This window comes from Pseudomonas antarctica (assembly GCF_900624995.1).
Classification (GTDB): Bacteria; Pseudomonadota; Gammaproteobacteria; order Pseudomonadales; family Pseudomonadaceae; genus Aquipseudomonas; species Aquipseudomonas antarctica.
On the sequence record NZ_UYXQ01000025.1, the window covers coordinates 1 to 56255 of the forward strand.

The 56255-nt window shown below is 60.2% G+C and carries 56 protein-coding genes and 1 pseudogene (1 of these 57 running past the window's edge); 48 read left to right on the forward strand and 9 right to left on the reverse strand.

Features of this window, described 5'->3' with window-relative positions; all coding sequences use genetic code 11:
- Positions 1-141 precede the first annotated feature (141 nt).
- Positions 142-1140 carry an AraC family transcriptional regulator gene (locus tag E0F99_RS15225; protein WP_083357188.1) on the reverse strand — a complete coding sequence of 333 codons (999 nt, stop codon included), beginning with the start codon at positions 1138-1140 and terminating at the stop codon, positions 142-144.
- 339 nt (positions 1141-1479) lie between these two features.
- Between E0F99_RS15225 and E0F99_RS15230 the strand changes: the two genes are divergently transcribed.
- The 3 genes from E0F99_RS15230 (at position 1480) to E0F99_RS15240 (ending at position 4607) form a co-directional block, all read left to right on the forward strand.
- Complete coding sequence (locus tag E0F99_RS15230) at positions 1480-2811, forward strand: dicarboxylate/amino acid:cation symporter (protein ID WP_083357189.1); 1332 nt, start codon at positions 1480-1482, stop codon at positions 2809-2811.
- Positions 2812-3036: 225 nt separating this feature from the next.
- Entirely contained in the window at positions 3037-4023 is a 987-nt protein-coding gene (locus tag E0F99_RS15235; protein WP_083357190.1) for an XdhC family protein, read from the forward strand.
- The gene (locus E0F99_RS15240) at positions 4020-4607 is read left to right on the forward strand and encodes a nucleotidyltransferase family protein (RefSeq protein ID WP_083357191.1); all 588 of its coding nucleotides are present in this window, start codon (positions 4020-4022) and stop codon (positions 4605-4607) included. Before E0F99_RS15235 ends, E0F99_RS15240 begins: the two co-directional genes overlap by 4 nt.
- A gap of 420 nt (positions 4608-5027) precedes the next feature.
- Here E0F99_RS15240 and rne read toward each other — a convergent pair whose 3' ends face one another.
- Positions 5028-8225, reverse strand: coding sequence for a ribonuclease E (gene rne / locus E0F99_RS15245; RefSeq protein ID WP_083357192.1), 3198 nt, complete (start codon positions 8223-8225; stop codon positions 5028-5030).
- 759 nt (positions 8226-8984) lie between these two features.
- Here rne and rluC point away from each other — a divergent pair.
- Genes rluC through E0F99_RS15260 form a run of 3 tightly spaced genes read left to right on the forward strand, consistent with a single transcriptional unit; the run spans position 8985 to position 11598 of the window.
- Complete coding sequence (rluC, locus tag E0F99_RS15250; protein ID WP_032886795.1) at positions 8985-9944, forward strand: 23S rRNA pseudouridine(955/2504/2580) synthase RluC; 960 nt, start codon at positions 8985-8987, stop codon at positions 9942-9944.
- Positions 9931-10593 (forward strand): HAD-IA family hydrolase, encoded by a 663-nt coding sequence (locus tag E0F99_RS15255; protein WP_083357194.1) that lies wholly within the window; start codon positions 9931-9933, stop codon positions 10591-10593. The genes rluC and E0F99_RS15255 overlap by 14 nt, the downstream gene beginning before the upstream one ends.
- A 21-nt stretch (positions 10594-10614) precedes the next feature.
- Positions 10615-11598, forward strand: coding sequence for a S49 family peptidase (locus E0F99_RS15260; RefSeq protein ID WP_083357195.1), 984 nt, complete (start codon positions 10615-10617; stop codon positions 11596-11598).
- A gap of 132 nt (positions 11599-11730) precedes the next feature.
- Here E0F99_RS15260 and E0F99_RS15265 read toward each other — a convergent pair whose 3' ends face one another.
- Positions 11731-12309, reverse strand: coding sequence for a Maf family protein (locus E0F99_RS15265; protein ID WP_083357196.1), 579 nt, complete (start codon positions 12307-12309; stop codon positions 11731-11733).
- Between the two features lie 105 nt (positions 12310-12414).
- On the opposite strand from E0F99_RS15265, the gene E0F99_RS15270 reads away from it, so the two are divergent.
- From E0F99_RS15270 to E0F99_RS15370, 21 genes and pseudogenes are all read left to right on the forward strand, one after another.
- The gene (locus tag E0F99_RS15270; RefSeq protein WP_032886799.1) at positions 12415-12945 is read left to right on the forward strand and encodes a YceD family protein; all 531 of its coding nucleotides are present in this window, start codon (positions 12415-12417) and stop codon (positions 12943-12945) included.
- Positions 12946-12958: 13 nt separating this feature from the next.
- A complete protein-coding gene (rpmF, locus tag E0F99_RS15275) occupies positions 12959-13141 on the forward strand; it encodes a 50S ribosomal protein L32 (RefSeq protein WP_008152339.1) in 183 nt (60 codons plus the stop codon).
- Between the two features lie 4 nt (positions 13142-13145).
- Positions 13146-14156, forward strand: coding sequence for a phosphate acyltransferase PlsX (gene plsX / locus E0F99_RS15280; RefSeq protein ID WP_083357197.1), 1011 nt, complete (start codon positions 13146-13148; stop codon positions 14154-14156).
- 144 nt (positions 14157-14300) lie between these two features.
- Positions 14301-15239: an ACP S-malonyltransferase gene (fabD, locus tag E0F99_RS15285; protein ID WP_083357198.1), complete on the forward strand. Its 939-nt coding sequence runs from the start codon at positions 14301-14303 to the stop codon at positions 15237-15239.
- Between the two features lie 32 nt (positions 15240-15271).
- Positions 15272-16015 (forward strand): 3-oxoacyl-ACP reductase FabG, encoded by a 744-nt coding sequence (fabG, locus tag E0F99_RS15290; RefSeq protein ID WP_015885432.1) that lies wholly within the window; start codon positions 15272-15274, stop codon positions 16013-16015.
- Positions 16016-16206: 191 nt separating this feature from the next.
- A complete protein-coding gene (gene acpP / locus E0F99_RS15295; RefSeq protein WP_010566559.1) occupies positions 16207-16443 on the forward strand; it encodes an acyl carrier protein in 237 nt (78 codons plus the stop codon).
- A 127-nt stretch (positions 16444-16570) separates the two neighbouring features.
- Positions 16571-17815 (forward strand): beta-ketoacyl-ACP synthase II, encoded by a 1245-nt coding sequence (gene fabF, locus E0F99_RS15300; protein ID WP_083357199.1) that lies wholly within the window; start codon positions 16571-16573, stop codon positions 17813-17815.
- Complete coding sequence (gene pabC, locus E0F99_RS15305) at positions 17815-18630, forward strand: aminodeoxychorismate lyase (RefSeq protein WP_083357200.1); 816 nt, start codon at positions 17815-17817, stop codon at positions 18628-18630. Before fabF ends, pabC begins: the two co-directional genes overlap by 1 nt.
- A gap of 1 nt (position 18631) precedes the next feature.
- Positions 18632-19777, forward strand: coding sequence for an endolytic transglycosylase MltG (gene mltG, locus E0F99_RS15310; protein ID WP_083357201.1), 1146 nt, complete (start codon positions 18632-18634; stop codon positions 19775-19777).
- 19 nt (positions 19778-19796) lie between these two features.
- Positions 19797-20429 carry a dTMP kinase gene (gene tmk / locus E0F99_RS15315; RefSeq protein WP_083357202.1) on the forward strand — a complete coding sequence of 211 codons (633 nt, stop codon included), beginning with the start codon at positions 19797-19799 and terminating at the stop codon, positions 20427-20429.
- A complete protein-coding gene (locus E0F99_RS15320; protein ID WP_083357203.1) occupies positions 20422-21411 on the forward strand; it encodes a DNA polymerase III subunit delta' in 990 nt (329 codons plus the stop codon). The genes tmk and E0F99_RS15320 overlap by 8 nt, the downstream gene beginning before the upstream one ends.
- 76 nt (positions 21412-21487) lie before the next feature.
- Complete coding sequence (locus E0F99_RS15325; RefSeq protein WP_083357204.1) at positions 21488-22273, forward strand: TatD family hydrolase; 786 nt, start codon at positions 21488-21490, stop codon at positions 22271-22273.
- A gap of 445 nt (positions 22274-22718) precedes the next feature.
- Entirely contained in the window at positions 22719-23387 is a 669-nt protein-coding gene (locus E0F99_RS15330; RefSeq protein ID WP_083357205.1) for a TetR/AcrR family transcriptional regulator, read from the forward strand.
- 139 nt (positions 23388-23526) lie between these two features.
- The gene (locus E0F99_RS15335; protein WP_083357206.1) at positions 23527-24495 is read left to right on the forward strand and encodes a GTP 3',8-cyclase MoaA; all 969 of its coding nucleotides are present in this window, start codon (positions 23527-23529) and stop codon (positions 24493-24495) included.
- A gap of 204 nt (positions 24496-24699) precedes the next feature.
- Positions 24700-25305, forward strand: coding sequence for a DUF4823 domain-containing protein (locus E0F99_RS15340; RefSeq protein ID WP_083357207.1), 606 nt, complete (start codon positions 24700-24702; stop codon positions 25303-25305).
- A 17-nt stretch (positions 25306-25322) separates the two neighbouring features.
- Positions 25323-25883 carry a DUF1285 domain-containing protein gene (locus E0F99_RS15345; RefSeq protein ID WP_083357208.1) on the forward strand — a complete coding sequence of 187 codons (561 nt, stop codon included), beginning with the start codon at positions 25323-25325 and terminating at the stop codon, positions 25881-25883.
- A gap of 70 nt (positions 25884-25953) precedes the next feature.
- The gene (locus tag E0F99_RS15350; protein WP_083357209.1) at positions 25954-26667 is read left to right on the forward strand and encodes a GntR family transcriptional regulator; all 714 of its coding nucleotides are present in this window, start codon (positions 25954-25956) and stop codon (positions 26665-26667) included.
- The gene (locus E0F99_RS15355; protein WP_083357210.1) at positions 26664-27665 is read left to right on the forward strand and encodes an ADP-ribosylglycohydrolase family protein; all 1002 of its coding nucleotides are present in this window, start codon (positions 26664-26666) and stop codon (positions 27663-27665) included. Before E0F99_RS15350 ends, E0F99_RS15355 begins: the two co-directional genes overlap by 4 nt.
- 196 nt (positions 27666-27861) lie before the next feature.
- Positions 27862-29328, forward strand: coding sequence for a purine-cytosine permease family protein (locus E0F99_RS15360; RefSeq protein ID WP_130908811.1), 1467 nt, complete (start codon positions 27862-27864; stop codon positions 29326-29328).
- Positions 29321-30238: pseudogene (locus tag E0F99_RS15365) on the forward strand (PfkB family carbohydrate kinase). The gene E0F99_RS15360 and the pseudogene E0F99_RS15365 overlap by 8 nt, the downstream one beginning before the upstream one ends.
- Before the next feature lie 25 nt (positions 30239-30263).
- Positions 30264-30992, forward strand: a complete 729-nt coding sequence (locus E0F99_RS15370) for a class I SAM-dependent methyltransferase (RefSeq protein ID WP_083357212.1) — start codon at positions 30264-30266, stop codon at positions 30990-30992.
- A gap of 196 nt (positions 30993-31188) precedes the next feature.
- Here E0F99_RS15370 and E0F99_RS15375 read toward each other — a convergent pair whose 3' ends face one another.
- From E0F99_RS15375 to E0F99_RS15385, 3 genes are all read right to left on the reverse strand, one after another.
- Positions 31189-31455 carry a hypothetical protein gene (locus E0F99_RS15375; RefSeq protein ID WP_083357213.1) on the reverse strand — a complete coding sequence of 89 codons (267 nt, stop codon included), beginning with the start codon at positions 31453-31455 and terminating at the stop codon, positions 31189-31191.
- Between the two features lie 63 nt (positions 31456-31518).
- Positions 31519-31851: a hypothetical protein gene (locus tag E0F99_RS15380; RefSeq protein ID WP_083357214.1), complete on the reverse strand. Its 333-nt coding sequence runs from the start codon at positions 31849-31851 to the stop codon at positions 31519-31521.
- An 85-nt stretch (positions 31852-31936) separates the two neighbouring features.
- Positions 31937-33133, reverse strand: coding sequence for an MFS transporter (locus tag E0F99_RS15385; RefSeq protein ID WP_083357215.1), 1197 nt, complete (start codon positions 33131-33133; stop codon positions 31937-31939).
- A gap of 189 nt (positions 33134-33322) precedes the next feature.
- Between E0F99_RS15385 and E0F99_RS15390 the strand changes: the two genes are divergently transcribed.
- The 6 genes from E0F99_RS15390 to E0F99_RS15415 all read left to right on the forward strand — a co-directional run bounded on the left by E0F99_RS15390 (position 33323) and on the right by E0F99_RS15415 (position 39352).
- Positions 33323-33802, forward strand: a complete 480-nt coding sequence (locus E0F99_RS15390; RefSeq protein ID WP_083357216.1) for a GNAT family N-acetyltransferase — start codon at positions 33323-33325, stop codon at positions 33800-33802.
- Positions 33803-34040: 238 nt separating this feature from the next.
- On the forward strand, positions 34041-34862 hold the full coding sequence (locus E0F99_RS15395; protein WP_083357217.1) for an SDR family oxidoreductase: 822 nt from the start codon (positions 34041-34043) through the stop codon (positions 34860-34862).
- A 32-nt stretch (positions 34863-34894) separates the two neighbouring features.
- Positions 34895-35875: a substrate-binding domain-containing protein gene (locus E0F99_RS15400; protein ID WP_083357218.1), complete on the forward strand. Its 981-nt coding sequence runs from the start codon at positions 34895-34897 to the stop codon at positions 35873-35875.
- A complete protein-coding gene (gene araG, locus E0F99_RS15405) occupies positions 35872-37371 on the forward strand; it encodes an L-arabinose ABC transporter ATP-binding protein AraG (protein WP_083357219.1) in 1500 nt (499 codons plus the stop codon). The genes E0F99_RS15400 and araG overlap by 4 nt, the downstream gene beginning before the upstream one ends.
- 17 nt (positions 37372-37388) lie before the next feature.
- Positions 37389-38354 (forward strand): L-arabinose ABC transporter permease AraH, encoded by a 966-nt coding sequence (araH, locus tag E0F99_RS15410; protein WP_083357220.1) that lies wholly within the window; start codon positions 37389-37391, stop codon positions 38352-38354.
- Positions 38355-38548: 194 nt separating this feature from the next.
- Positions 38549-39352 (forward strand): IclR family transcriptional regulator, encoded by an 804-nt coding sequence (locus tag E0F99_RS15415; RefSeq protein WP_130908812.1) that lies wholly within the window; start codon positions 38549-38551, stop codon positions 39350-39352.
- On the opposite strand, the gene E0F99_RS15420 is transcribed toward E0F99_RS15415, so the two are convergent.
- Complete coding sequence (locus E0F99_RS15420; RefSeq protein WP_083357222.1) at positions 39353-40405, reverse strand: NAD(P)-dependent alcohol dehydrogenase; 1053 nt, start codon at positions 40403-40405, stop codon at positions 39353-39355.
- Between the two features lie 182 nt (positions 40406-40587).
- On the opposite strand from E0F99_RS15420, the gene E0F99_RS15425 reads away from it, so the two are divergent.
- Positions 40588-41478: an AraC family transcriptional regulator gene (locus E0F99_RS15425; RefSeq protein WP_083357223.1), complete on the forward strand. Its 891-nt coding sequence runs from the start codon at positions 40588-40590 to the stop codon at positions 41476-41478.
- 93 nt (positions 41479-41571) lie between these two features.
- On the opposite strand, the gene E0F99_RS15430 is transcribed toward E0F99_RS15425, so the two are convergent.
- Positions 41572-43236, reverse strand: coding sequence for an electron transfer flavoprotein-ubiquinone oxidoreductase (locus E0F99_RS15430; protein WP_083357224.1), 1665 nt, complete (start codon positions 43234-43236; stop codon positions 41572-41574).
- A 520-nt stretch (positions 43237-43756) separates the two neighbouring features.
- Here E0F99_RS15430 and E0F99_RS15435 point away from each other — a divergent pair.
- The 14 genes from E0F99_RS15435 to E0F99_RS15500 all read left to right on the forward strand — a co-directional run bounded on the left by E0F99_RS15435 (position 43757) and on the right by E0F99_RS15500 (position 55362).
- Positions 43757-44506 (forward strand): electron transfer flavoprotein subunit beta/FixA family protein, encoded by a 750-nt coding sequence (locus E0F99_RS15435; protein WP_025857810.1) that lies wholly within the window; start codon positions 43757-43759, stop codon positions 44504-44506.
- 2 nt (positions 44507-44508) lie between these two features.
- Positions 44509-45438 carry an electron transfer flavoprotein subunit alpha/FixB family protein gene (locus E0F99_RS15440; RefSeq protein WP_083357225.1) on the forward strand — a complete coding sequence of 310 codons (930 nt, stop codon included), beginning with the start codon at positions 44509-44511 and terminating at the stop codon, positions 45436-45438.
- Between the two features lie 79 nt (positions 45439-45517).
- Positions 45518-46327, forward strand: a complete 810-nt coding sequence (locus E0F99_RS15445) for a substrate-binding periplasmic protein (protein WP_083357226.1) — start codon at positions 45518-45520, stop codon at positions 46325-46327.
- 9 nt (positions 46328-46336) lie between these two features.
- Entirely contained in the window at positions 46337-46699 is a 363-nt protein-coding gene (locus E0F99_RS15450) for a DUF4398 domain-containing protein (RefSeq protein ID WP_083357227.1), read from the forward strand.
- Entirely contained in the window at positions 46696-47511 is an 816-nt protein-coding gene (locus E0F99_RS15455; RefSeq protein WP_083357228.1) for an OmpA family protein, read from the forward strand. Before E0F99_RS15450 ends, E0F99_RS15455 begins: the two co-directional genes overlap by 4 nt.
- Positions 47512-47784: 273 nt before the next feature.
- Positions 47785-49224: an aminotransferase-like domain-containing protein gene (locus E0F99_RS15460; RefSeq protein ID WP_130908813.1), complete on the forward strand. Its 1440-nt coding sequence runs from the start codon at positions 47785-47787 to the stop codon at positions 49222-49224.
- Positions 49225-49328: 104 nt separating this feature from the next.
- Complete coding sequence (locus E0F99_RS15465; protein WP_083357230.1) at positions 49329-49820, forward strand: translation initiation factor 2; 492 nt, start codon at positions 49329-49331, stop codon at positions 49818-49820.
- A 159-nt stretch (positions 49821-49979) separates the two neighbouring features.
- Positions 49980-50234 carry a YkgJ family cysteine cluster protein gene (locus E0F99_RS15470; RefSeq protein WP_083357231.1) on the forward strand — a complete coding sequence of 85 codons (255 nt, stop codon included), beginning with the start codon at positions 49980-49982 and terminating at the stop codon, positions 50232-50234.
- A 54-nt stretch (positions 50235-50288) separates the two neighbouring features.
- Complete coding sequence (locus E0F99_RS15475) at positions 50289-50894, forward strand: START domain-containing protein (RefSeq protein WP_083357232.1); 606 nt, start codon at positions 50289-50291, stop codon at positions 50892-50894.
- Positions 50895-50997: 103 nt separating this feature from the next.
- Positions 50998-51234 carry a hypothetical protein gene (locus E0F99_RS15480; protein WP_083357233.1) on the forward strand — a complete coding sequence of 79 codons (237 nt, stop codon included), beginning with the start codon at positions 50998-51000 and terminating at the stop codon, positions 51232-51234.
- Positions 51235-51447: 213 nt separating this feature from the next.
- On the forward strand, positions 51448-51789 hold the full coding sequence (locus tag E0F99_RS15485) for a ribonuclease E inhibitor RraB (RefSeq protein ID WP_003193463.1): 342 nt from the start codon (positions 51448-51450) through the stop codon (positions 51787-51789).
- A gap of 408 nt (positions 51790-52197) precedes the next feature.
- On the forward strand, positions 52198-53607 hold the full coding sequence (locus E0F99_RS15490) for a circularly permuted type 2 ATP-grasp protein (protein ID WP_083357234.1): 1410 nt from the start codon (positions 52198-52200) through the stop codon (positions 53605-53607).
- A gap of 4 nt (positions 53608-53611) precedes the next feature.
- Complete coding sequence (locus tag E0F99_RS15495; protein WP_083357235.1) at positions 53612-54562, forward strand: alpha-E domain-containing protein; 951 nt, start codon at positions 53612-53614, stop codon at positions 54560-54562.
- Positions 54559-55362, forward strand: a complete 804-nt coding sequence (locus E0F99_RS15500) for a transglutaminase family protein (RefSeq protein WP_083357236.1) — start codon at positions 54559-54561, stop codon at positions 55360-55362. Before E0F99_RS15495 ends, E0F99_RS15500 begins: the two co-directional genes overlap by 4 nt.
- A gap of 149 nt (positions 55363-55511) precedes the next feature.
- Here the strand turns inward: E0F99_RS15500 and E0F99_RS15505 are convergent, their stop codons facing one another.
- Positions 55512-56255, reverse strand: the 3' portion of a protein-coding gene (locus E0F99_RS15505) for a c-type cytochrome (RefSeq protein WP_083360376.1). It continues 63 nt past the right edge of the window; only the last 744 of its 807 coding nucleotides appear in the window; its start codon lies beyond the right edge, outside the window — the gene reads right to left on this strand; it ends in the stop codon at positions 55512-55514.

A 56255-nucleotide genomic window follows, 5' to 3' on the forward strand; every position in this document is an offset into this window, starting at 1 on the left:
CGGCCTTGGTATCCCTGTTGACTCCACTGGCCCCTTCGCGAGCCAGCCCGCTCCCACATTTAACCGCGTTTATCCTGTAGGAATGCGGTCGAATGTGGCAGCGGGCTTGCTCGCGAAGGGGCCGGCATTGGCAACACACCTCTAGCTCTCCTGCGCCCGGTAAGCCCCTGGCGTCAACCCTGTCCACTTCTTGAACGCCCGATGAAACGCCGACGGTTCGGAAAACCCCAACTGCTCGGCGATCTCCTGCAATGACAAATCCGCTCGCCCCAAGTGGTAGATGGCGATGTCGCGCCGCAACTCATCCTTGAGCGCCTGAAAGCTGGTGCCTTCTTCGCGTAAATGCCGGCGCAGGGTTTGCGGGCTGATGTGCAGGTGCTGGGCGACGGCTTCCAGGTCTGGCCAGGGCGTGCGGTCGCGACTCAACAGGCGGCGCAGCTGGCTGCTCAGGCTGTCGCCTTCATCCGGCCGCGACAGCAGGTCGGCGGGAGAACGCTCGAGAAAGTGCTTGAGTGTCCGTTCGTCCTGCAACAACGGCAGGCTTAGGTAGCGCGCGGGAAACACCAGGCTGCTATGTGGCGCACCGAATACCAGGGGGCAGGGGAAGAGCAAGTCATATTCGCCGGCATGCGCGGGCATCGGGTAGCTGAACGTTGCCTGGTGCAGCCGAATACGCTGGCCGATCAACCAGCTGCCTAGGCGATGCCAGATCACCAGCAGGCATTCACTGAGAAAGTGATCCGGGTCCCACAGCTGCGAATCGTCCAGGCTCAGGCAGGCCATGTCGCCTTCTCTTGTCAGCTGCCACCGGGGACCCTGTGGGAATAGGCTGTAAAATAATAAGCCGCGCTCCAGAGCCTTCTCCAGGGTGCGGCAGTGAATCAGCGCGTGGCACATCATGGCGAAGGTGCCGCGTTTGCTTGGGCCTTCGGCAAACCCCAGGTATTCGTCATCCAGCCCCAGCCAGAGCATTTGCAACAACCGGGTAAATTGCTCGGGGGCGATGCGGGCACGGGGTTCGGCCAGCAACTCTGGCGTGATGCCCACCTGCAGCAGCAGGGGCGAGTAATCGTAGCCCGCCCGGCGCGCACCGCCGAGGGCGGCTCGGGCGTAGTGACTGGCGATCGTACGTTCACGCATGTGAGGGCCTCGTCCATGGAGTGGCGGATGGTAGCCATCACCGCGAAAAGCGACAAGGCGGATATCCGCCAAATTGTAGGACGAGACCGGGTGGGTGGGCGGATTTCCGCCACCGCGTGCGCCTGCTGATGGCAGCAGTTAGCCCCCACAGCCCTGATGTCTAAAGGCCTTCAAGGTTTTTGAGCAAAATGGCACGGCGTTTGCGTTAGAGATTGCAGCGCGGGAATGTTCCTACAGTCCTCGCAAACAACAAATCCCTCCAGTGCAGGAGGGTTCGCAATTCAAGTGTCGTGGGCAATGGCGGATCTTTGCCACACGGTGCGATTGAGGAACTTTGCAATGACGACTCGTCAGCCACTGTATAAATCCCTGTATTTCCAGGTGATCGTTGCAATCGTTATCGGTATTTTGCTCGGTCACTTCTACCCGCAGACCGGCGTGGCCCTCAAGCCACTGGGTGATGGCTTTATCAAGCTGATCAAAATGGTCATCGCCCCGATCATCTTCTGCACCGTTGTCAGCGGCATCGCTGGCATGCAAAGCATGAAATCGGTCGGCAAAACCGGTGGCTACGCGCTGCTGTACTTCGAAGTTGTTTCCACCATCGCCCTGCTGATCGGCCTGGTCGTGGTCAACGTTGTGCAGCCGGGTGCCGGCATGCACATCGACGTAACGACCCTCGACGCATCTAAAGTCGCAGCCTACGTGACTGCCGGTGCAGACCAGAGCATCGTTGGCTTCCTGCTGAACGTGATCCCGAACACCATCGTCGGCGCTTTCGCCAACGGCGACATCCTGCAAGTGCTGATGTTCTCGGTGATCTTCGGTTTCGCCCTGCATCGCCTGGGTGCCTACGGCAAGCCGGTGCTGGACTTCATCGATCGCTTCGCCCACGTGATGTTCAACATCATCAACATGATCATGAAGCTCGCGCCACTGGGTGCCCTGGGCGCCATGGCGTTCACCATCGGTGCCTACGGTGTAGGTTCCCTGGTGCAGTTGGGCCAACTGATGATCTGCTTCTACATCACGTGCATCCTGTTCGTGGTGGTAGTGCTGGGCTCCATCTGCCGCGCTCACGGTTTCAGCGTCCTGAAACTGATCCGCTACATCCGTGAAGAGCTGCTGATCGTTCTGGGTACTTCCTCCTCCGAATCCGCACTGCCACGCATGCTGATCAAGATGGAGCGTCTGGGCGCGAAGAAATCCGTCGTAGGCCTGGTGATCCCCACCGGCTACTCGTTCAACCTCGACGGTACTTCGATCTACCTGACCATGGCTGCCGTGTTCATCGCCCAGGCGACTGACACACACATGGACATCACCCACCAGATCACCCTGTTGCTGGTGCTGCTGCTGTCCTCCAAAGGTGCTGCAGGCGTGACCGGCTCAGGCTTCATCGTTCTGGCTGCCACCCTGTCGGCCGTTGGCCACCTGCCGGTTGCCGGCCTGGCGCTGATCCTGGGTATCGACCGCTTCATGTCTGAAGCGCGCGCACTCACCAACTTGGTGGGCAACGCTGTTGCCACCTTGGTTGTGGCCAAGTGGGTCAAGGAACTGGATGAAGACAAGCTGCAGGTAGAATTGGCTTCCGGTGGTCGCGGTATCTCCGACACCCGTGAAGAAGATGACCTGGGTGTGGCTGAAGGCCCGGCCCCTGCCGTGAAGTAACAATGCTCAGGGCGTGATAAACCCCTAAAGCTCTGCAAACGCCCCGACTTGTTCGGGGCGTTTGCATTTCTGGCGGGTCACTTTTGGTATTTTTTGATTTACAGTCAGTCACCACTTCATCAGTCGCCCTGGGTGACCTGCGCAGATGAAACTCGCGTTGGCTAACCCGTTCTATAACTCATTATTCAGTCGGTTATTTACGCCGCATCGTGTGCAGGAGTATTGATGGACAGTGTGGATCTGAATGTCTTGCGCAGCGTGCTCGACTGGCGCCGCGCCGGGCACCGCGTGGTGCTTTACAGTGTGGTTCAGACTTGGGGCAGTGCGCCGCGTCCGCCTGGGGCTATGTTGGCCTTGCGTGGCGATGGCGTGGTGATCGGGTCGGTGTCCGGCGGCTGCATTGAGGATGACTTGATTGCGCGCTTGCAGGACGGCCGCTTGGCGGCAGATGGGCCGCCGGTGCAACTGGTGACCTACGGCGTCACCCGCGATGAGGCGGCGCGTTTTGGCCTGCCTTGCGGCGGGACATTACGCCTGACCGAGGAGCGCGTGGACCGCTGGGACTGGGTCGCCGAATTGCTGGCGCGGTGCGAGGCCCATGAAATCGTTGCGCGCGAACTGGACCTGGCCACTGGCGCTGTGAACTTGAGCGTGGCGAGCAAAACCGACGTCGTGAGTTTTGATGGCGAGCGCCTGCGCGCGATCTATGGGCCACGTTGGCGCCTGCTGTTGATCGGCGCTGGGCAGCTGTCGCGTTACGTGGCTGAGATGGCGCGGTTGATGGATTTCGAAGTGCTGATCTGTGACCCGCGTGAAGAGTTCGTCTATGGCTGGGAAGAGCAGCATGGGCGCTTTGTACCGGGCATGCCGGATGAGGCGGTGTTGAATATCCAAACCGACGAACGCACCGCCATTGTGTGCCTGACCCACGACCCACGCCTGGATGATATGGCGCTGCTGACAGCGTTGAATTCCACGGCGTTCTACATTGGTGCCCTGGGTTCGCGGGTCAACAGCCAGAAGCGCCGAGAGAACCTGGCGGCGCTGGGTCTGTCTGCCGAGGCGATTGCACGTTTGCACGGGCCGATTGGGTTGCATATCGGCAGTCATACCCCATCGGAGATTGCGCTGTCGTTGCTAGCGGAAATTGTCGCGATCAAAAATGGTGTGGCGCCGGTGCAAAAGAAGCCATTGCCGGTGGCGGCCGAATGACGGTTACGGCAATTGTGTTAGCGGCCGGGCAGGGCAGTCGTTTTCGCGCTGAGGCGGGGGCTGATAACGATAAGTTGTTGACCAATTGCGTAGGGCGCGATGGTGTTACGCGACCGATGATCGAGCAGGTGTTGTTGAATTTGCCTGCGTGTGTGACTGCGCGCTGGATAGTGACCTCCCCGGACCGGCCTGAAGTGGTTCGCCTGGCGCGGGCCTACGGCTGCGAAGTGTTGCTGCTGCGCTCGGCCGGCATGGGTGACAGTATTGCGGCGGTCGTCGCCGCCGCTGGCTCAGCTGAAGGGTGGCTCGTGGTATTGGGCGATATGCCGTTTATTTTGCCTTCGAGTATGGTGCAAGTCGTTGCCGCGCTGGGGGACGATCGCATCAGCGTACCGTTGCATGACGGGCAGTACGGGCACCCCGTCGCATTTGGTCGTTCGCTCGGCCCTGCCCTGATGGCGTTGAGCGGCGATCGCGGTGCCAAGCCGCTGTTTGCCAAAGCCTGTGTGCGGGAAGTCACAGTCGATGACCCCGGGGTTTTGTGGGATGTGGATGTGCCGGGGTTGCTGCACTACGGCAACTGACAGTGCGATGGCTTTTCAGTTTTTCTCTTCTAGACTGCTGTATGTGGCTAAGGCGTGATGTATCCAAACTGACTGCTATTAGCCTTGCTACGTGGTATCAGTTCAAAGGTGGAATGCTGTTATTGCCTGCTGTTTCATGCCCCGAAGTGGCATTATTTTCTTTCTAGGCTGACGTGTAAAAATCAATTTACAGTGAGTGCCTTTCAATACCAGGACGATCGCTTTGACCTGGTACCCAAGCCAGTTGCTAATTAAGGCGTCTTGTGCGCGTTAATGGGTAAATGCATGCGACGGTGAAGGGCGTCCAGGCAAGCCAGCTCCCACCGTTGAATGCATTTCGAATCAATATTGGCGTGTGTTCAGCGCCATAAAAAAGCCCCGCCTGATCACTCAGGCGGGGCTTTTTAGTGGCTGATGGAATCAGGCGAGGGGTTTAGGCTCGTGTTCTGCTTCCAAAGCCTTTGGAGCGTGCTCAACCACTGTTTCAGCAGGCAGGGCTTGCGCCTCGCCCCCTTCGACAGCGGCCGGTGCGGCAGCGGCAGCGGCGGCGGCTGCCTCAGCTTCCTTGCGGCGGCGACGCACTTCACGTGGGTCGTTCGGCGCGCGGCCGTTTTCGGTCAGGGCGCTAGCAGGAGCGGCTTCAACCACCGGAGCGGCGATTTCGGCAACCACCGGCGTTTCAACCACCGGCTGAGGCTCAACCACTGGTGCTGGTTCGGCAACCACTTCGGCAACCGGAGCCGGCGCTTCCTCTACCACGGGTGCAGGGGCTGGCGCTTCAACCGCAGCGGCTGGCTCGGCGGTCCACTGGAAGGCGGTCTGTTCTTCGCGAACTTCACGCACGGCCGGGGCGGCCTCTTCGACAACCGGTGCTTCAATGACGGCTTCAACCAATGGCTGAGACTCAACCACCGGTGCAGGGTCGACAGTGACCACTTCCACTTCGGGTTGAGCTTCGCGAACCGGTGCAACTTCCACTTCTGGAACCACTGGGGCTTCGATTGGGGTAGTTGCTTCAACAACCGGCGTTTCTACTGCAGGTGCTTCTACCACGGGCGTTTCAGCAACCGGTGCTTCTGGTGCTTCTACAACCACGGTTTCTTCAACGGCAGCGGTGGCGCGTTCAGCTTGCTCGTGCGCCTGGGCTTCAGCCGGTGCGCTGATCACGGTGCTTGCAACGGCAGCTGTCACCGCCAGGCCAGCAGCCAGTTCGGCGCCCGTCGGCTCGGTGGTGGCGGCTTCTGCGTTCTCGCCGGTCTCTTCCGAGCCTTCGATTACATTGCCGTTGGCATCACGTTGACGCTCACGACGGTTGCTGCGACGACGCTGGCCACGGGAGCGGCGGCGTGGACGATCGCCTTCGGCGTTGTCCTGGCCATCGTCCTGCAGTTGCTCTTCGCCGGTCAGCACTTCTTCTTCGCTGGCAGCAGCGGTTTGCTCGGTGCGTGGTTGACGCTCTTCACGCGGTGGGCGCGGCTGGCGCTCTTCACGTGGGGCGCGCTCTTCACGCGGCTGGCGAGCCGGGCGTTCTTCGCTGGCAACTTCGGCAGCAACAGCCGGGGCAGCGTCCAGTGGCTCGCGCAGTTCACGCACACGTTCTTCACGCTCGCCACGTGGCTTGCGATCTTCACGGGGTGCGCGTGGGGTACGGGGTGCGCGCTCTTCACGCGGTGCACGTTCTTCACGGGCTACGGTCGGGGTTTCTTCACGGGCTTCGCGAGGGGCACGCTCTTCACGTGGTGCGCGTTCTTCACGCGGAGCACGCTCTTCGCGAGGCTTGCGCTCTTCGTCACGGCGACCGTTGCGGTTACGGCTTTGCTGACGGCCGTTGCGACGCTCTTCGTTGCGTGCTGGGCGTTCGGTGACGGGTTTTTCAACCACAACCGGGGCCGCAGGCTCTTCTTTGGTCGCGAACAGGCTGACCAGCGACTTCACCAGGCCTTTGAACAGGCTTGGCTCAGGCAGGGCGGCCGGCGCGGCAACTGGGGCGGCGACTTCAGCAGGCACCGGTGCATTGGCGCGAGCTGGAGCCGTCTTCACGGCCGCTTCCTGGCGAACCAGGGTGCGGGTCGCGGCAGCTGGCTGGACTTCTTCCACTTCCGCCGCAGCGGCGGCGATTTCGTAGCTGGACTGGCCGCTGTGAGCTTCCGGGCTGTCATCACGCAGGCGCTGCACTTCGAAGTGCGGCGTCTCGAGGTGATCGTTCGGCAGGATGACGATACGGGCACGGGTGCGCAGTTCGATCTTAGTGATCGAGTTGCGTTTTTCGTTGAGCAGGAAAGCGGCAACCGGGATCGGCACTTGCGCGCGGACTTCGGCGGTGCGGTCTTTCAGGGCTTCTTCTTCGATCAGGCGCAGGATCGCCAGGGACAGCGATTCAACGTCACGGATGATGCCGGTGCCGTTGCAACGTGGGCAGACGATGCCGCTGCTCTCACCCAGGGATGGGCGCAGGCGCTGACGGGACATTTCCAGCAGGCCGAAGCGTGAGATACGGCCGACCTGTACGCGAGCACGGTCAGCTTCCAGGCATTCGCGGACTTTCTCTTCCACGGCGCGCTGGTTCTTGGCCGGGGTCATGTCGATGAAGTCGATCACGATCAGGCCGCCGATGTCACGCAGGCGCAGCTGGCGGGCGATTTCTTCAGCCGCTTCCAGGTTGGTCTGCAGGGCGGTTTCTTCGATGTCGCTGCCTTTGGTCGCTCGCGCCGAGTTGATGTCGATGGACACCAGGGCTTCGGTCGGGTCGATCACAATGGAGCCGCCGGAAGGCAGTTCGACCACGCGCTGGAAGGCGGTCTCGATCTGGCTTTCGATCTGGAAACGGTTGAACAGCGGAACGCTGTCTTCGTACAGCTTGATCTTGCTGGCGTACTGCGGCATCACCTGGCGGATGAAGGTCAGGGCTTCGTCCTGGGCTTCAACGCTGTCGATCAGCACTTCACCGATGTCCTGGCGCAGGTAATCGCGGATGGCGCGGATGATCACATTGCTTTCCTGGTAGATCAGGAACGGCGCGGAACGATCCAGGGACGCTTCTTTGATAGCGGTCCACAGTTGCAGCAGGTAGTCCAGGTCCCACTGCATTTCTTCGCTGCTGCGGCCCAGGCCGGCAGTGCGAACGATTAGGCCCATGTCGGCCGGTGCGATCAAGCCGTTCAGCGCTTCACGCAGTTCGTTGCGCTCTTCGCCTTCGATGCGACGGGAAATGCCGCCGGCACGTGGGTTGTTCGGCATCAGGACCAGGTAACGGCCAGCCAGGCTGATGAAGGTGGTGAGGGCAGCGCCCTTGTTGCCACGTTCTTCTTTTTCGACCTGAACGATGACTTCCTGGCCTTCGCTCAGGACGTCCTTGATGTTCACGCGTCCTTCAGGGGCTTTCTTGAAGTATTCGCGGGAGATTTCTTTGAGGGGCAGGAAGCCGTGGCGCTCGGAGCCGAAATCGACAAAGGCAGCCTCAAGGCTTGGTTCGATGCGAGTAATACGGCCTTTATAGATGTTGGCCTTCTTTTGCTCGCGTGCACCGGATTCGATGTCCAGGTCGTAGAGGCGTTGGCCATCTACCAGTGCAACACGCAACTCTTCGGGTTGAGTTGCGTTAATCAGCATTCTTTTCATGTTGTACCGTCGGTTTCCGGGCTGCCGGAAACGGCGTTCGGCACACACGACTTCTCACGGTCGGTGTCAGGTGCGTCAAGAGTGGTTGGCCACTCCAGTGTCCAGCAAAAACCCGCCAATGTGGGCCGGTATCGCGACGGACGCGTCCTGCTTGTTAGCGGTGGTGCAAAGGCACCACTTCAACAAAAGCTAAGGTCAGGAGGAGGAATCAACCGGCGACTGTGGACGAGATGAAGCGTCTAAATATAAGCCTAGTGCTACACGGTCCGACGGTTGTGCATCTCCACCCTACACGTATCCCTGATAATTCGGGTGCTGCCGCGCGCAGAATCCGCAGCGGGTTGGCATTTACCGTGTTCTCCAATGGGGAGTCCACGCTCATGGCTAAACAAGACTAGGTGTGGGCGATTGCGCTCTCACTCAGCTCTTAACAGGCTTTGTTTCCGAAGCATTCGCCATGGTCTGGCTCAAGACTGACTGCACTTTGTGAACTGGCCGTAAATATCGGCGCAGAACGCGAGTATTCACTCTGCTTTCTGCACTCGCTTCAGGCCTCATGTCACCTGCGCTTGTTACAATCTCAAGCCTTCCACGATGGCGAAAGCCCCGTAGGACGGCCTCGCGTCCTGATGAATTGCGATGGTCAGGGCCGGCAGTTTGCCGCAAGTCCTCTGTCCAGGCCGCTTTTGACGGCGTTCGCGACTATAGCAGCAATGATTAAGTGCTTCAATTCCATAAAAAATTGTTATCATCGCCGCCATGACGACTACCGCCCCCCAGACCCCCAGCGTCCAGCTGCTTGAGGTCTCGCCGGAATATGCCGGCCAACGCATCGACAATTTTCTATTGGCCAGGCTCAAAGGCGTGCCCAAGACCTTGATTTACCGCATCTTGCGTAAAGGCGAAGTGCGCGTGAACAAGGGCCGCATCAAGCCTGAGTACAAGCTGCAGGCGGGCGATATCGTCCGTGTGCCGCCGGTGCGCGTGCCTGAGCGTGACGAGCCCGTACCGCTGGCCCAGGGCCTGCTGCAGCGCCTTGAGGCCTCGATTGTCTTTGAAGACAACAAGCTGATCGTGATCAACAAGCCGTGCGGCATTGCCGTTCACGGCGGCAGCGGCCTGACCTTCGGCGTGATCGAAGCCTTCCGCCAGTTGCGCCCGGATGCCAAGGAACTGGAGCTGGTCCATCGCCTCGACCGCGATACCTCCGGCCTGCTGATGATTGCCAAAAAGCGCAGTATGTTGCGCCACCTGCACACCGCCCTGCGTGGTGACGGTGTGGACAAGCGCTATATGGCGCTGGTGCGAGGCAACTGGGCCAGTTCGATCAAGAGCGTTCGTGCGCCGTTGCAGAAGAGCAACCTGCGCTCCGGCGAACGCATGGTCGAAGTGGACGAGGAGGGCAAAGAAGCCCTGACCTTGTTCAAGGTGCTGCGTCGCTTCGGCGATTTCGCCACCTTGGTCGAGGCCAAGCCGGTGACCGGTCGTACCCACCAGATTCGCGTGCACACCTTGCACGCAGGCCACTGCATTGCTGGCGACACCAAATACGGTGACGAGGATTTCTCCAAGGAAATCCGCGACCTGGGCGGCAAACGTCTGTTCCTGCATGCCTACATGCTGACGGTTCCGCTGCCGGATGGCGGTGAGCTGAAGTTGCAGGCGCCGGTCGATGAGATGTGGGCCAAGACCGTGGAGCGTTTGAGTGTCGCACCTTGATTACAAGCTGCTGATTTTCGACTGGGACGGCACCCTCTGTAATTCCATTGGTCGGATCGTCGATTCAATGCACGCAGCCTCGACCCGCTCGGGCTTTGCGTTGTGCACTGATCTGGCGGTAAAAGGCATTATCGGCCTGGGCTTACCTGAAGCGATCCGTACCTTGTACCCGCAGATCAGCGACGCTGAACTGGTCACCTTTCGTGACCATTACGCTGATCACTACATTGCGCTGGAGGCCACGCCTTCTGCGTTATTCGACGGGGTGGTGCCTTCGCTTGAGGCGTTCCGCGCCGAGGGTTATCACTTGGCTGTGGCCACCGGCAAGGCCCGTCGCGGTCTGGACCGGGTGCTCAAGGCGCATGGGTTTGAAGATTATTTCGACATCACTCGTGCAGCGGATGAAACCGCCAGCAAACCCCACCCTCTGATGCTGGAGCAGATCCTGGCGCATTGCGGCGTAGCGCCGCGCCAGGCCTTGATGGTGGGTGATGCGTCCTTCGATCTGATGATGGCGCGCAACGCCGGCATGGACAGCGTGGCAGTCAGCTACGGTGCGCAGACTGCCGAGGCCTTGCAGCAATACGAGCCTAGGCTGACGATTGATCATTTTTCTGAACTGCAGGCCTGGCTCAGCCGGGCCCAATAAGTCTTTGCTGGGGTTAATGGCATGAGTGACGAGTGGAAAACGCCCGAAAAGGCCGAGAGCGGCGATGATAAAAGCTGGAAGTTGCTGGAGAAGACCCTTCTGGCCAGCGTCCAGGAGCAGCGCCGTTCGCGGCGTTGGGGGATTTTTTTCAAGCTGCTGACCTTTGTTTACCTGCTCGGCATGCTGGCGCTGTTCAGCCCGCTGATGGATATGGAAAAAAGTGCCACTCGTGGCAGCAACTACACCGCCTTGATCGAGGTGCGTGGGGTAATTGCCGACAAGGAATCCGCCAGCGCCGACAATATTGTCAGCAGCTTGCGTGCTGCGTTTGAAGACCCGAAGGTCAAGGGTGTGATCCTGCGCATCAATAGCCCGGGCGGCAGCCCTGTTCAGTCGGGTTATGTGTATGATGAGATTCGTCGCCTGCGCGGGCTGCACCCTGATACCAAGTTGTACGCAGTGATCTCTGATCTCGGCGCCTCGGGTGCTTATTACATCGCCAGCGCCGCTGACCAGATCTACGCCGACAAGGCCAGTTTGGTTGGCTCCATTGGTGTGACGGCCGCCGGTTACGGTTTTGTCGGCGCTATGGAAAAGCTCGGCGTGGAGCGTCGCACCTACACCTCCGGCGAGCACAAGTCGTTCCTGGACCCGTTCCAGCCGCAAAAGGCTGATGAAACCCAGTTCTGGCAGGGCGTACTCGATACCACTCACCGTCAGTTCATTGCCAGTGTTAAGCAGGGGCGTGGTGATCGTCTGAAGGACAAAGACCATCCGGAGTTGTTCTCTGGGCTGGTGTGGTCGGGTGAGCAGGCCTTGCCGCTGGGCTTGATCGATGGCCTGGGCAGTGCCAGTTCGGTGGCGCGGGATGTGATTGGCGAGAAGGAGTTGGTGGATTTCACGGTTGAGGAATCGCCGTTTGACCGCTTCTCCAAGAAGCTCGGCGCCAGCGTGGCGGAGAAGTTGGCCCTGTACATGGGCTTCCAAGGCCCCACGCTGCGCTGATACCTGCAGCTTGGTGTAGATCAACAGGTGGGAGGGGGCTTGCTCCCGATAGCAGTGGGCCAGTCAGTTATCTGTAGCTGAGCCATCGCAATCGGGAGCAAGCCCCCTCCCACATCTGTTTTTGTGGTGGGCTTAAGGGATTTGCACGCCTTCAGCCAGCAACATGTCCACCAGGCGAATCAGCGGCAAGCCTATGAGGCTGGTGGCATCCGGCCCTTCAGTGCTCTGAAAAAGGCTCACACCCAGCCCTTCAGCCTTGAAGCTGCCGGCACAGTCATAAGGCTGCTCGACACGCAGATAGCGCTCAATGCGGCCCACGTCCAATACGCGCATGTGCACGGTAAACGGTACGCAGTCGACCTGGCAGTGCCCGGTCTCGCTGTTAAGCAGCGCCAGGCCGGTGAGGAAGCTCACGCGCTGGCCGCTGGCTGCCAGTAATTGTTCGCGGGCATTTTCGAAGGTGTGGGGCTTGCCGATGATGCGTCCGTCCAGCGCAGCTACCTGGTCCGAGCCGATGATCAGGTGCCCTGGATGGCTGTCGGCGAGGGCGCGGGCTTTCTCTTCGGCCAGGCGTTTGACCAGCTCGATGGCGGGCTCATTTTTGCGGTGGCTTTCGTCGATGTCCGGCGAGCTGCAGATGAACGGCAGGTGCAGGCGGCTCAGCAATTCCCGACGGTAAACCGAGCTGGATGCGAGTAATAAAGGCAGCATGGGCGTCTCCTTAAGGCAGTTTGAGATTCTAGCGAGGCGACCCGCTGACGCACAGGGCTGAATTTCCTTTGACATGGCTGGGTGCATCCCTATAATGCTGCGCCTATGTTGAATGACCCGATTCCACCTCACGTTGACCCGCGCAAATTGGCAGATCGTGGCACTTCCCTTCAAGGTGAATTGCTGCTGGCCGATTTGGAGAGACTCTGCGACCCGCTTTCCGACACTGTCGGTACGGTGCAGGCCAAATTCGTTTTTGAACGAGATGAACGTAAGTCTGTGGTAATCCACAGTTTTATCGACACCGAAGTCAAAATGGTTTGCCAGCGTTGTCTTGAGCTGGTCACCCTGCCGATTCACAGCGAATGCAGTTACGCTGTGGTGAAGGAGGGTGCGAATACCCAGTCGTTGCCGAAAGGTTATGACGTGCTGGAACTGGGCGAAGATCCTTTGGATCTGCATGCACTGATCGAGGAGGAGCTTTTGCTCGCCTTGCCCATTGTGCCTGCTCATCATCCGGAAGAATGCCAGCAGCCGGAGGGTCTCGATGACGAGGCCGAGCCGAGCGAGGACGAGGTAACGCGGTCCAACCCGTTCAGTGTATTGGCGCAGTTAAAGCGTGACCCAAACGTTTAGGAGTTAATCAATTATGGCTGTTCAGCAGAACAAAAAATCCCGCTCTGCCCGTGACATGCGTCGTTCGCACGATGCCCTGACGGCAAGCACTCTGTCTGTAGAAAAAACCACCGGTGAAATTCACCTGCGTCACCACGTATCGCCAGAAGGCGTATACCGTGGCCGTAAAGTGATCGACAAGGGCGCTGACGAGTAATCACTTGTCTGCTCAAGTCATCGCGATTGACGCAATGGGCGGGGACTTCGGTCCCCGCAGCATTGTTCAGGCTTGCATTGCCAGCCTGTCTGCAACGCCCTCGCTGCACCTGACCCTCGTCGGTCAACCTTCCCTCCTTGAAGAACTGATTGCCAGCCATCCGGCGGTCGATCGCGCGCGCCTGACGGTTACAGCGGCCAGGGAAACCATCAGCATGGATGACAAGCCGGCGACAGCCCTGCGCGGCAAGCCCGACTCGTCAATGCGCGTGGCCCTTGAGTTGCTGCGTGATGGCAAGGTGCAAGCCTGTGTCAGTGCCGGCAATACCGGGGCGTTGATGGCGTTGTCGCGGCATGTGCTCAAGACGCTGCCCGGGATTGACCGGCCGGCGATGGTCGCGGCGATCCCCACACAGAAAGGCTATTGCCAGTTGCTGGACTTGGGCGCGAACGTTGATTGCACTGCCGAGCACTTGTTCCAGTTCGCCGTGATGGGCTCAGTGGCCGCTGAGGCGTTGGGCGTGACCCGGCCGCGGGTGGCGTTGCTCAATATCGGCACCGAAGACATCAAGGGCAACCAGCAGGTCAAACTCGCGGCCACCTTGTTGCAAGGTGCGCGGGGCTTGAACTACATCGGTTTTGTCGAAGGTGACGGCTTGTATCGCGGCGAAGCCGATGTGGTGGTGTGCGACGGGTTTGTCGGCAATATCCTGCTCAAGTCCAGCGAAGGCTTGGCAACCATGATCGCCACGCGTATCGAGGCCTTGTTCAAGCAGAACCTGGTGTCACGCGTGGTCGGCGCCCTGGCGTTGCCGTTGATGCGCCGCTTGCAGGCCGACCTGGCGCCGGCGCGGCATAACGGGGCGAGCTTTTTGGGGTTGCAGGGCATTGTCGTTAAAAGCCACGGTTCGGCGGGCGTGCAAGGCTTTCAAAGTGCGATTGCGCGGGCGTTGATCGAGATTCAGGAAAACCTGCCGCAACGCTTGCGCGGGCGTCTTGAGGACCTGTTGCCTTAGGCGAATCGGCTCGGGAGTGCTTAAATGTGACCGGCCAGTTCAATTGACCATCCAATCTGTCAGTTTCGTGCGTTCCCCTCCTTGGATTCATCTCAAAATTGGGAGCGCGCATTTTTGACGACCAGATCATTAGGGGCTTGTTACATGTCTACATCCCTCGCATTCGTCTTTCCAGGGCAGGGTTCGCAGTCCCTCGGCATGTTGGCCGAGCTGGGCGCGCAACATCCGCTGATCCTGGAAACCTTCAAGGAAGCTTCCGAGGCCCTGGGTTATGACCTGTGGGCGCTGACTCAGCAGGGTCCGGAAGAGCAACTCAATCAAACCGATAAAACCCAGCCGGCCATCCTGACCGCTTCGATCGCCCTGTGGCGCTTGTGGCTGGCGGAAGGCGGCGTGCGCCCGGCTTACGTGGCCGGTCACAGCCTGGGCGAATACAGTGCCTTGGTAGCGGCTGGCAGCCTGACCCTCGGTGAAGCGGTCAAGCTGGTCGAGCGTCGTGGCCAACTGATGCAAGAAGCCGTTCCGGCCGGGCAGGGCGGCATGGCTGCTATTTTGGGCCTGGACGATGCCGTTGTGATCGAAGCCTGCGCCGAAGCGGCCCAGGGCGAAGTGGTCAGCGCAGTGAACTTCAACTCCCCTGGCCAGGTAGTGATCGCCGGTGCGAAGGCGGCGGTTGAGCGCGCCATCGAAGGCTGCAAGGCCCGTGGTGCCAAGCGCGCCTTGCCATTGCCGGTCAGCGTGCCGTCCCATTGTGAGCTGATGCGCCCGGCCGCTGAGCGTTTTGCCGAGTCCATTGCCGCCATCAACTGGCAGGCGCCGCAGATCCCGCTGGTGCAGAACGTCAGCGCGGCCGTTGCCGCCGACCTCGACACCCTCAAGCGCGACCTGCTGGAGCAACTCTACAAGCCTGTGCGCTGGGTTGAGTCTGTGCAGACCCTGGCCGCCAATGGCGCCACCGAGCTGGTTGAGTGCGGCCCTGGCAAAGTCCTGGCCGGCCTGAACAAGCGCTGCGCCGACGGTGTGTCGACTGCCAACCTCAATACCCCGGATGCCTTCGCTGCCGCTCGCGCGGCACTGGCCTGAATCCCTGATCCCCGAACTTAGGAGAAGCTTGCATGAGTCTGCAAGGTAAAGTTGCACTGGTTACCGGCGCCAGCCGTGGCATTGGTCAGGCGATCGCCCTGGAACTGGGCCGTCAGGGCGCCGTCGTTATCGGTACCGCCACGTCTGCCTCGGGTGCCGAGCGTATCGCCGCCACCTTGAAGGAAAACGGCGTTCAGGGTACCGGCCTTGAACTGAACGTGACCAGCGATGAGTCGGTTGCCGCTGTCCTAGCTGAAATCACTGCACAGTTCGGCGCGCCGGCTATTCTGGTGAACAACGCCGGTATTACCCGCGACAACCTGATGATGCGCATGAAAGACGACGAGTGGTACGACGTGGTCGATACCAACTTGAACAGTCTGTTTCGCCTGTCCAAGGGTGTTTTGCGTGGTATGACCAAGGCGCGTTGGGGTCGAATTATCAATATTGGCTCCGTAGTGGGTGCCATGGGCAACGCAGGCCAAGTAAACTACGCGGCGGCTAAAGCCGGTCTGGAAGGTTTCAGCCGTGCATTGGCCCGTGAAGTCGGCTCGCGGTCGATTACGGTCAATTCGGTGGCCCCTGGGTTCATCGACACTGATATGACCCGCGAACTGCCCGAAGCGCAGCGTGAAGCGTTGCTGACGCAGATTCCGCTGGGCCGTCTGGGTCAGGCTCAAGAGATCGCAAATGTGGTCACTTTCTTGGCATCCGACGGTGCGGCATACGTGACTGGGGCTACAATCCCGGTGAACGGCGGGATGTACATGAGTTAAATTGTGACGGATCGCTTCAAAAAAATGTCATACGAGCTGTCTAAAATCCGTTATAAAGCTGCAACTTAATTTATAGGCAGGTGGCGGACCGGGTACAGGGTGAAGCTTTCAGTTGAAAAGCTGAAATGGCTTTCTATACACTTACCCACTGGCCAGCTGCCTGAATTTGTCCATTAGGAGTTAAACAAGGTATGAGCACCATCGAAGAGCGCGTCAAGAAAATCGTTGCCGAGCAACTGGGCGTCAAAGAAGAAGAAGTGACCAACACTGCTTCCTTCGTAGAAGACCTGGGTGCCGATTCCCTTGACACCGTTGAGCTGGTGATGGCTCTGGAAGAGGAATTCGAGACCGAAATCCCGGACGAAGAAGCTGAAAAAATCACTACTGTTCAAGCTGCTATCGACTACGTTACTGCCCACCAGGCGTAATAGTTTGTAGTCGTCGCTTGCTGTTAGGGAAAAACCGCACTGCTGTAACGGCGTGCGGTTTTTTCTTTAGCTCAGATGAAAATTGAGCGCTGAAGCGAAGTGTCGTCATTAGAAAAAGGAGAGTGCTGTGTCGCGTAGACGCGTCGTAGTCACCGGTATGGGTATGTTGTCGCCACTGGGCACGGATGTGCCGAGCAGTTGGCAGGGCATTCTGGCTGGCCTCAGTGGTATTGGTCTGATCGAACACACGGACCTTTCTGCCTATTCCACCCGTTTTGGCGGCTCGGTAAAGGGGTTCAATGTCGAGGAATATCTCTCGATCAAAGAGTCCCGCAAACTCGACCTGTTCATTCAATACGGCCTGGCAGCGGGTTTTCAGGCAGTGCGTAATGCCGGCCTGGAAGTCACCGACGCCAACCGTGAGCGCATCGGCGTGGCCATGGGTTCGGGTATTGGCGGTTTGACCAATATCGAAGAAACCAGCCGCACGCTGCACGATTCCGGCCCCCGTCGAATTTCACCGTTCTTCGTGCCGGGCTCGATCATCAATATGATTTCGGGTTTCCTGTCCATCCACTTGGGTGCGCAGGGACCTAACTACGCCATTGCAACGGCGTGTACCACTGGCACTCACTGCATCGGCATGGCGGCACGCAACATTGCCTACGACGAGGCTGACGTGATGATCGCCGGTGGCGCCGAGATGGCCGCCTGCGGCTTGGGCATGGGCGGCTTCGGCGCGTCCCGTGCGCTGTCGACCCGCAATGACGAACCGACCCGTGCCAGCCGTCCGTGGGACAAAGGCCGTGACGGTTTTGTGCTGGCCGACGGTGCCGGCGCCCTGGTGTTGGAAGAGTTGGAGCATGCCAAGGCGCGTGGCGCCACTATCTACGCCGAGCTGATCGGCTTTGGCATGAGTGGTGATGCCTACCACATGACCTCGCCACCGTCCGACGGCGCTGGTGCTGCACGTTGCATCACCAACGCCTTGCGTGATGCGAAGGTCAACGCCGACCAAGTGCAGTACATCAACGCCCACGGCACCTCGACCCCGACCGGCGACTTGGCGGAAGCCGAAGCCATCAAGTCGGTGTTCGGCGAGCACGCCTACAAGCTGGCGGTCAGCTCCACCAAGTCCATGACCGGCCACCTGTTGGGTGCGGCGGGCGCGGTCGAGGCGATCTTCAGTGTGATGGCCATCAAGGATCAGGTCGCTCCGCCGACCATCAACCTCGATGAGCCGGACGAAGGCTGCGACCTGAACTTTGTGCCTCACGAAGCGCAGCCGATGCCGATCGACGTGGTGATCTCCAACTCGTTCGGTTTTGGTGGCACCAACGGTTCTTTGGTGTTCCGCCGGTTTGCGCAGTGATGCACAGCTGGGTCGACGGTCAGCCAGCGGGCAGCGTGCCCCTGAAAGATCGCGGCCTGGCGTACGGCGATGGGCTGTTTGAAACCATCGCCGTCAAGGCCGGGCAGCCTGTGCTGCTCGAGCGTCACCTGCAACGCCTTGAAGAGGGTTGCAGGCGCGTTGCCTTGGTCGCGGACCAGGCACTGATCCGCGACGAAGTGCTGGCTTATGCCAGCGCCCTTGGCGACGGTGTGCTCAAGTTGATCCTCACCCGTGGCGACAGCTTGCGCGGTTATGGCATCAACCCCGGCGCCCCGGTGCGCCGTATCTTGCAGGGCAATCCGCCCGCTATTTATCCTCCCGCGCATGGAACCGACGGCATACGCCTGTTTCCGTGCGCCACCCGCTTGGCTGAGCAGCCCTTGCTTGCCGGTATCAAGCACCTTAATCGCCTGGAACAAGTGATCGCCCGTGCTGAGTGGCAGGATGTCGAGCATGCCGAAGGGCTGATGCTGGATATGTCCGGCCGTGTCATCGAGGGCGTGTTCAGCAACCTGTTTTTGGTTCGCAACGGCTTGTTACTTACCGCTGATCTGAATCGTTGCGGGGTTGCTGGGGTCATGCGCGCGGAGATTCTGGCCCAGGCGCAAGCACTGGGCATCCCGCAGGCCGTGGCCGACATCAGCCTTGAGCTGTTGCAGCAGGCCGACGAGGTTTTTGTCTGCAACAGCGTCTATGGCATTTGGCCGGTGCGTGGCTGTGCTGCGATGAGCTGGTCGGTTGGGCCGCTCACCCGTAAACTGCAGGCCATTGTTCGCGCGCTATTGGATATTTGAGTTGATACGAAAACTGATTTTACTGCTGCAGATCGGCCTGGTCTCGGCAGGCTTGCTGCTGGGCTTCTCGGCCTGGAAGCTTGATTCTGCCTTGAAGCAGCCCCTGAATCTGACCCAGGAACAATTGCTCGATGTGCCTGCCGGGTCGACCCCAACGGGCACCTTCAATCGCCTTGAAAGTGAAGGCGTGCTCAATGATGCCTTCTGGCTGCGCCTTTACTGGCGTTTCAATCTCGACGGCCAGCCGTTGCAGAGCGGCGAATACCGCATGACGCCTGGGCTCACCGCCGAAGGTTTGATCGGCCTGTGGCAGCGCGGTGAAGTGGTGCAATACAGCCTGACCCTGGTCGAAGGCTGGAACTTCCGCCAAGTGCGTTCGGCCCTGGCCAAGCATGAAAAGATTGCGCAGACCTTGTCGGGTCTGAGCGACAGTGAGGTGATGGACAAGCTCGGTCACCCTGGCGTGTTCCCTGAAGGGCGGTTTTTCCCTGACACTTACCGCTTCGTGCGCGGCATGACCGACGTCGAATTCCTGAAAAAAGCCTACAACCGTTTGGATGACGTGCTCGCCCAGGAGTGGAGCAAACGCGCCCCCGATGCGCCCTACACCGATCCTTACCAGGCGCTGATCATGGCCTCGCTGGTGGAGAAAGAGACCGGCGTACCGCAAGAGCGTGGGCAGATTGCCGGCGTGTTCGTGCGGCGCATGAAGATCGGCATGCTGCTGCAGACCGACCCGACGGTGATCTACGGGTTAGGCGAGCGTTACAACGGCAAGTTGACCCGCGCGCATCTCAAGGAAGCCAACCCGTACAACACCTACATGATCGCCGGCCTGCCGCCGACGCCGATCGCCATGGTCGGCCGCGAGGCAATCCATGCTGCGTTGAACCCGGTGCCGGGCAGCAGCCTGTATTTCGTCGCCCGCGGCGATGGCAGCCATATTTTTTCCGATGACCTCGATGCGCATAATGCCGCCGTACGCGAGTTTCAGCTCAAGCGTCGGGCTGATTACCGCTCCAGCCCGGCGCCGGCGGTCAAACCGCAGGACGACGCGGCGCCGCCTGCCGTGGCCCCGACTGACGCGCCGGTTGAAACGCCCGCCGAGCCTGCGCCGGATACCGCCGCGCCGCAAAGCCGGCAATGACTCTGACTAAGGACTGCCTGTGACTGGCTTGTTTATTACCCTGGAAGGCCCGGAAGGCGCCGGCAAAAGTACCAATCGCGATTACCTGGCTGAGCGCTTGCGTGTTGAGGGCATCGAGGTGGTGTTGACCCGTGAGCCCGGTGGCACGCCGCTGGCCGAGCGAATCCGTGAAGTGCTGCTGGCCCCAGGTGAAGAGCAGATGAACCCGGACACCGAGCTGCTGCTGGTGTTTGCCGCCCGCGCCCAGCACCTGGCCGAAGTGATTCGCCCGGCCCTGGCACGTGGCGCCGTGGTGATTTGCGACCGTTTTACCGATTCAACCTACGCCTACCAAGGCGGTGGCCGCGGCTTGTCGCTCGAGCGCATCGCTACCCTGGAAACTTTCGTCCAAGGCGATGTGCGCCCTGACCTGACGCTGTTGTTCGATCTGCCGGTGGAAGTGGGCATGGCTCGCGCCAGTGCTCGCGGCCGCCTTGATCGCTTCGAACTCGAAGGCCGGACCTTCTTCGACGCCGTGCGCAGTGCGTTCCTCGCTCGCGCCAAGGCCGAGCCTGCGCGTTACCACCTGTTGGACGCGGCCCAGCCGCTGGCACAGGTACAGCAGGCCATTGATGCCCTGTTGCCCAACCTCCTGGAGCGCGCCCGTGGCTGAAGCGTACCCGTGGCAGGAGAGTCTCTGGCAGCAATTGGCGGGGCGTGCCCAGCATGCCCATGCCTATTTGCTGCACGGGCCGTCGGGTATCGGCAAGCGGGCGTTGGCCGAGCGGCTCATGGCGAGCCTGCTGTGCCAGCGACCGGTCAAGCTTGAAGCTTGCGGTGAGTGCAAGTCCTGTCTGCTGCTCAAGGCCGGCAGCCACCCCGACAACTACGTGCTGGAGCCCGAGGAAGCCGACAAGGCGATCAAGGTCGACCAAGTGCGTGACCTTGTCAGCTTCGTGGTGCAGACCGCGCAGATGGGCGGGCGCAAGGTGGTTTTGATCGAACCGGTGGAGGCGATGAATATCAACGCCGCCAACGCCTTGCTTAAGAGCCTGGAAGAACCGTCGGGCGATACGGTGCTGCTGCTGGTGAGCCACCAGTCCAGCCGCTTATTGCCGACCATTCGCAGTCGCTGCGTGCAGCAAGCCTGCCCGTTGCCGAGCGAGGCCATGAGCTTGCAGTGGCTGGCGCAGGCGCTGGCGGAGTGTTCCGCGCCCGAACGGGTTGAGTTGCTGACCTTGGCGGCCGGTTCACCCCTGGCGGCTGTGAAGCTGCAGGCTCAAGGCGTGCGCGAGCAGCGTGCTTTGGTGGTCGATGGCGTCAAAAAGCTGCTCAAGCAAGAGCAGTCTGCCACGCAACTGGCCGAGAGCGCCTGGAAGGATATTCCGTTGCTGCTGCTGTTTGACTGGTTCTGCGATTGGTCGAGCCTGATCCTGCGCTACCAGTTGACCCAGGATGAAAATGGTCTCGGCCTGCCGGATATGCGCAAAGTCGTGCAGTACCTCGCGCAGAAGAGTGCGCAGGACAAAGTGCTCAATATTCAGGATTGGATTCTGGCCCAACGTCAGAAAGTCCTCGGCAAAGCTAACCTGAACCGCGTGCTGTTACTCGAAGCCTTGCTGGTGCAATGGGTCGGCTTGCTCGGTCGGCGTTAATTTTCGTGGCCGACGGGTGTACGTTGGCCAGACATTTTCCGTAGCTCATCTTTACCGGACACAGTTCTCACTCCTTATGCTCGTAGACTCCCATTGCCACCTTGATCGCCTCGACCTTGCCCAACACGGAGGCTCCCTTGACGCCGCCCTGGAAGCTGCGCGCCAGCGCGGAGTAGGGCATTTCCTGTGTATCGGCGTCAGCGCCGAGAACGCCACCGACGTCAAAGCGCTGGCTGATCGTTATGCCGATGTCGATTGCTCGGTGGGCATTCACCCGCTGGACCTCAAGCCCGGTGAGGCGCCGGCCCTCGACTGGCTATTGGGCGCGCTCAATCACCCGCGTGTGGTGGCGATTGGCGAAACCGGCCTGGATTACCACTACGAGCCCGAAGCCGCCCAAGTGCAGCAAGCGTCTTTTCGCCTGCACCTGCAGGCCGCGCAGCAAACCGGCAAACCGGTGATCGTCCACACCCGTGGCGCGCGTGCCGACACCCTGACCCTATTGCGTGAAGCTGCGTTGCCCCAGGCCGGCGTGCTGCACTGCTTTACCGAGGACTGGGACATGGCCAAGGCCGCCCTGGACCTGGGTTTCTACATTTCCCTGTCAGGTATCGTCACCTTCCGCAACGCCGATGCCCTGCGCGACGTGGCGCGCCAGGTACCGGCCGATCGGCTGCTGGTGGAAACCGATTCGCCGTACCTGGCGCCGATCCCTCATCGCGGCAAGCCAAACCTGCCCGAATATGTGCGCGATGTGGCGGATTACCTGGCGATGCTGCGGGGTGAGTCGTACGAGCGCTTTGCCGAGCAGACCACCGAGAACTTCAAGCGCCTGTTCCCGCTCGCGCATGTTGCCAGCTGACACGGCCAAATCGCAGGCAAAAAAAACCCGGGTTCTGGGGGGGGAATCCGGGCTAAGACCATTAGGAGTAAAACAAGGGTACGCAGTCCGTCGGTACCCAGGTCGACGCGTCACTTGGGGGAGATGCCACGCCGACACTTCAAGTATTGATCACTATCCCATTCAGTCCAGTCATATCTGATCGTTTTTTAAACAGATTTGGAATACGCGCGCTTCGCTTGAGTTCTCATTGAGCAGGTGTGCGGCCGTAGTTGTTGTGTATTATTTCTGACTGATATCAAGCAAGTCGTTGGCGTGCTGAAAGTAAACTGCTTGGCGGGTTCACATAGGCGTTGCCCAACGACCGTTCAGTCGGGATAATCCCTCGCACTGGGTAAATCGTATCGCCACGTATCAATGGCCCTGCGCAATCCCTCCCACATTGACCTCTGCAGACCTCTCCCTCATGCAAAAAGAACCCCGTAAGGTCCGTGAGTTTCGCCGCCGTGAGCAGGAAATTCTCGACACCGCACTCAAGCTGTTTCTCGAACAAGGTGAAGACAGCGTCACTGTCGAGATGATTGCGGATGCCGTGGGTATCGGCAAAGGCACGATCTACAAGCACTTCAAGTCCAAGGCCGAGATCTACCTGCGCCTGATGCTCGACTACGAGCGCGACTTGAACGAGCTGCTGCATTCGGCTGATGTCGACAAAGACAAGGAAGCGTTGTCCCGCGCCTACTTTGAGTTCCGCATGCGCGACCCGCAGCGCTACCGCCTGTTCGACCGCCTGGAAGAGAAGGTGGTCAAGGGCCATCAGGTGCCGGAAATGGTTGAGGAGTTGCACAAGATCCGCGCCTCGAACTTCGAACGCTTGACCCTGCTGATCAAGGGCCGCATCAGTGAAGGCAAGCTTGAAGATGTGCCGCCATATTTTCACTACTGCGCCGCTTGGGCGTTGGTGCATGGCGCCGTGGCGTTGTATCACTCGCCGTTCTGGAGCAATGTGCTGGAAGATCAGGAAGGTTTCTTCCAGTTCCTGATGGACATCGGCGTGCGCATGGGCAACAAACGCAAGCACAGCAGCGAACTGCCGGGTGCTGAGCCGAAGAGCGGCGAAAGCCCCGCGACTTAAGCTATTCCCGACAGTGATGGCGCAATGATTTACTGCCAGTTGCAGTACCCCAGGAATATACTCAGGCAAGGACCTTGCTAAAAACTGATTTATAAGTCAGCTTTTAGCGCGCCCGAATCATCTTCTGCCGGAGTGATCCATGATCGTTGATCGTCAAGGCAGGCGGTTCCGCAACTTGCGAATCAGCCTGACCTCAGCCTGCAATTACGCGTGTACCTACTGCGTGCCTAACGGTAAGCGGTTGGTGGCTGCCCAGGACGAACTCTCGGCCGAGGCCATGGCCCGTGGCGTGGCCTATCTGATTGAAGCGGCGGGTATTGAGCGCCTGCGTATCACGGGCGGCGAGCCGCTGGTGAGCCCCAAGCTGGAAGCCTTCATGGGCGCCGTGGGCGGTATGGGCCTCAGTGATATCAGCCTGACCACCAACGGGCAATTGCTGGCGCGCAAACTGCCGCTGCTGGTGGACGCCGGTATTCGTCGGATCAACGTGTCCCTCGACACCCTCGACGCCGATGCCTTCCGCACCATCGCCCGTGGCGGCGACCTGGCCACCGTGCTCGATGGCATGGACCAGGCACGGGCCGCCGGGATCAAGATCAAGGTCAACATGGTGCCGTTGCGGGGTCAGAACCTGGACCAGGTGATGCCGCTGCTCGATTACTGCCTGGAACGTGGCTACGAACTGCGCTTCATTGAACTGATGCGCATGGGCCACTTGGCTAAGGATTCCAATGCGTTCCTGCAGCAATTCGTCAGCCTGCAACAACTGCTCAGCCTGATCGGTGAGCATCACGAATACCTGCAAGCCAATGCGCCTGTGGACGCCACCGCGGTGCGCTACGAAGTGCCGGGCAAGGGCTTCTTCGGCGTCATTGCCAATGAAAGCGTGCCGTTCTGCCGCACCTGTTCGCGGCTGCGCTTGTCATCGACCGGCTGGCTGCATGGCTGCTTGTCGTCGAGCAACCGCCACTATGTCGGTGACCTGCTCGACCAGCCGCGCCACCAGGCATTGCCAGCCTTGCAAGGCCTGCTGATGAAGGCCCTTGGCGATAAACAGGAAGTGGCCTTCTCTGGCGGTGCCACTATCATGAAGATCATCGGCGGCTGACGTCGCTACTGAAGCTTCACACCCATCAATGGGGTAGGGGCTTGCTCCCGATAGCGGTGCATCAGTCACCGATGCAGTGACTGACAGACTGTCTTCGGGAGCAAGCCTGCGCCCACATTTGAGCTGTGTTGCCTCCAAATGGCGCGGATTCTGCATTACGTGCCCATTCGCCGGTTTTCCGTCACCGGCTTCTGGAGGATTAGGATGCGAAGTCTGGTTTTGTTGCTGGCGTCATTGACGCTGAGTGGTTGCATGACCGTCAGCGATATGGCCGAAGGCACCCGCTATCAGATGAGCGACGCCGGGTTGCTGGACCACAGTGATACGCGCCGCACCGCGTCGATTCGCATACAGCCGGACTCCTTTGTCTTTATCGCCCAAGGCGCCTTTGTACCACCGGGCAGCGCCTACCCGCGGCCTAACGTGGTGGCCGAAGAAGCCTTCAATGGCTTCGTCGAATACTTTCCCATGGTACGCCGCGCCCGTAAGCCAGAGGGGCTCGAGCAAGCGATGTCCGAAGCCCGCGCGGCGGGTGCTCATTACTTGCTGTATTGCCGCTTTGCGGCCGCCGACGACCGTATTGGCAATGCCGATGAGTGGACCGATCAGCAAGCCCTCGACCGCGTGGGCCTGGACAGCGGCGTCATCCAGATCATGTTGATCGAGACCAGCACCCAGTATTTGATTGATACTGCACGTATTCGCAGCCGTGGCGGTTTACTGACGTTCCACGACAACAAGCCAGAAGATCTGATTGCCCGCCCCTTGGCGCAGTACGCCCGCGGCCTGCTGGGCATGGGAGATCAGTAAAACTCAAGGAGAACTTCATGACCGATTCCGCCAAGGCCAATGATCTATTGGCGCAACTGCCCAAGGGCAAGGGGCCGGCACCGGTGCACATGTGGAACCCGGATTTTTGCGGCAATATCGACATGCGCATCGCCCGTGACGGCACCTGGTTTTACCAGGGCACGCCGATCGGGCGTAAGCCGATGGTCAAATTGTTCTCCAACATCATTCGCCGCGATGGCGATGATTATTTCTTGGTCACTCCGGTGGAAAAGGTCGGCATCACCGTCGATGATGCGCCGTTTGTTGCGTTAACCCTTGAAGTCGAAGGGCAGGGCGAAGACCAAGTGCTGCGCTTCATCACCAACGTCGACGAACCCATTGAGGCCGGCCTCGAACATCCATTACGCGTCGTAATCGACCCCGTCACCGAGGAACCCGCGCCGTATCTGCGCGTGCGCACCAACCTCGAGGCTCTGGTGCATCGCAACGTGTTCTACCAATTGGTCGAGCTGGCGGTCAGCCGTCCGATCAACGGTAAAAGTTGGCTGGGCGTCTGGAGTGGCGGGGAATTTTTCCGCATTGGCCTGGAGCCGTAAGGCCGTCTTTTTCATCGTTCTGACATAATTCGCTTGCTGTAATCGGACGCTTTCGGTTATCAATTTGTACATGATTAGACATGTCCGATTTGATAAGAAAAAACGCGTCGTCGACGAGCTCATCCGCCGTATCGAGGGCGGGGTGATGGCTGACGGTTTCCTGCTGCCGGGCGAGCATCAGTTGGCTGAAGAGTTCGCGGTCAGCCGTGGCACCCTGCGCGAAGCTTTGGCAGAGCTCAAGCGGCGCAACTACATCGCTACCCAGAGCGGTGTCGGCTCTATCGTCACCTTTGACGGCATGGTGCTCGACCAACGCAGCGGCTGGGCCCAGGCCCTGGCCGATACCGGTGCGCGGGTCACCACCGACATCCTGCGCCTCGAAGCTGTAACCCGCCCAGACCTGCTCAGCCGCTTCGGCAGCGACCAATTCATCGCGCTAGACCGCCGTCGGCGCACCACGGATGGCACAGCAGTGTCCCTCGAGCGCTCGTTAATGCCCGCGACCGGTGGCCTGGAAAGCCTGCCCCGCGTCGGTCTGATCGACGACTCCCTGACCATCACCCTGGCCGCCTACGGCTACGTCGGCGCCGAAGGTGACCAGTGGATCGGCGCCGAGCCCCTGAGCTATGAAGACGCCGAGCTGCTCGGCCGCCCGGCCGGCACGGTGTTTCTCAAAGCCTCGCGCACCACCTACGACCGTCGCGAGCGTTTCATGGAGTACGTCGAAAGTCTGCTCGACCCTCTGCACTTTCGCCTGCACCTGCAGTTTGGAGCGTCAAAATGACCGCAGAAAATCGCGCCCTTGGCGCCTTCTACGGCCTGGCCTTGGGTGATGCCTTGGGTATGCCCACCCAGTCTTTGAGCCGAGAGCAGGTGCAAAAGCGCTTCGGTGCGATCACTGGCCTGGAAGACGCCGATGCCGACCAGCCTATCGCGCCAAACAGGCCGGCGGGCTCCATCACCGATGACACCGAACAGGCGATCCTGGTCGGCGAATTGCTGGTGGAAGGCAAGGGCAAGATCGAACCGACCGTGCTCGCCCAACGCCTGATCGACTGGGAAGCGGTGATGCGCGCCAAAGGCTCGCAGGATTTGCTTGGGCCATCGACCAAGCGCGCCATCGACATGATCCTCGCCGGCCACACTCCGGAAGAATCCGGGCGCTACGGCACCACCAATGGCGCCGCCATGCGTATCACGCCCGTGGGAATCGCCGCCGATGTCCGCGACCCGGCGCAGTTTATCCAGGCGGTGATTCAGGCCTGCCAGGTAACCCATAACACCACGCTGGGCATCTCCAGTGCGGCGGCGGTGGCCGCGGTGGTCTCGGCTGGCATCAACGGCGTCGACCTGGGCGAAGCGCTCAACATAGGCACTCAGGTTGCCCAGCAGGCCGAACGCCATGGCCACTGGATTGCCGGTGGACGCATTTCCACGCGCATCAGTTGGGCGCGGACCTTGAGCGTCGGCACTGGCGACAAAGCCTTGTTTGCCGACCTGCTCTACGAATTGATCGGCACCTCCGTCGCGTCCCAGGAATCGGTAGTGGTCTCGTTTGCCCTCGCGCAACAAGTGGCGGTGGGCGCGATGAATGCCTTCGAGGCCGTGTGCCTGGCCGCCAGCCTTGGCGGCGACACCGACACCATCGCCGCGATCCTCGGCGCGATGTTGGGCGCGTGTTTGGGCATGCAGTGCTGGCCTGAAGCGATGGTTGAACAGGTCAAGCAGGTCAATGGCCTGGATTTGCAGGCGCTGGTGCAAGGGCTGCTCGACATTCGATAAGCGCCGCAGGCAAACAGGTGGGAGCGGGCTTGCTCGCGAAAGCGGTGTATCAGGTGGCCTATCAGCTGGCTGAACCACGCTATCGCAGGCAAGCCAGCTTCCACATTAAATCGTGTTTGAGTCAGGACGACCGGCGACAGCTTCACTTTGCACATCTGCCACAACCACAACAATACAGGCACCAGGAGCACCCCTCATGAGCACCCCGTCTAGCGGCCAAAGTGCCGGGCAATTGGAAACACGCGGTATCGAACCGGTCCCTGAAGGCGAGTGCAACGGCCATCCGCTGCAGCTGTTCTGGGTGTGGTTCGCGGCCAACATCAGCATCCTCGGCTTGCCGCTCGGCGCGACCCTCGTGGCGTTTCGTGGCCTGGCGATCTGGCAGGCGATCATCGTCGCGATTCTCGGCGCCGCCGGCTCTTTCGCCGTGGTAGGCATCATCTCGATTGCCGGCCGTCGCGGGCGTGCACCGAGCCTGACGCTGTCGCGTGCCATCTTCGGCGTGCGTGGCAATATCGGCCCCACCTTGGTCTCGCTGATGTCGCGCCTGGGCTGGGAAACCGTCAACACCACCACCGCCGCGTTTGTGCTGCTGTCGTTGTGTTCGATCCTGTTCGGTTCGCCGGTCGAGGCAAAAAGCGCACCGGTGCTGACGCTGGTCTTCATCGCCATTTTCGTGCTGCTGACCCTGTCCGTTTCCGGTCTCGGCCACGCCACCCTGTTGGTGATCCAGAAGTGGGCCACCTACGTGTTCGGCGCGCTTAACATCTTGGTGGGTGGCTTCCTCTGCGCCACCATCGACTGGAGCGCGGTGTTCAATGCGACGCCGGCGCCGCTGAGCGCGATGATCATCGGCGTCGGCACCATGGCCGCCGGCACCGGTATCGGCTGGGCCAACGCCGGTGCTGACATGTCGCGCTACCAGCACCGCAGCGTCAAGGCCGTGCGCCTGGTGGCATCCGCCGCGTTTGGTGCGGGCATTCCGTTGGTGCTGCTGATCACTCTGGGCGGCCTGCTGTCGGTGGGCAACAACGACCTGGCGTCGGCGACTGACCCGATCATCGCAATTCGCGACATGCTGCCGACCTGGATGGCCGTCCCGTATCTGATCACCGCGTTTGGCGGGCTGCTGCTTTCCAACAATCTCTCGGTGTACTCGGCCGGTCTGACCACCTTGACCCTCGGTTTGAAGGTCAAGCGCGTGCACGCGGTGATCGTCGACATCGTGGCGATCTTCGCCGGCTCGATTTACTTCATGCTGGTCGCCGACAGCTTCTACGGTCCGTTCATCACCTTCATCTCGCTGCTGGCCGTGCCGATCACTGCGTGGGTCGGCATCTTTGTGATCGACTTGATTCACCGTCACTACTACAGCGCCAAAGACCTGCTGGACGTGAGCCCAAGCAGCGCCTACTGGTATCGCGGTGGCGTGGAGTGGCGTGCATTCGGCGCCTGGGCGGTAGCCATCGTGCTGGGCTTGAGCTTCACCACCATTGGCACTACTGCCGAAAACATCTGGTTCGCCGGGCCGTTGTCCGACTCGTGGCTGGGCCATAACGGCCTGGGCTGGATCGTCACTTTCCTGGTGGCCGGCGGGATTTATCAGGGACTGGGCGGCGCGGCTGATCGTCGTACAGCTTTAGTCGAGAGCCCTAATGTCTAGATTGCTGCACACCGGCCAGGTCATCGTCGACCTGGTCATGGCCCTCGACACATTGCCTGCGACGGGCGGCGACGTACTGGCGCAATCTGCCCGCTTCGAAGCCGGCGGCGGTTTCAACGTAATGGCTGCTGCCCGGCGTAATGGTCTACCGGTGGTTTACCTCGGCCGGCATGGCAACGGCCGCTTTGGCGACTTGGCGCGCGCAGCGATGCGGGTCGAAGGCGTGGAAGTGGCGCAGGCAGCCAGCGACGGCAAAGACACCGGTTTGTGTGTGTCGCTCACCGAAGCCACCACCGAGCGCACGTTCATTTCGCATATCGGCGCTGAAGGGGATTTGAGCACCGAGGATTTGGCCCGCGTGGTGCCGCGTGCGGACGATTATGTGTACGTCAGCGGCTACAGCTTGTTGCTCGAGGGCAAGGCCCAGGCATTGCTCGATTGGCTGCTGGCGTTGCCGCGCGAAATCACGGTGGTGTTCGACCCGGGGCCGTTGGTCAAGTCACCGGATTCGGCATTGATGATTGCCTTGCTGCCGCGCATCGACATCTGGACCAGCAATGGCCCCGAAGCCCTGGCGTTTACTGGCGCGAGTACGTTGGCCGATGCACTGCTTTAACTTAATCGCCACCTGCCGGCTGAAGCACTGCTGGTGGTGCGCGATGGACCGAATGGGTGCTGGGTCAGCCGCCAGGGCGAGGCCGAGCATGTGCCGGGTTTCAAGGTGACAGCGGTCGACAGCAACGGCGCGGGCGATGCCCACGCCGGTGTGTTTCTTGCTGGGTTAGCCGAGGGGTTGCAACCTTCGCAAGCAGCACGTCGCGCGAATGCAGCCGCGGCCTTGGCAGTGACACGCTGGGGGCCAGCGACGTCACCGGGTACTGACGAAGTGGACGCGTTGTTGGCAGAATAGGGCCTTCTCAGCACGGAGTGAGCCCATGACCCAGAATATCTACGACACCCAGGCCTTCTTCGAGGGCTACAGCAAGATGGGCCGTTCGGTCGAAGGCCTGGCCGGTGCGCCGGAGTGGCCTGCCTTGCGGGCACTGCTGCCGCCGATGCGCGGCCTGAAGGCAGTGGACCTCGGCTGTGGCTACGGCTGGTTCAGCCGCTGGGCCGAGGAGCAGGGCGCTGCGCAGGTGCTCGGGTTGGACGTGTCGCACAAGATGCTGGCGCGGGCCGAAGAGATGACCTCTGCGCCGACCATCACTTATGCAATCGCCGACCTGGAACAGCTCGACCTGCCTGCCGGCGCATTCGATCTGGCCTACAGCGCCCTGGCCTTCCACTACATCGTCGACCTTAAAGGGCTGTTTGCGCGCATACATCAGGCGCTGGTGCCCGGTGGGCGGCTGGTGTTTTCCATCGAACACCCGATCTTCATGGCGCCGCGCAATCCAGGCTGGCTGGTGGATGATCAGGGGCGCAAAAGTTGGCCGGTGGACGGTTATCAGTTGGAAGGGCCACGGGTGACCAACTGGCTGGCCGATGGCGTGATCAAGCAGCATCGTACGGTGGGCACGTTGCTGAATTTGCTGATTCAGGCGGGGTTTACGCTGAGTCATGTGCAGGAGTGGGGGCCAAGCGAAGCGGACCTGATTGCACGGCCCGAGCTGGCGGAAGAACAAGAGCGCCCGATGATGCTGCTGGTATCGGCTCAGCGCTGATTTTGGGTGTGCAACGCAAATCAAACTGGGGGAGCGGGCTTGCTCGCGACTGCGCAGTGTCAGCCAACCTATAAGGTGACTGGTTGACCGCATTCGCGAGCAAGCCCTCTCCCACACGAGTTTTGTAGGGGTTGAAACCTGCGTTAGCCGGTTTTGCGCAGCGCTTCAATCAACGGGCCAGCCCCGACAAAATCGATTACTGGGGGCTTTGACCGTCCAGCTTGCGCGCCTCGTCAACGCCCGAGGCGGTTAGCTTGATCGGCAGGTTCAACGAATATTCACCGGCGTCGTCGGTGGTCACATGCCCATCCTTGATAAACCCACGGTCCTGCAGGAACGCCAAGACACTGGCCACCTCCTTCTCGCCGCGGTAGTTATCCAGCACCTCCTTGCCCAGGCCGTTAGGGTGGGCGTGCAGCAGGCGGGTGAGGACTTCTTTCTCAAGGTTTCTATCGACGTTCATGCGTACCTCTTCACTGGGAAATGATCGGGTGTTCGTCTTGCATTCGATGGATCAAGGCGCAGGTTATTTTGCTGCATCAGGGGCGTTGGAATCGCCACCGGAGTTGATTTTTGGCTGGTTGACACTCGGCCCCATTTTGCCGTTGCCGACCGCAGCGGGCGCCTGGCGTTGGGTGTCATTGCCCTGGGTGCGAGGGTCAGCGCCGGGTTGGATGATCGCGCCACCATTGGTATCCATGCCGGTGCCCATCGAATCCTGAGATTCCTGGGTGGCAGGGTTCGGTGGGCTGCCGACCGGGTCAGTCTTGCCGGTCGAGGAGGTGGCCGCAAACGCGTTCAGCGAGGCGGCAGACAACAGGCCGGTGATGGCGAGGGCGACAAACTTGGAATTCTTCATGAGGGTGTCTCCATATGATTAATGTCCTTACCCTGCATTGGTCCGCCTGGCCTTCGCGTTCGTGCCTTGATGGCGACGAACGGTATTAGCTCACCTGTAAGATTTTATGTGCTGAAAGACGGCGCCTGATCAGGCGGGCCACGGTGATCAGCCAGTTCAAGGCGGCGATGACCAATAGGCTGAGCATCAGCACGGGCATGCCGTAGTCGACGATGATCTTGCCCGCCAGCCAGGGAAACCCGAACACGCCGACAAAGTACGCCAGGCTGAACAGCAGCAGCGCTTGGGACGTGGTCCCGGCTGGCGCTTCGTTGGCTACCAACCCATTGATCACCGAATAGGTCAGGCCGTAGCCAACCCCCAGTGTGGCAGCGGCCAGCAAGTAGCTGAGATTACCGCTCACGCCAAACGCAAACAGTGCGATGGCCCCGAGCATGATCCCGGACAACACACAGGCGGCCCGGTAGGCATCACGCTTGACGACCACGCCTGCGATCAACAGGCGGCTGGTGATCGCCGCACTCAGGAACCCCGCGAAGAACAGCGAATAGTCCAACCCGTGCGCGGCCGCGTAACTGGTCTGGAACGACGAAAGCCCACCAAACACGCAACCTCCCAGGCCGACCATCAAGATCGCGAATCCCGCCTTGGATGACAGCACTCGACGGCTGGCGGCCCAGGAAATCCGTGAGGCCGGCACATTAGCGTGCTGCTTGAGTTGAGCGCCCATGCGCCAGAACATCACCACCCCGACAAGGCTGGCCACCCCGGCGATGTAGAACGCCGTGGTCAGGGGCAAGTCCAGCGCACTGGCAGCACGCCCCAGCAGCGGGCCGGAGCCGATCCCGCTCAACATGCTGCCCGACAGCAGGGCAAAGTACTTGGCTCGCTGCTGGGGCTCCACCAACAGGCTCACGATGATCGGGCCCAAGGTGTAGAACACGCCCCAGCCCAACCCCAGGGCCAGCCCGAACAGCATTAAGCCTTGGCCAAACCCCGGCATCATTGCAAAACCCAGGCAGGCCACCACCAGCAACACGCCCATCCCCGCAATGGCTCGCGCCGCGCCCAATGCATCGGCTAAATGCCCGGAGAGCAACACCGCCACGAAGGTGCTGAGCATCGCCATTGAAATCACACTGCCGGCGTCGTGCTCATTACCGCCGCGCGAATGAATCAGCAGCGACAGCAGGAACGTCGAGCCGTAGGACAGTGATAGCAGGAAGCTGGCGAGGCAGAACAGGGCGAAGGTCTTCGCGCCCACCGTGGACGGGGAGTGCATGAGCAAGTCTCGAGTTGTTGGATTTATGCCCTCTGTTTACCACGCGAGGCCAAGCGGATTGTTCTGTGGTTGGTGGTGCTCGGATTACCGTTCGACGGAGTAAAACGCGCTGCTGCCCACGAAATTGCACTGCAATCAGTCATCAAAGCGCCTTAGTATGGCGCCTTTGAAATTGCCCAAGGCTCGCCCATGACCATCGAGATTCGCCCCGCCGTGCCCAGCGATGCTGTGCAGATCCTGACCTTCATCGCCGAGCTTGCCGAGTACGAAAAGGCCCGGCATGAAGTGATCGCCAGTGTGGTGGACATCGAGCGCAGCCTGTTCAGTGAGGGCGCCACCGCCCATGGCCTGATCTGTTCGCGGGACGGTCTGCCGATTGGCTTTGCCGTGTTCTTTTTCAGCTACTCCACGTGGCTGGGCAGCAATTGCCTGTACCTCGAAGACCTGTACATCAACCCCGAGCAACGCGGCGGCGGGGCGGGCAAAAAATTGCTGCGCCACCTGGCGAAGATCGCCTGCGACAACGGCTGCGGGCGTTTCGAGTGGAGCGTGCTGGATTGGAACGAACCGGCGATTGCGTTCTACAAATCCATCGGCGCGCAGCCGCAGGAAGAGTGGGTGCGTTACCGCATGGAAGGGGATGCACTGCGCGATTTCGCCATCGGCTGAAGTCACCCGTCTTAAAACACCTAAGACCAAAATGTGGGAGCGGGCTTGCTCGCGAATGCGGTGTATCAGTTAGCTGATGTCTGGCTGACCCGCCGTATTCGCGAGCAAGTCCGGTTCCACATTTTTTTGGATTTGTTTCACTATGTGGGATGCAAATTTATATATTGAGATATTTCAAATGATGGGTTTATAGTCGCCAGCATCAGCACTCACTACCAAAAATAAAACAGGTGAAGCGATGCAGCCCCAACCGTTGTCATTACCCGCCGTGCCCGAACCCACCTACGGCGAGCGGCTGAAGAACAAAGTGGTAATCATCACCGGCGCCGCCCAAGGCATAGGCGAGGCAATCGTTGCCTGCTTCCAGGCCCAGCAGGCACGCCTGGTGATCGCGGATATCCAGGGCGAAAAGGTCGAAAAAGTCGCCGCCCACTGGCGCGAACGCGGCGCCGAGATCGTCGCGCAAGCCGTCGATATCACCTCCAAAGAGCAATGGCAGTCGCTGGTCAACCTCGCCATCGAGCGCTTTGGCCGCGTGGATGTATTGGTCAACTGCGCCGGGGTCAATGTGTTCCGTGACCCGCTGGAAATGACCGACGAAGACTGGCGCCGCTGCTTCGCCATCGATCTCGACGGTGCCTGGTTCGGTTGCCGTACAGTGCTGCCGCACATGATCGAACAGGGCATCGGCAACATCATCAACATCGCGTCCACCCATTCCAGCCACATCATCCCCGGCTGCTTTCCCTATCCCGTCGCCAAGCACGGCCTGCTCGGCCTGACCCGTGCCCTGGGCATCGAATACGCGTCCAAGGGCATCCGCGTGAATGCCATCGCACCGGGCTATATCGAAACTCAGCTCAACGTCGATTACTGGAACGGTTTCCCCGACCCTCACGCCGAGCGTCAGCGTGCGTTTGACCTGCACCCGCCCAAACGTATTGGCCAGCCGGTTGAGGTGGCGATGAGCGCACTGTTTTTGGCGACCGACGAGGCGCCCTTTATCAATGCAACCTGCCTGATGATCGATGGCGGGCGTTCTGTGATGTACCACGACTAAAAACGTTTCCAATAACAAGAAGGAGGTGGTTCATGTTCAAGAAAACACTCGGCGCCCTGGCGCTCACGATGGCCTTCAGCGGTTTCGTCTGCGCCGAAGAAGTGAAGATCGGCTTCCTGGTCAAACAGGCTGAGGAACCTTGGTTCCAGACCGAATGGGCCTTCGCCGAAAAAGCGGGCAAGGACCAGGGCTTCACCGTGATCAAGATCGCCGTGCCGGATGGTGAGAAAACCTTGTCCGCTATCGACACCCTCGCTGCCAGCGGCGCCAAAGGCTTTGTGATCTGCCCGCCGGATGTGTCCCTGGGCCCGGCAATTATGGCCAAGGCCAAGCGCAATGGTTTGAAAGTGCTGGCAGTTGATGACCGTTTTGTCGATGCCAAAGGCAAGCCTATGGAAGACGTGCCTTACGTCGGCCTGGACGCCTACAAGATCGGCCAGAAACAAGGCGAAGCCATGGCCGCCGAAGCCAAGCATCGCAACTGGGACTGGAAAGACACCTACGCCGTCATCAACACCTTTGACGAGCTGGAAACTGGCAAGAAACGTACCGACGGTTCGGTAGAAGGCCTCAAGGCCGCCGGCTTGCCCGCTGACCACATCCTGTTCAGCGCACAGAAAACCCTCGACGTGCCGGGCAGCATGGACGCCACCAACTCGGCGCTGGTGAAACTGCCGGGCACCGCGAAAAACCTGATCATCGGCGGCATGAACGACAGCACCGTGTTGGGCGGCGTACGCGCCACCGAAAGCGCCGGGTTCAAGGCGGCCAACGTGATCGGCGTCGGCATCAACGGCACCGATGCTATCGAAGAGCTTAAGAGATCAGATACCGGCTTCTACGGTTCGATGCTGCTCAGCCCGGACGCCTCCGGCTACAAAACCGCTACGGCGATGTTCGAGTGGGTCACTAAAGGCACTGAGCCGGCCAAGTTCACCGCCCTGGATAACGTGACCCTGATCACCCGCGCCAACTTCAAGGAAGAGTTGAGCAAAATCGGTCTGTGGAAATGACCGGCGCGGCCTTGCGTTTCAACGGCATCGGCAAAGAATTTCCCGGGGTCAAAGCCTTGGCTCAAATCAGCTTTGAAGCGCGGCCGCATTCGGTACACGCGCTGATGGGTGAGAACGGCGCGGGCAAGTCGACCTTGCTGAAAATCCTCGGCGGCGCCTACATTCCGAGCAGCGGCACGGTGCAGATCGGTGAGCAGACCATGGACTTCAAGTCTGCCGCCGACAGTATTGCCAACGGCGTCGCGGTGATTCACCAAGAGCTGCACCTGGTGCCAGAAATGACCGTGGCCGAGAACCTATTCCTCGGGCATTTGCCGTCGCGTTTCGGCGTGGTTAACGGCGGCCTGCTGCGCAAGCAGGCACTGGCGTGTCTTAAAGGCTTGGCGGATGAAATCGACCCGCAGGAGAAACTCGGCCGGCTGTCGCTGGGCCAGCGTCAACTGGTGGAAATCGCCAAGGCGTTGTCCCGTGGCGCCCATGTGATTGCCTTCGACGAGCCCACCAGCAGTTTGTCGGCACGCGAAATCGACCGCTTGATGGCGATCATCACGCGCCTGCGTGACGAGGGCAAAGTGGTGCTGTACGTGTCGCATCGCATGGAAGAGGTATTCCGTATTTGCGATGCAGTGACGGTGTTCAAGGATGGCCGCTTCGTGCGCACCTTTGACGACATGGCCACGCTGACTCACGACCAACTGGTGACCTGCATGGTCGGGCGCGACATTCAGGACATCTACGACTATCGCCCGCGTGAACGTGGCCAGGTGGCGCTCAAGGTTGAGGGCTTGCTTGGCCCCGGCTTGCGCGAAGCGGTCAGCCTTAAGGTGCACAAGGGCGAGATTCTCGGTTTGTTCGGGTTGGTTGGCGCAGGTCGTACTGAGTTGTTTCGGCTGCTGAGTGGATTGACCCGCTCCACCGCCGGGCAACTGCAACTTTTTGGTGAAAACCTGCACCTGCGCTCGCCGCGTGATGCCATCGATGCGGGCGTGCTGCTGTGCCCGGAAGACCGCAAAAAGGAAGGCATCATCCCGCTGTCCAGCGTGGCTGAGAACATCAACATCAGTGCACGTGGTGCCCACTCCAGCTTTGGTTGGCTCTTGCGTGAAGGCTGGGAGAAGGGCAACGCCGACCAGCAAATCAAGGCAATGAAAGTCAAAACGCCGAACGCCGAGCAGAAAATCATGTACCTGTCCGGCGGCAACCAACAGAAAGCCATTCTCGGCCGCTGGCTGTCGATGCCAATGAAGGTGCTGCTGCTCGATGAGCCGACCCGTGGCATCGACATCGGCGCCAAGTCGGAGATCTATCAGATCATCCACAACCTGGCGGCCAGTGGCATCGCGGTGATCGTGGTGTCCAGCGACCTGATGGAAGTGATGGGCATCTCTGACCGCATCCTGGTGATGAGCGAAGGCGTGCTGACCGGCGAGTTGAACCGCGATCAAGCGGATGAAGCACAGCTACTGCAACTGGCACTTCCGCGTACGCGGGCTTGAAGAATTCGAGGTGAATAATGTCCCAGGTAAAAACTGCAAAAGGCTTCTGGCCAGGCTTCAACCAACGCAAATTTCTGGACGATTGGGTGATGCTGCTCGCCGCGTTGAGCATCTTTGTGCTCAGCGCGCTGTTTATCGATAACTTCCTTTCGCCGCTGAATATGCGCGGGCTGGGCCTGGCGATTTCCACGGTTGGGATTGCCGCGTGCACCATGTTGTTCTGCCTGGCGTCGGGGCACTTCGACTTGTCGGTGGGCTCGGTGATTGCCTGCGCCGGCGTGGTGGCGGGGATTGTGATTCGTGACACCGACAGCGTGGTGCTCGGCGTGTCGGCGGCCTTGGCCATGGGTCTGGTGGTGGGGCTGATCAACGGCATCGTCATCGCCAAACTGCGCATCAATGCGTTGATTGCCACCTTGGCGACCATGCAGATCGTGCGTGGCCTGGCCTATATCTTCTCCAGCGGCAAGGCCGTCGGCGTGATGGACGAGCGCTTCTTCGTGTTCGGCAACGGCCAACTGCTGGGCGTGCCGGTGCCGATCATCATCACCGTGCTGTGTTTTGTGTTCTTCGGCTGGCTGCTCAACTACACCACCTACGGGCGCAACACCATGGCTATCGGCGGTAACCAGGAAGCGGCGTTGCTGGCCGGGGTAAACGTTGATCGCACCAAGATCATCATCTTTGCCGTGCATGGTTTGATCGGCGCGTTGGCCGGGGTGATCCTCGCCTCGCGCATGACTTCCGGCCAGCCGATGATCGGGCAAGGTTTCGAGCTGACGGTAATTTCTGCCTGTGTGTTGGGCGGTGTCTCGCTGAGCGGCGGCATCGGCATGATCCGCCATGTGATTGCCGGGGTGTTGATTTTGGCGATCATCGAGAACGCGATGAACCTGAAGAACATCGACACCTTTTACCAGTACGTGATCCGCGGTTCGATCCTGTTGCTGGCGGTGATTATCGACCGTATGAAGCAACGTTAGAAACCCGGTCTCAACAACACTGAAAATCCAATGTGGGAGCGGGCTTGCTCGCGAATGCGGTATGTCAGTTTGCACATCTGCGTCTGATACACCGCATTCGCGAGCAAGCCCGCTCTCACATTTGGATCTCCACTGTATTGAGGTTCAGCATTTGCCATAATGGCGCCGTTTTCGTACTTCCCAATAGGCCCGATATGCAGGAAAACGCCCACACTCCCGTCAAAGACGCCGCGCCCACCGGCACCCCGACCCTGCTGCGTGGCCTGGGCGTGGTGCAAGCGGTGGCGGCCGGTGCGCGCGACTTGAAAGAGATCGCCAAGCGCATCGGCACGACCCGCAGCACCACCCACCGCCTGGCCAGTTGCCTGGTGGAAGAACGTTACCTGCGCGTGGTGCCTCAAGTCGGTTACCTGCTGGGGCCGAAGCTGATTGAACTGGGCTTTCAGGCACGCGAAGAACTGCCGCTGGTAAGCCTCGCGGTGCCCTATCTGGATGAGCTGTCGGCGCTGACCGGCGACACCATCCACTTGGCGATTCGCGAATACGACGATGTGCTTTATTTGCACAAGAACCCCGGCCGCAATGGCCCGGAAATGCGCTCGCGGGTCGGCCATCGCATGCCGCTGGCGCGCACGGGTGTGGGCAAGGCCATGTTGCTGGATGACTCGGTGCAGGAGTGGCAGCGTTTGTATGACGCCAGCCTGCCAGCCGCAGGCAAGAGCCAGCAATGGCCGCAGCACCCGGAGCAATCCTGGGCGCAGTTCGAGCAGCGCATGCACGAATACGTGGAGGGCGGTTATGCGTTCGACCTGGAAGATAACGAGCCGTCGATCCGTTGTGTGGCGGCACCGGTGCGCGATGCCAGCCGGCGAATCGTCGCCGGCATCAGCATCGCCAGTACCGTGCCCTACATGCCGCTGGAGAAAATGGCCGAGCTGATTCCTGTGATCAAACAGGTCGCAGCGCGGCTATCAGCTGAGTTGGGCGCGAAGGCCTGATCAGACCTTCAAGGTCGCCATGTCGATGACAAAGCGGTACTTCACATCACCGGCGATCATGCGCGTGTAAGCCTCGTTGATCTGGCGGATGTCGAGCATTTCGATGTCGCAAGTGATGCCGTGCTCGGCGCAGAAATCCAGGACTTCCTGGGTTTCTGCAATGCCGCCGATCAACGAACCAGCCAGCACTTTACGACCCAACACCAGCTTGGCGGCGTTGACCGGCGGATCGACCGGCTCGATCAGGCCGACCAGGATGTGCACGCCGTCAAAGCGCAGCACGTCGAGGTAGGGGTTCAGATCGTGCTGCACCGGAATGGTGTCCAACAGGAAGTCAAAGCTGCCGGCGGCGGCTTTCATCTGGTCGGCGTCGGTGGACACGATCACGTGATCGGCGCCCTGGCGACGGCCTTCCTCAGCCTTGCTCGCGGAGCGGGTGAACAGCGTGACTTCTGCGCCCATCGCTTTGGCGAACTTGATGCCCATGTGGCCCAGGCCGCCCATACCCAGAATGCCAACTTTGTCGCCAGCCTTTACGCCGTAGTGCTTGAGCGGCGAGTAGGTGGTGATGCCGGCACACAGGATCGGCGCGGCGCTGGCCAAGTCGAGCTTGGCCGGGATTTTCACCACGAAGTGCTCGCTGACCACGATGCTGTCGGAGTAGCCGCCCATGGTGTTGCTGCCATCGACCCGGTCCGGGGTGGCGTAGGTCATGGTCGGGCCTTCGAGGCAGTATTGCTCCAGGTCCGCATGGCAGGCGTCGCAATGACGGCACGAATCAACCATGCAGCCTACGCCGACCAGGTCGCCGACTTTGTGTGCGGTGACGCTGGCGCCGACGGCGGTGACTTTGCCGACAATCTCGTGGCCCGGCATCAGCGGGTACACGGCAATGCCCCATTCGTTGCGTGCCTGGTGGATGTCGGAGTGGCACACGCCGCAGTACAGAATCTCGATGGCCACGTCATCGGCGCGCGGGCTGCGGCGTTCGAATGACATAGGGGCGAGGGGAGTGGTCGCCGACTGGGCGGCATAACCGATGGCGGTGTACATAGTGAAAACCTCGCGAAAGCAGTGACAGGTAAGGCGGGCCATTCTGAGCGCCACCCCCTGAGCCGGCCATGGCGATTGCTCCGAACCTCATGCCTATTCGTCCGACAGTGCCCCAGGTTTGGATTTATGTGCCCTCAGACCTGCGATGATGTTCTTATCCCTTTTTCGCGAAGTTTTTTGCCATGTTGTTGACCCGCCATCTCGACGCCAACGCCACGCTGGTGGCCTTGATAAAAGGGCTTACGCCCCGCGACGGTTTTTCCCCGACCCACCTGCCGGGTGTGAAGGTCCTGCGCGCCAGTTGCGACGTGGCGCGTGGGCCGCAGATCTATGAGCCGAGTCTGATGATCGTCGCCCAGGGCAGCAAAGTCGCGTACCTGGGCCCGCGTACGCTGGAGTATGGCGCTGGGCATTACCTGATCCAGGCGATGCCGGTGCCGTTTGAATGCGAGACTTTTGCCCTGCCGAATGCGCCGCTGTATGGCGTGACGGTGGGCATCGACCGTGTGGTGCTGGGCGAGTTGGTCATGGCCATGGGTATTCAGGCAGGGCCGCCGCCGACCGCGCAGACCCTGGAGTCGATGAGTTCGGTGGTGTTGGATGACGCCATGCGCGGTTGCGTCGAGCGGCTGTTGCAGTGCCTGCACGATCCGCTGGAAAGCCGGATCATGGGCCCGGCGCGGGTGCGCGAGTTATTGTTCGCCGCCTTGCGTGGGCCGCAGGCCGATGTGCTACGCGCATTGGTGGAGCAGCAGGGGCAGTTTTCACGGATCGCCACGTCGTTGAATCACCTGCATGCCCATTACGCCGAGCCGCTGAATATCGAGACGCTGGCGAGTTATGCGCACATGAGTGCGTCGACCTTTCATGAGCATTTCAAGCGCTGCACGTTGTTGTCGCCGGTGCAGTATCTGAAGCGTTTGCGCTTGCTCAAGGCGCAGCAGTTGCTGCTGGTGGACGGTTTGAGCGTGGCGCAGTCGGCGCACAGCGTGGGGTATCAGAGCACGTCGCAGTTCAGTCGCGAATATAAGCGCTACTTCCTGCGCAATCCCGGGGATGAGCGGGCGGCCTAATTCCTCCAGGCTTCCACATTTGATCGGGTCGACTGGTAGTTATCGGCCACAAAAAAGGCTCCCGTCCGGGAGCCTTCTGTTCAAGCCGATGACTTACATGTTCGGGTAAGTCGGCCCACCCGCACCTTCCGGCGTCACCCAGGTGATGTTCTGCGAAGGGTCCTTGATGTCGCAGGTCTTGCAGTGCACGCAGTTCTGGGCGTTGATCTGGAAGCGCTTCTCGCCGTCTTCCTTTGTAATCACTTCATACACGCCAGCCGGGCAGTAGCGCTGCGCCGGTTCGTCGTAGAGCGGCAGGTTGGTGCCGATCGGGATGCTTGGGTCTTTCAACTTCAAGTGGCACGGCTGTTCTTCTTCGTGGTTGGTACCGGAGATGAACACCGAACTGAGCTTGTCGAAGCTCAGCTTGCCGTCGGGTTTGGGGTAGTCGATCTTCGTGCTGTCCTTGGCGAGCTTCAGGCAGGCGTAGTCCGGCTTGGTGTCGTGCAAGGTGAGCGGCATTTTGCCGCCGAGGATGTTCTGGTCGAACCAGTTGAAGCCCGCGCCGATGATCGGGCCGAACTTGTGCATCGCCGGGCCGAAGTTGCGGCTGGCGAACAGCTCTTCGTAGAGCCAGCTGGCTTTGAAGCTGTCGACGTAGTTGGTCAACTCGTCGCCGCCTTCGGATTCGGCAAACAGACGCTCGGCCACGGCGTCAGCCGCGAGCATGCCTGATTTCATCGCGGTGTGGCTGCCTTTGATTTTGGCCACGTTCATGGTGCCCAGGTCGCAGCCGATCAAGGCGCCGCCTTTGAAGACCATCTTCGGCAACGAGTTGATACCGCCTTTGGCCAGGGCACGCGCGCCGTAGCTGATACGCTTGCCGCCTTCCAGGTACTGGGCCAGCACCGGGTGATGCTTGAGGCGCTGGAACTCATCGAACGGCGACAGGAAGGTGTTGCTGTAGGACAGATCGACTATCAGGCCCACGACCACTTGGTTGTTTTCCAGGTGATAAAGGAAAGAGCCACCGGTGTTCTCGTTGCTCATGATGTCCAGCGGCCAACCGGCGGTGTGTACCACCAGGCCTGGCTGATGCTTGGCCGGGTCGATTTCCCAGATTTCCTTCAGGCCGATGCCGTAGTGCTGGGCGTCGGCGTCGCTGTCCAGGTTGAAGCGCTGGATCAGTTGCTTGCCGATGTGGCCACGGCACCCTTCGGCGAACAGCGTGTACTTGCCGCGCAGTTCCATGCCAGGGGTGTACACGCCTTCTTTTGGATGGCCTTCACGGTCGACGCCGAGGTCGCCGGTGATGATCCCGCGCACCACGCCGTTTTCGTCGAACAGCGCTTCTTGAGCCGCGAAGCCTGGGTAGACTTCCACGCCCAGGTTTTCAGCCTGCTGGGCCAGCCAGCGGCACAGGTTGCCCAGCGAGATAATGTAGTTGCCTTCGTTGTGCATGGTCTTGGGCACAAAGAAGTCGGGAACCTTGGTGGAGGTGTCGGCGCTGCGCAGTACATAGATGTCATCGCGCACCACGGGGGTGTTGAGCGGGGCGCCGAGTGCTTTCCAGTCCGGGAACAGTTCGTTCAGGGCGCGTGGTTCAAACACGGCACCGGAGAGAATGTGCGCACCGACTTCGGAGCCTTTCTCGACCACGCAGACGCTGATTTCTTTACCGGCTTCGGCGGCCTTCTGCTTCAGTCGGCAGGCGGCAGACAGGCCTGCCGGGCCAGCGCCGACGATGACCACGTCGAATTCCATGTATTCGCGTTCCACAGGCTATCTCCTACTCAAGGCTCAACAGGCTTTTTTTCTAATGGGTGGAGGTTCGGTGTCGTGTTCGTCATCGCTGCATTCGCGGCAGAGTTGACCCACCTTTCTCTCTAGGTGGCGCATTATATCTACACCACTGTCAGCGTCCAATACAAACGTTTGTTTGAATTGCCCGCAGGCTAGGTAAATCAAAGAGACGCGGCTTATGACTGGCTATTTTGGCGTATTGACCAGAATAGGTGTTCCGGTCAATATACGGTCGGTTTTGCGCATACCGTAGGCATACCGCAGGTTTCAAGAGCACGTCCAAAAGCAAGACAGGTGACGCGCGCCCAAGCGATGGCGCGCAGTTTACACGCTGCGATAAAGAATGACCTCTCAGTCACCCCTGACGAACGGTCATCATTTCCCTATCGCTGTGTCATCCGCCGAGGTTTTTGGAGGTGCCCTTGTGTGCCGATGAGCATCAACCGCCAGGTTCGCCTAGGCGACTTTCTTTTCACCGGAGAGTAACGAGGAATCCATGAAGGTTCTTGTAGCTGTCAAACGCGTTGTCGATTACAACGTGAAAGTTCGCGTCAAAGCGGACAATTCCGGCGTCGACCTCGCTAACGTCAAGATGTCGATGAACCCTTTCTGCGAAATCGCTGTGGAAGAAGCCGTACGCCTGAAAGAGAAAGGCGTGGCGACTGAAATCGTCGTGGTTTCCATCGGCCCTGCCACTGCTCAAGAGCAGTTGCGTACTGCCCTGGCACTGGGCGCCGACCGCGCTATCCTGGTTGAGTCGGCTGAAGAGCTGACCTCCCTGGCCGTGGCCAAGCTGCTCAAAGCCGTTGTCGACAAGGAACAGCCTCAGTTGGTGATCCTCGGCAAACAAGCGATCGACAGCGACAACAACCAGACTGGCCAGATGCTGGCTGCGCTGACCGGTTACGGCCAGGGCACCTTCGCCTCCAAAGTCGAAGTGAGCGGCGACAGCGTAGCTGTGACCCGTGAAATCGACGGCGGCGCACAAACAGTTTCGCTGAAACTGCCGGCCATTGTGACCACCGACCTGCGTTTGAACGAGCCGCGCTACGCGTCCCTGCCAAACATCATGAAAGCCAAGAAGAAACCGCTTGAGTCGGTTACTCCAGAAGCTTTGGGCGTTTCCACCGCCTCCACCAACAAGACCGTCAAGGTTGAAGCACCGGCTGCACGCAGCGCGGGCATCAAGGTCAAGTCGGTGGCTGAACTGGTCGAGAAACTGAAAAACGAAGCGAAGGTAATCTAATCATGACTATCTTGGTAATCGCAGAACACGACAACACGGTGCTGGCCCCGGCCACGCTGAACACCGTGGCTGCCGCAGCGAAAATCGGTGGCGACATTCACCTGCTGGTAGCCGGTCAAGGCGCTGGCGCCGTGGCTGAAGCCGCGGCGAAAATCGCGGGCGTGAGCAAAGTACTGTTAGCCGACAACGCCGCCTACGCTCACCAACTGCCGGAAAACGTGGCTCCGCTGGTAGCAGAGCTGGGCGCTGGTTACAGCCACATCCTGGCCGCTGCCACCTCCAACGGCAAAAACATCCTGCCACGCGTTGCTGCGCAGCTGGACGTTGACCAGATCTCCGAGATCATCTCGGTTGAAAGTGCCGACACCTTCAAGCGCCCGATCTACGCTGGTAACGCCATTGCCACCGTGCAATCGACTGCTGCCGTCAAAGTCATCACCGTGCGTGCCACCGGTTTCGATCCGGTTGCTGCTGAAGGTGGTTCGGCTGCCGTTGAAGCCGTCTGCGCTGCCCACGACGCTGGCACTTCCAGCTTTGTTGGCGAAGAGCTGGCCAAGTCGGACCGTCCTGAGCTGACCGCTGCCAAGATCGTCGTATCCGGCGGTCGTGGCATGCAGAACGGTGACAACTTCAAGCACCTGTACGCCCTGGCCGACAAGCTGGGCGCGGCGGTCGGCGCTTCCCGCGCGGCCGTCGACGCAGGTTTCGTACCCAACGACATGCAGGTCGGCCAGACCGGCAAAATCGTTGCGCCACAGCTGTACATCGCCGTCGGTATCTCCGGCGCGATCCAGCACTTGGCCGGTATGAAAGACTCCAAAGTGATCGTTGCGATCAACAAGGACGAAGAAGCACCGATCTTCCAGGTGGCTGATTACGGCCTGGTTGCGGACCTGTTCGAAGCCGTACCAGAGCTTTCGAAGCTGGTCTAATCCAGCGGCTTCACTTATAAAGAGCCCGGTCTTTGGACCGGGCTTTTTTTTGCGCCTTTTTTAACCTGGAGAAACCGCCATGGATCTGCGTCCCGTATTGCTAGCCCTGTCGCTACTGCCGAGCCTGACGCTGGCCGCCGGCAAATGTGAGCGCCTGGTGATCACCGGCAGCCCGGACGCACCGCCCTTGCTATGGCGCGACCCGCAAGACCCGACCCACCTGATCGGCGCCACCGCTGATGTATTGCAACAAGTGGCCAAGGACCTCGGGCTTAAACTTGACCTGCTCTACGGCGGCAAACGCTCCCAGGCCCTGGATGAAGTGCGCAGCGGGCGCATGGACATCCTCGCCGATGCGCCGCTGAACGTGGGCGAACTGGAAACCCTCGACTACATCCACCCGGCGCTGGTGCAGCTCGACTATCTGGTCTGGACACGCAAGGATTCGGCGCTGGTCTACACCACGGCCGCCGACCTGCACGGCCACAAGGGCGCGGTCTCGGAACGTGCACGCTTGAGTGCCGACTTCGAAGCATTCGCCGGCCAGCAACTGAGCCTGCAACGCCTGCCCAGCCTTACGCCCGCCTTCCAGAAACTGTTGCTGGGTGACGTGGACTACGTCCTCGCCGGGCGTTACTCCGGCATGGCCATGGCCCAGACCTTGGGCATGAGCAATGACCTGGTCGCGCGCGAAGACCCCGTTGATCAGCCCGGTCTGTACCTGGCGATTTCACACAACTCCGCCTGCAATGATCCGTGGCTGCGCGGACAGTTAGCCAAAAAGATGACAGAATTGGCCGCGTCCGGTGTGGTGCAAGCGGCAACGCAACGCAACCTCGAGCGCTGGAAGGCGCAATTGCAGCAACCCGTCGGCACCCCAGCAAAGTAAGGATCTACAGTGACTATTCGACCTCTTTTCGCGGCCCTCGCCGTTGTCGCTTTGGCGGGATGTGCAGCCGATCCTGCGCCGAATGAACAAATACGCCTCACTCAGCAAGCCTTGGAACAGGCCAGCGCCGTGGGTGCCAGCACCGATGATTCGCCAGAGCTGAAACTGGCCGAAGACAAGTTCGCCAGGGCCAAGGCCAATATGGCCGACGAATCCTATAAACGCGCGCGCATGCGGGCCGAACAAGCCGAGCTGGACGCGCGCCTCGCCGAAGCCAAGATTCTGACCCAGAAAAGCCAGGAGCAACTGAACGTGCTCAACACCCGCATCACCCGCCTGCGCAAGCAATTGCAGTTGGGAGAGGCCCAATGAGCCCGATGATCCGTGGTTTGAGCTGTGTGTTGCTGCTCAGTAGCGCCGCCCTGGGTGGTTGCGCCGGCCAGGCCAATAGTGAGCAGGCGTTGCAACAGGCCGGCAATGACTTCCAGACGGTCAAGGAAGACGCCAACGTGTTGCGCTTCGCGCCCAAGGATGTGATTCGCGCCGGTGAATCCCTGGCCCGCGCCGATCGCTTGTCCGGCTATTGGGGCAGCGGCGCCGACGTGGTGCATTACGCTTACCTGAGCCAGCGCTACAGCGCGATCGCTCGCGAACACACCGAACAGGGGCTCAATGCCGAGCGCGGCACCAAGCTCGAACTGGAACGCCAACGCCTGCAACTGGCCCTGCGTGAAAACAAGCTGGCCAGTGTGCAGCAGCAGGGCAAGTGGCTTGAAGAGCAAATCGCCAGCCTGACCACCACCCAGACCAATCGCGGCCTGGTGATGACATTGGGCGACGTGCTGTTCGACACCGGTGAGGCAGAGCTGGAAAACTCGGCCAACCGCACCGTGCTGAAGATCGTGCAGTTCCTGCAGTTGAACCCCAAGCGCGTGGTGCGTATCGAGGGCTATACCGACAACACCGGTGGCGAGCAGGAAAACCTCAAACTGTCCCGCGACCGTGCGCAATCGGTGGCCGACGTACTGATGGACCTGGGCATCGACGAAAAACGTATTCAGGTCGAGGGCTATGGCGACCAGTATCCGGTCGAAGCCAACGCCTCCGAACGTGGCCGTGCGCAGAACCGTCGGGTGGAAATTGTGTTCTCCGATGAGAAGGGCCAACTGGGCGCCGCGCGCTAAGACCCGGCACGGTCTTGTGTGGGAGCTGGCTTGCCTGCGATAGCATCACCTCGCTCAGCCAGATACACCGAGGTGCCCGCATCGCAGGCAAGCCAGCTCCTACCTAAAGCAAACCCGATCGCTGATCGGGTTTTTCATGTTAAACACCCCTACAGTTTTTTCTATCACTGCCGCTCGTGCTCGACTATTCTCGCAACTGTCCCCGTACACTTCTAAACTGTGCCGGTATGTTTCACACAAAAATAAAATACCCGTGAAATCGAGTGCTGCGTCATGACCAATCTGTTGCTCTACCAACGTATCGCCCAGCAACTGGCTGAGGACATCCGCCGTGGTGTCTATCAGCCCGGTGAGCGCGTACCCTCGGTGCGCAAAATGAGTGCCCAGCTCAACGTCAGCCACGCCACGGTGTTGCAGGCCTACGCCAACCTGGAGGACCAGGGCCTGATCCGGGCTCGGCCGCAGTCGGGCTATTACGTGCACCAGACGCCTGCGTTGACGGCGCCAACGCCGGACATCGCACGGGTCGAGCGCCCTGGGTTGGTCACCCGCAGCAGTATCATCCAGCAAGTATTGGTCGAGTCGCGCCGCGAAGGCGTGTTCCCGTTAGGCGCAGCCGTGCCGAGTGTCGATTACTTGCCGGTACGCGCATTGCACCAGCAGTTGGCCAAGGTCACGCGCTTCCAGAGCCCACGTGCATTCAGTTACATGTTCAGCCCCGGTTTTGAGCCGCTGCGTCGCCAAGTGGCGATTCGCATGCGCGATGCCGGCGTGGTGGTGGACCCGTCCGAAGTGGTGATCACTCACGGCTGTGTCGATGCGTTGCAGAGGTCGTTGCGCGTGCTGACCCGCCCGGGCGACTTGATCGCCGCCGAATCCCCCACCTATTACGGCTTGCTGCAGTTGGCCGACTTGCTGGGCCTCAAAGTTATCGAGATCCCCAGCGACCCGTCCACCGGCATGAGCCTTGAGGCCCTGCAACTGGCCGCCAACCAATGGTCGATCAAGGCGTTGGTGCTGACTACGCGCCTGAGCAATCCCCTGGGCGCGACCATGCCCGAGGAGCGCCAGAAACAGTTGCTGCGTCTGGCCTCGGATTTCGATATCCAGATTGTCGAGGACGATATCTACGGCGAACTGATGTTCGAACTGGGCCGCACCAAGGCCCTGAAAGCCTATGACCGTCTGGACCGGGTGATCTACTGCTCAAGCTTTTCCAAGACCTTGTCCCCCGGCGTACGCATCGGCTGGATGATCGCCGGCAAGTACCAACAGGAACTCCAGCGGCTGCAGATGTTCAGCACCCACTCGGCCTGCAGCGTCACCCAGATGGGCGTTGCGGCGTACCTGGAAAACGGCGGTTATGACCGGCACCTGCGCTACATTCGCCAGGAATATCGCAAGAACCTCAGCGCCTTCCAGCTGGCGGTGCAGCAGTATTTCCCGGAGGGCACGCAAATGACCCGCCCGAACGGTGGCTTTATCTTGTGGGTCAGTTTGCCTGGTCGGGTCAACACCCAGGAACTGCACGTGCGCGCACTGCAACAGGGCATCAGCATCGCACCGGGGGTAATCTTCAGTAACACGGAACAGTTCAACCACTGTATTCGCCTCAACTGCGGCACGCCGTGGAACCGCGAGGCAGAGCGGGCACTGATGACGTTGGGAATGCTGGCAAGCCAGTTGTGCCAGGAAACCGCAGCCGGCTTTTGAAGTGGGCAAAGGGGACAGCGACGATAGCGGGCTAATCATCAGACTTGTCATGCCGTGCACAACAAGCGAGCATATGGCCCTCTGCCGTTAACGCTGTTGGCAATATGACTTCTACTTTTCGTGCTGCTGTGGTGATTGGACTGTTGAGCCTGTGTAACGTCGGCACCGTGCTGGCGGCTCAGCCCGTGACGCAAGCCAAGCCCGCTGCCAGCGTCGAACAGAAGGCACCTGCAAAAAAACACACACCCGCTAAGAAAGCCCCGGCAGCCAAGAAGAAAGCCGCTGCGGTTAAAAAGCGCGCCCCGATTGCGAGCAAGTCCAAATCGGCTCATGAAGTGGCACAAACCAAGCTGCCACCGGCAAAGTTGGATCTGTCCCTACCGTCGGAAATGGTCAGGCACTTGCAGCCCATCGGCACCATGCCCCAACCCAAGAGTGTGCCGCTGCTGCCGCCTATGTTTGATGAAAAGCCCTCCGACAACAGCGCCTTCCAGATCAACGGCCGCTTGCTCAGCAATGAAATGAAGCTGCAACTGCGCAACGAAGAGCGGCGCGATATCGAAGGTGCCGCGCTGGATTTCGAATTCAAGCAATAATTTTTCCCGCAAAGGTGACGTCGTCCGCCGACCATCTGTCGCAGACTGGTCAGTCACTTTTGTTTTGTGCGAAAAACCCCTGTTGGACCATTTTAAAACGGCTGTTTAAGGGCGTACCCTAGCCCGGCCATCCATTGAGTTGTCGAGGACCTGCTGGTCATGAAATGCCGTGAAGGCTGTGGCGCATGCTGCATTGCCCCCTCCATCAGCTCACCGTTGCCGGGTATGCCCCATGGCAAACCGGCGGGCGAACGCTGCCTGCACCTGTCGGTCGAACAGCTATGCCTGCTGTTTGGTCAACCGGAACGCCCAGCGGTGTGCAGTGATTTCAAGGCAGATCTGGATGTCTGTGGCAACGACCAGGCCGATGCGATCCGGTTGATCGGCTGGTGGGAGCAGATGACGGCGGCTTGATGGGCTTTACTATCGGAACTTACTTTCAGAACGTCGACAATAAGGAATACAACAATGGGTTCGCTGAAACGAATGGCTGTGCTGTGCGGTTTTACGGTGTTGTTTGCTGCCACTGCCCAGGCTGAGGATTGGCAAGTCGCCAAGGACGAAGACGGTATCAAGGTGTCCCTGAGCGAAATTGCCGGTTCCAAATACAAGGCGTATCGCGGTGTCACCTTGATCAAGGCACCCGTTGCCAAGATCCTGGCCCTGCAGGAAGACGTGGCCGGTGCCTGCTCCTGGATCCACGAATGCAAATCGCAAAAACTGCTCAAGACCGAAGGCGACAAGAGCTGGACCTACACCCAGTTCAAGGCCCCGTTCCCGGTGAGCGACCGTGATTCGATCCTCGAAATCACCACCTCCAAGGCCGCCGATGGCAGCGTGACGCGCAAGCTGCTGGAAGTACCGACCTATCAGCCGCAAGTGAAAGGCTACGTACGCGTCGCCCAAGTGGATGGCTACTGGAAGTTGGTGCCAAAAGGCGATAACCAGACCGAAGTGACCTACCAGGTGCACACCGAGCCAGGCGGCAGCGTGCCATCCTGGCTGGCCAACAAGTTTGTGGTGGACGCGCCGTTTAACACCTTGAAAGCCTTGAAAGAACACGCTGAAAAATAAGCGCAGTTAATCCGGTGCCTCCGGACATGAGTGGAACGTTTGCCGAGCCCTCAAGGTCCAGATAGTTGTAAGCCCACACACGGGTTTTATCGAGGAGGCACCGATGCAAAAGTGGCAGATTACCTTCGTTGATGATCACGGCGTAAAGTCCGTAGAGCAGTTTAACTGCGACCAGAAGCCCAGCCTCGAAGATGCGGCGCACATGATTCGCAACAAGCTGGTGCCCGTGGCCGCCGAACTTGACCTCAATGACCTGGAAGGCCGCAAACCCGAGCCTACGGTCAAGATTCTGAAAGACCAGAACAGCATTCAAATCCTCGACATATCGCCTGCCGCCTGAACATCCCCTGTATGCCTTTCAAGCGCCTCTGGTGGAGGTGATAGCTTCGCGCTACTCTGCAAGGGAGATCAGCGAATGAATCGCTAAGGTCTGGTCTTGTCAGCTACATGCTTGTTTTCCCACGGTGTCGTTAATGCCGTAGCACCGGCGCCAGCAGGGCGCGGTCTTCGGGAAGCACGGAAAGTCTATCCATCAGTTTGAGGAGGACGTTTCATGAGCACAGCCTATCAAGAAGACATCAGCACCAACGTACTGCGCCGCATGAAAGAGGGCGGCTTTGACTTCTCACGTTTTCACCCCATTGAGTTCTACGCCATATTCCCGGATGAGGAACGGGCGCGCAGGGCTGCGGGTCGATTTCGTGGTGAATCCCTGAATGCCCAGGTCAGCGCGCGCGATGATGGCGCCTGGTACCTGGAACTGAGCAAAATCATGTTCGCAACCTACGACGGCATAGGAGACTTCGAGCAAGACTTTGAAGCGGTGGTCGAGCCTTTGGGTGGGATCATCGAGGGATGGGGCGTCAAGCAGGAGGTGCGTGGGTTACCCATGTAGTGTCATGAAAAACGCAGCGTATCGGCTGACCTTTGGGTCGGCCGATTTTGTTTGTGCCGTCTGAAATTTCCCAAGTGGACAAGTTACTTTTCTTGCACCAAAAAAAAGCCACCCAAAGAGGGTGGCCTAAAGGGAAGAGCGGTTCGCTGAAACCTCAGGACACATCCTGTTCAGCTGATGGGGGGGATTATCCGCAGCGGCGGGCGGGCAGTGAAATCAACTCTGACTATGCTGTTGATAGTCAAAGCCCGCATTGCGATGAAGCGCGGGACGCGACAGCGGGCATTCTGCGCACCAGGACGGTGCGATCAGATTTCGGCGTTTATTCAACTTACTGATTTTTAAGTGTTTATGCCGATGGCGCGGGCCTTGCGATGGTTCTAACGCCCGGGTGACAAGGAGTACGGCATGACCCGCACTTATTACGATGAAATGTACGACGGGGCAGGGCAGGTCCGCCCCCACTACCGCGAGTTCGCCCGGTGGTTGGCCGAAACCCCAACTGAACTGCTGGCGCAGCGCCGGCGCGAAGCCGATTTGCTGTTCCACCGCGCCGGCATCACTTTCACCCTTTATGGCGATGAGCAGGGCACCGAGCGCCTGATCCCTTTTGACACCATCCCACGCAGTATTCCGGCGAGTGAGTGGCGGATCGTTGAACGCGGCTGCATCCAACGGGTCAAGGCGCTGAACATGTTTCTCGCCGACCTGTACCACGAACAACGCATCATCAAGGCCGGGATAATCCCCGCCGAACAGGTGCTGGCCAACGAGCAGTACCAGTTGGCCATGCAGGGCCTGGACCTGCACCGCGATCTTTATTCCCACATCTCAGGCGTCGACCTCGTACGCGATGGCGACGGCACCTACTACGTGCTGGAAGACAACCTGCGTACGCCGAGCGGCGTCAGCTACATGCTCGAAGACCGCAAGATGATGATGCGCCTGTTCCCCGAACTGTTCGCCGCGCAGCGCATCGCGCCCATCGACCACTACCCCAACCTGCTGCTCGACACGCTGAAAAGCTCAAGCCCCTTGGATAACCCCAGCGTGGTGGTGCTGACGCCGGGGCGCTTCAACAGCGCGTTTTTCGAGCATGCCTTCCTGGCCCGCGAAATGGGCGTTGAATTGGTGGAAGGCGCCGACCTGTTTGTGCGCGATGACCGTGTGTTCATGCGCACCACCGACGGCCCCAAGGCGGTCGATGTGATCTACCGTCGCCTCGACGACGCGTTCCTCGACCCGCTGGCCTTCAACCCGGACTCCATGCTCGGTGTGCCCGGCCTGCTGGCGGCGTATCGCTCGGGCAATGTGGTACTGGCGAACGCGATTGGCACCGGGGTGGCGGATGACAAATCGGTGTACCCCTTCGTCACCGAGATGATCCGTTTTTACCTGGATGAAGAGCCTATCCTGAAGAACGTTCCTACGTTTCAGTGTCGTAAGCCCGATGAATTGTCACACGTGCTGGCCAACCTGCCGGATTTGGTGGTCAAGGAAACTCAAGGTTCCGGCGGCTACGGCATGCTGGTCGGGCCCGCGTCTACCCAGGCGGAAATCGAAGCCTTCCGTGCCCGCATCAAAGCCAAGCCCCACGCGTATATCGCTCAGCCGACCCTGTGTTTATCCACGTGCCCAACCTTCGTCGAAAATGGTATCGCACCGCGCCATATCGACCTGCGGCCGTTCGTGTTGTCCGGCAAGGAAACCCGTGTGGTGCCCGGCGGCTTGACCCGCGTGGCTCTGCGCGAAGGCTCGTTGGTGGTCAACTCGTCGCAGGGCGGCGGCACCAAAGACACTTGGGTGGTCGAGGACTGATGCCATGTTAAGTAGAACTGCCTCGGATTTGTACTGGATGTCGCGCTACCTGGAACGCGCTGAAAACCTCGCGCGCATGCTCGATGTCAGCTATTCGCTGTCGCTGATGCCGCAGGATGGGCGTGGTGATGGCCTGCATGAATTGGCCATGCCGCTGTTGATCACCGGCACCTTGGAGGATTACCACGAACGCCACGGCGAATTGCATGCCGAGCGCCTGTTGCACTTTTTCGCGCTGGACGCGGCCAACCCGGCCAGCATCTACAGTTGCCTCGGTGCCGCGCGGGCCAGCGCCCACGCGGTGCGTGGGCGAATCACCGCCGACATGTGGGAAAATATCAACGCCACTTGGCTGGATATTCGCGATATTGCCCAGCAGGGGCTGAGTCGCTACGGCATGAGCCGGTTCTGCGAGTGGGTCAAGGAACGGTCGCACCTGTTCCGTGGTGCCACCTACGGCACCATCATGCGTAACGATGCTTTTCGTTTTATTCGCCTGGGTACCTTTATCGAGCGCGCCGACAACACCCTGCGCCTGCTCGACGCCCGCTACGAAATGGCTGGCGACCAAGCCGCCGCCGTCACTGACGGCACGGCCCACGCCTACTATCAGTGGAGCGCCTTGCTGCGTGCCTTGTCGTCGTTCGAGGCTTACACCGAGATCTACCGCGACGCGCCGGGTGCCCGGCAAGTGGCGGAATTGCTGCTGTTACGCGCTGACGTGCCGCGTTCGCTGCGCGCCTGCAGCGAAGAGATCGACCAGATCCTCGCCAGCCTGCCCGGCCTCAACGGTCGCCCGGCCCAACGCCTGGCCGCCGAGATGGACGCACGGCTGCGCTTTACTGCTATTGATGAAATCCTTGAGGAAGGCCTGCACGTCTGGCTGACCGACTTTATCCCCTTGGTGCGCCAACTGGGCGACGCCATCTACAGTGCCTACCTGGAGGCCGCATGAGACTCTCCATCAGCCACGAAACCACCTACCACTACGAAGACCCAGTGCGCGCGAGCATCCAGTACCTGCGCCTCACACCCCACGACAGCGAACGCCAGCACGTGCTCAGTTGGCAGCTGGATTTGCCACGCCCGGTGCGTGCCCAGGTCGACCCGTTTGGCAATATCCTGCATGTGCTGACCTTGGACGACCCCCACGACGCCATCATCATCGGCGCCCGTGGCCAGGTGGATATCGATGAGTTGCGCGAGGCCGAACACGAGAGCCAGTCGGCGTTCCCATTTCTGCGCAGTACGCGCCTGACTGAGCCCGATGAGGCCTTGCGCCTGTTCGCTGACCAGCATTGCCATCAACGTCGCGACCGCAGCGCGTTGATCGACCTGATGCACGCCCTCAACCAGTCGATGGTCTACACGCCCGGCGCCACCGACGTCGACACCTGCGCCGCCCAAGCCTTCGCGGGGCGTGCGGGCGTGTGCCAGGACCACACCCATGCGTTTCTGGCCTGTGCACGCAGCTTGGGCATTCCTGCGCGGTATGTGTCGGGGTATTTGTACACTGAGGACAGCACTCACCTGGCCAGCCACGCCTGGGCCGAAGCCTGGCTGGATGACGCGTGGTACAGCTTTGATGTGACCAACCAATTGGCGCGGCCCGAGCGGCATTTGAAATTGGCCGTAGGCCTGGATTACCTCGACGCCTGCCCGGTACGCGGCATGCGCCGTGGCGGCGGGCACGAGCAGATGCACGCCAAGGTGTTTGTGGCGCCGACGCCGGTGCTTTCGGTGCAGCAGCAATAACCGTCTTTACCGGCGAACTAGATCAAGGGGGGAGCTGGCTTGCCTGCGATAGCGGCCTGTCAGTTAACCCATTTGTAGCTGACCCACCGCCATCGCAGGCAAGCCAGCTTCCACAGTAAGCGGTGGTGTTTTCAGAACGTTTGCAAGGCTCACGGCTGCTGTTTACGTCCCGCCATATGCTTCAAATACGCCACCAGCAAGTCCAGCTCGCCATCCGGCAACACACTGGCAGCAAACGCCGGCATCTTTGCCTGTGGCCAATGCCGCATGCTTTGCGGGTCGCGGATATAACGCTTGAGGAAGTCCCCGCTGAAATACTCCGTAGGGTTGTAGGGAATATTCAGGTCCGGCCCTACCTGCGCATCGCCGGCACCATTGAGTCGGTGGCACGCCAGGCAGTTCTTCTGGAACAGCGCAAAGCCCCTGTTGACCGGGTCATTCGCGGCCAGTTTCGGGTCAGGTAACAAGGCTGGAAAACGCTCGGCCACTGTCTTCAATTGCTTGATCCCGGCTATCTGGAACGGCCACTGCTCAGGGCTGATAGGGCCAGCCTGCGGGTCAGTCCACACCAGATAAAACGGTCCGGCACTCGGTTTACCCGCCGCCAACGCAGGCCATGGGTGGGCGGGGTCTTCCACTGCCAGCCAGGCACGGGCGCCGTGGTTTTCCAACAGCGGTGCAGCCGTCAGCTCGGCGGCGAAACCATCCAGGGCCACGGCTTGCAAATGATTGTCCGGCTTCACGCCTGGAAGCAAGGACGCCAACGGCACCGCCCGATAAGTCATGTTGCGCTTGTAGGAAACATCATCAACGACCTGCACCGTTTGAACATCCGGGTGCGTGAGCAGGTCGGCGGTCTGCCACGTTTTGCGGGTGTGATCCAGTTCGATAGT

What these genes read in the sequence shown, in the direction of transcription:
- E0F99_RS15440 (WP_083357225.1), top strand. Translation starts at nt 44,509, where the DNA reads ATGACTATCTTGGTAATCGCAGAACACGACAACACGGTGCTGGCCCCG.
- acpP (WP_010566559.1), top strand. Translation starts at nt 16,207, where the DNA reads ATGAGCACCATCGAAGAGCGCGTCAAGAAAATCGTTGCCGAGCAACTG.
- fabD (WP_083357198.1), top strand. Translation starts at nt 14,301, where the DNA reads ATGTCTACATCCCTCGCATTCGTCTTTCCAGGGCAGGGTTCGCAGTCC.
- E0F99_RS15395 (WP_083357217.1), top strand. Translation starts at nt 34,041, where the DNA reads ATGCAGCCCCAACCGTTGTCATTACCCGCCGTGCCCGAACCCACCTAC.
- E0F99_RS15420 (WP_083357222.1), bottom strand. Translation starts at nt 40,405, where the DNA reads ATGTACACCGCCATCGGTTATGCCGCCCAGTCGGCGACCACTCCCCTC.
- E0F99_RS15495 (WP_083357235.1), top strand. Translation starts at nt 53,612, where the DNA reads ATGTTAAGTAGAACTGCCTCGGATTTGTACTGGATGTCGCGCTACCTG.
- rne (WP_083357192.1), bottom strand. Translation starts at nt 8,225, where the DNA reads ATGAAAAGAATGCTGATTAACGCAACTCAACCCGAAGAGTTGCGTGTT.
- E0F99_RS15435 (WP_025857810.1), top strand. Translation starts at nt 43,757, where the DNA reads ATGAAGGTTCTTGTAGCTGTCAAACGCGTTGTCGATTACAACGTGAAA.
- E0F99_RS15375 (WP_083357213.1), bottom strand. Translation starts at nt 31,455, where the DNA reads ATGAACGTCGATAGAAACCTTGAGAAAGAAGTCCTCACCCGCCTGCTG.
- E0F99_RS15230 (WP_083357189.1), top strand. Translation starts at nt 1,480, where the DNA reads ATGACGACTCGTCAGCCACTGTATAAATCCCTGTATTTCCAGGTGATC.
- E0F99_RS15360 (WP_130908811.1), top strand. Translation starts at nt 27,862, where the DNA reads ATGAGCACCCCGTCTAGCGGCCAAAGTGCCGGGCAATTGGAAACACGC.
- araH (WP_083357220.1), top strand. Translation starts at nt 37,389, where the DNA reads ATGTCCCAGGTAAAAACTGCAAAAGGCTTCTGGCCAGGCTTCAACCAA.
- rpmF (WP_008152339.1), top strand. Translation starts at nt 12,959, where the DNA reads ATGGCTGTTCAGCAGAACAAAAAATCCCGCTCTGCCCGTGACATGCGT.
- E0F99_RS15415 (WP_130908812.1), top strand. Translation starts at nt 38,549, where the DNA reads ATGCAGGAAAACGCCCACACTCCCGTCAAAGACGCCGCGCCCACCGGC.
- E0F99_RS15465 (WP_083357230.1), top strand. Translation starts at nt 49,329, where the DNA reads ATGACTTCTACTTTTCGTGCTGCTGTGGTGATTGGACTGTTGAGCCTG.
- E0F99_RS15270 (WP_032886799.1), top strand. Translation starts at nt 12,415, where the DNA reads ATGTTGAATGACCCGATTCCACCTCACGTTGACCCGCGCAAATTGGCA.
- E0F99_RS15235 (WP_083357190.1), top strand. Translation starts at nt 3,037, where the DNA reads ATGGACAGTGTGGATCTGAATGTCTTGCGCAGCGTGCTCGACTGGCGC.
- E0F99_RS15370 (WP_083357212.1), top strand. Translation starts at nt 30,264, where the DNA reads ATGACCCAGAATATCTACGACACCCAGGCCTTCTTCGAGGGCTACAGC.
- E0F99_RS15480 (WP_083357233.1), top strand. Translation starts at nt 50,998, where the DNA reads ATGCAAAAGTGGCAGATTACCTTCGTTGATGATCACGGCGTAAAGTCC.
- E0F99_RS15340 (WP_083357207.1), top strand. Translation starts at nt 24,700, where the DNA reads ATGCGAAGTCTGGTTTTGTTGCTGGCGTCATTGACGCTGAGTGGTTGC.
- E0F99_RS15445 (WP_083357226.1), top strand. Translation starts at nt 45,518, where the DNA reads ATGGATCTGCGTCCCGTATTGCTAGCCCTGTCGCTACTGCCGAGCCTG.
- E0F99_RS15380 (WP_083357214.1), bottom strand. Translation starts at nt 31,851, where the DNA reads ATGAAGAATTCCAAGTTTGTCGCCCTCGCCATCACCGGCCTGTTGTCT.
- fabG (WP_015885432.1), top strand. Translation starts at nt 15,272, where the DNA reads ATGAGTCTGCAAGGTAAAGTTGCACTGGTTACCGGCGCCAGCCGTGGC.
- rluC (WP_032886795.1), top strand. Translation starts at nt 8,985, where the DNA reads ATGACGACTACCGCCCCCCAGACCCCCAGCGTCCAGCTGCTTGAGGTC.
- E0F99_RS15460 (WP_130908813.1), top strand. Translation starts at nt 47,785, where the DNA reads ATGACCAATCTGTTGCTCTACCAACGTATCGCCCAGCAACTGGCTGAG.
- E0F99_RS15385 (WP_083357215.1), bottom strand. Translation starts at nt 33,133, where the DNA reads ATGCACTCCCCGTCCACGGTGGGCGCGAAGACCTTCGCCCTGTTCTGC.
- E0F99_RS15330 (WP_083357205.1), top strand. Translation starts at nt 22,719, where the DNA reads ATGCAAAAAGAACCCCGTAAGGTCCGTGAGTTTCGCCGCCGTGAGCAG.
- E0F99_RS15260 (WP_083357195.1), top strand. Translation starts at nt 10,615, where the DNA reads ATGAGTGACGAGTGGAAAACGCCCGAAAAGGCCGAGAGCGGCGATGAT.
- pabC (WP_083357200.1), top strand. Translation starts at nt 17,815, where the DNA reads ATGCACAGCTGGGTCGACGGTCAGCCAGCGGGCAGCGTGCCCCTGAAA.
- E0F99_RS15390 (WP_083357216.1), top strand. Translation starts at nt 33,323, where the DNA reads ATGACCATCGAGATTCGCCCCGCCGTGCCCAGCGATGCTGTGCAGATC.
- E0F99_RS15475 (WP_083357232.1), top strand. Translation starts at nt 50,289, where the DNA reads ATGGGTTCGCTGAAACGAATGGCTGTGCTGTGCGGTTTTACGGTGTTG.
- E0F99_RS15500 (WP_083357236.1), top strand. Translation starts at nt 54,559, where the DNA reads ATGAGACTCTCCATCAGCCACGAAACCACCTACCACTACGAAGACCCA.
- E0F99_RS15455 (WP_083357228.1), top strand. Translation starts at nt 46,696, where the DNA reads ATGAGCCCGATGATCCGTGGTTTGAGCTGTGTGTTGCTGCTCAGTAGC.
- E0F99_RS15240 (WP_083357191.1), top strand. Translation starts at nt 4,020, where the DNA reads ATGACGGTTACGGCAATTGTGTTAGCGGCCGGGCAGGGCAGTCGTTTT.
- E0F99_RS15350 (WP_083357209.1), top strand. Translation starts at nt 25,954, where the DNA reads ATGATTAGACATGTCCGATTTGATAAGAAAAAACGCGTCGTCGACGAG.
- E0F99_RS15400 (WP_083357218.1), top strand. Translation starts at nt 34,895, where the DNA reads ATGTTCAAGAAAACACTCGGCGCCCTGGCGCTCACGATGGCCTTCAGC.
- E0F99_RS15490 (WP_083357234.1), top strand. Translation starts at nt 52,198, where the DNA reads ATGACCCGCACTTATTACGATGAAATGTACGACGGGGCAGGGCAGGTC.
- E0F99_RS15485 (WP_003193463.1), top strand. Translation starts at nt 51,448, where the DNA reads ATGAGCACAGCCTATCAAGAAGACATCAGCACCAACGTACTGCGCCGC.
- E0F99_RS15265 (WP_083357196.1), bottom strand. Translation starts at nt 12,309, where the DNA reads ATGCTGCCTTTATTACTCGCATCCAGCTCGGTTTACCGTCGGGAATTG.
- araG (WP_083357219.1), top strand. Translation starts at nt 35,872, where the DNA reads ATGACCGGCGCGGCCTTGCGTTTCAACGGCATCGGCAAAGAATTTCCC.
- E0F99_RS15225 (WP_083357188.1), bottom strand. Translation starts at nt 1,140, where the DNA reads ATGCGTGAACGTACGATCGCCAGTCACTACGCCCGAGCCGCCCTCGGC.
- E0F99_RS15425 (WP_083357223.1), top strand. Translation starts at nt 40,588, where the DNA reads ATGTTGTTGACCCGCCATCTCGACGCCAACGCCACGCTGGTGGCCTTG.
- E0F99_RS15355 (WP_083357210.1), top strand. Translation starts at nt 26,664, where the DNA reads ATGACCGCAGAAAATCGCGCCCTTGGCGCCTTCTACGGCCTGGCCTTG.
- E0F99_RS15325 (WP_083357204.1), top strand. Translation starts at nt 21,488, where the DNA reads ATGCTCGTAGACTCCCATTGCCACCTTGATCGCCTCGACCTTGCCCAA.
- E0F99_RS15345 (WP_083357208.1), top strand. Translation starts at nt 25,323, where the DNA reads ATGACCGATTCCGCCAAGGCCAATGATCTATTGGCGCAACTGCCCAAG.
- E0F99_RS15470 (WP_083357231.1), top strand. Translation starts at nt 49,980, where the DNA reads ATGAAATGCCGTGAAGGCTGTGGCGCATGCTGCATTGCCCCCTCCATC.
- E0F99_RS15335 (WP_083357206.1), top strand. Translation starts at nt 23,527, where the DNA reads ATGATCGTTGATCGTCAAGGCAGGCGGTTCCGCAACTTGCGAATCAGC.